Source organism: Acidovorax temperans, from assembly GCF_006716905.1.
In the GTDB taxonomy this organism is placed as follows: Bacteria; Pseudomonadota; Gammaproteobacteria; order Burkholderiales; family Burkholderiaceae_C; genus Acidovorax; species Acidovorax temperans.
Window position 1 is genome coordinate 1 of record NZ_VFPV01000005.1, and the last position, 56258, is coordinate 56258.

The following is a 56258-nucleotide window of genomic DNA, read 5'->3' on the forward strand; positions in this document are numbered from 1 at the left end:
CCCCACTGGCTTTCCCGACAAGGCCAAGTTTTATTGGGCCTTCTTCAATGCGATCACTGCGTGATCAACTGGAATCGATCTTAAAAGCCTGCGCGAAGCAGGCTTTTTTTTGTCTGACGTTTAATGATCGGCTGCTTTTGAAACTTCAAGCAGCTGGAGGCCGCGACTGAAAAGGCGACTTGAATCCTTCAGGCAAATGCATTGGCGTCAGCAGGCCCAGCCCAATTGCTGATGCTTCGAGGTCTTCCAGGCGGCGGTCACTGGCCAGCTCTTCAAGTGCCCATTTCACCGCTTGCTGGAACCTTTTTGGCAGGCTGGTGCATTTGAGTGCTTTTTCGTATTCCGCTACCTGGCGCACAAGAGCGTCGTCAAATATCGCCCTCTTCTCGTTCTGTCTGGCGTTACCCTGATCCAGCCAGCCATGACACCCCATGCAGCCCCAGACCATGTAGTGATCGTCAGCCTTGCGCGACTTGCCCTTGCCGTGCTCTGACCAGTTGCTGTGACAGCCCACAGTAGTGGCCTTGTCGCCTGTGCAGTGTCCAGGCACGAGCAGCAGACAGGGCTGGCCACGAGCGAAATCACGAAGAGCGCTGTTCTCGCGCCGTGGTGAGATCTCGATGCTGGCGCAGGCCGACTCGATCTGGCGGGGCAATCGGAAAAGCGATGGATCGCGGAGGGTAATTGGCTTGCATACCTTTTCTACCGTCGCACTGGGCGGTGCCCCATTTCGCTTAAATGGGGTGCGCTTTAATTGCGAATTACCGCGCTTGAGCGGCGTCCGTTGCTTCAGCATTGATACTCCTATGGATTTAATAAGGTATCCCAAATGCCTCGCTTTTGACATCCTCACCGCCCTGAAGAGACGGTGATTCCTTCTGCAAGACGGCGATGTCCCGCCGCGAGAATGTTCCTGGCGGCGTTGATGTCGCGGTCGTGTACCGCGCCGCATCCGCTGCAAACCCATTCTCTTATTCGCAAACCTGCTCTACCTTTCGGACTGCTGGCAGGAATAATCCCGCAGCACGAACAAGTCTGGGTGGTGTAGCTCTCGTTGACTACCTCAAAGACGATACCGGCCTGATGGCTCTTGTATTCCAACATCGTCTTGAGCATGGCCCAGCCCGCATCTAGCGTACTCTTGGCCATCTTGGTTTTGACCAGCTTTGCGCTGGCCACGTCGCCCACGAAAATGGCGGCGTTTTGTTTCACAAGCTGTGTGCTGAACTGGTGCAGTTCGTCTTTGCGCTGGCTTTTGATCTTGGCGTGAATGGCCTTGACACGCTTTTTCTTTCTCGCACGTTGCGCAATGCCAAGCGCCTGCTCGTGGCTGCGATACCAGCGGCCCTCAATGCGCTCTCCCGTAGACACCACAGCCGCCTCCTTGAGGCCCAAGTCGATGCCCACGGCTGCTGTGCCAGGCGATGCCTTGCACGCGACATCAACCGCCACATTGAAATACCAGCGGCCACGGCTGTCTTCGCTGAAGGAACCGGCACGCAATTCGTAATCGGCCAGGCCGTAGCTGTCCCAGAGGCTGAGTTTCTGGCCAGCAAAGTGAATCTGCCCAGCCTTGTATTTGGCGTGCCCACCTTTGAACGGAATCCAGCCCAGCGAATACTTGGCCGATTTGGGGTTGCTCACCCGCCAGTTCAAGCGGGTCTTCTTGAACTGCTTGCGCCGCGTGGCGTACTCCACGCACACCAGTTGCACGGTGCCGCTGCCCACGCTCACGTCGTCGCATTTGCTGAATCCCGCCGTGAACTTTTGCAGGTCGTAGCCCGAGAGAAATTGGGGTTTGCCGTGGAAAGGTCGTGCTGCCTTAGCTGAAATAGCGTTGATGTGGTTCCACACCTGATTGACCTCGCGTGCCATCGCAGACAGCACGCGGGCGTGCTTGTCCTTGATGCGCAGCTTGAGGGTCTTGGTGGATTCCATCGCAGAAAAATATACTTGGCCTATGGCAAATAATCAAGAACTTAGATCAGGCAGGCACTGCGTTTTTATGATGCACGTTCATTTGGTCTTTGTGACCAAATACCGCAGGCATGTCTTTGACGCTGACGCGATCCAGAGGCTGCGCTTGCATTTCGCCAGCGTGTGCAAAGACTTTGAGGCCGAGTTGGTGGAGATGGACGGCGAGGACGATCATGTTCATCTGCTGGTGAACTACCCACCGAAGGTGGCCGTGTCCAATCTCGTGAACAGCCTCAAGGGCGTCTCTAGCCGCCTGCTACGCAAAGAGCGCCCGGACATTGCCAACAGGTACTGGAAGAATATGCTGTGGTCGCCTTCCTACTTTGCATCCTCGTGTGGTGGTGCGCCCATTGACGTGATCCGCAGGTACATCGAGCAACAGCAAACACCCCATTGAATGCCTATGCCCGCTTGCGCGGGCAGCGCTATCCTTCCCCGCCCAAATCAGGCGGCTTCGCCTCCAAGCTGCTGCGCAGCTAACTGACTTGGACGAGGCTTGCCGCGCATTTGGTCAGTTCTGTCAAACGGATTGACCTATCTTGGCTGGCACCGCATGCTCGACAAGTCCGATGGCGGCAACATGAACGGCAAGGCCTTCATGTCCGCATCGTTCAGGTAGCGGCGACTTTCTTCTGGCACTCGATGCAGTAGAGGTTTCCACCGAACTTAGGCTTATTGAACCAACAGAACTTCGCGACGTTGTAGGGCACAGCCTCTCCGCAGGAATGGCAAATCAGCTTTTGTTTGCCCTTCGGTTCATCGGCCGGTTCGGTCGGCTGAGGAGCGTGGGCGACTTTGGCTGGTTGGACGGGTGGTGCCATTTGGATCGCCACTGGCCGCACAGGGGCAACCGGAGCTGCTTGCAGCGGCTGATCCGCCAGGCCGAACTTGGCGTGCCAGTTGAACTCGATGGGCTTGTGCAGCTTGGCGCTTTCCTTTACATCGAGTGCCCAACAATCGGCTCTACTGCAAACCCCATGAAAACCTTGGGGACATCCTTGAGGGGGTAGCCAGACTTCACAAAGATTCGATCTGCACCAACGAGCACCTTGAACAAAGGGGTCTTCTGCGTGTGATTGGGGCCTGCCGACGCACCCAGAATCGCCTCCAGTTCGCGGGCTGCAATCTGCAGCTCGGGCTTGTTTGTCATTTGACCCTGGCCTTTGGAATCGGCCACCTCGGCGCGAAGTCCTTCGATCTGCACCAGTGCCGCGAAGGCCCTCTCGCTGGTTTCTGGGCACGCATAAGCGATCATGAACGAGTTGACCAAGCTGCGCAGCAATCCCGCCGTGTCATGGTTTTTCATCACCGACATGACTGCAAATTGATCAAGCCTCTCGGCTGGGGTTTGCATAAAACGGTCAATGCCCATGCCCTTTGCAATTTCCGCAAAAGCAAGCGTCAAAAACTCTTCACGCTGTGCAGGGGTCATTCGTTGCTGAGTGTGCGGATGCACAAGCTCCAGACGGAACTGATGCGCCATTGCCAAATCCACATGCGGCTTGATCAGTGTTTGAATTGTGGTGGCCTGTTCCATCTTGATTTTTCCTTTAGTGCGCAGCGACCCATGCGCGGCTCGCTTCGTTCCAAACATACGCATCGGAATCGCCCTCCTTGTAGAAGTCCAGTGCGCGAGGGGTTGATCAAGACCGCCAACATTTTTATGAAATAAAACGATTGGATTGCGTTGAGATTGATCTCGGGAGCCTTGAAAAAAAGTTCAAAAAAACTAAAAAACTGATTATTGAAGATGTTGCCGAAGCAGTTCTTCGTGGGCACGATTTGAAAACCTGGGTTTTCGCGCTGATTGGGTCAATGCGTTGATACAGCAAGAGCCCGAATTATTACTGAGTGAACCAAGTGTCTCTCAGAAGCCGTTGACGCCTGCGAATCAGTCGTTTCTCGAAGTAGAGGTGATCAATATTTCCGGTAAATCTGTGAAGCTCAGGAGGCTCCCAAGTGGCGATTTGTCCATCCAAGTTGACAAGAACGAATCTAAGCTTAGATCAATGATTGAGTCGATGGCGAGAGCGAATGGAAGCGGATGGTATGACTATGGCCATCAAAACTGGTTGGTTCCACGTCGAAATGCGAATAATGCGAGAAACAACCTGATCGCGCTGTCTCAGCGTAAAAGTTAAAGGAAAGCAAGGACGCTGCATGAAGCCGCAAGAAATCCAGGTTGGCCGCATCTATCACGACGGAAAAGTTTGCAAATGCGCTATAGCAAAGCTCATTTAGAAGAGGCGCACTTGACGAATCAGGGCGCCTTACTTTATAGTAAGGCAAAGGATTCAAAATCATGTCTACTGCCACTCTCACATCCAAGGGCCAGATCACCATTCCTGCCGAAGTACGCCATGACCTCAAGGTTGATGCGGGCGACCGCGTGGAATTTGTGCAGATCGCGCCAGGTCGTTACGAATTCGTTGCCGCTACCAGCGAGGTTACTGCGCTGAAGGGGATGTTTGGAGTGGCAAAGCAGGCCGTGGCCATTGAATCCATGAATGCGGCCATTGCGCAGCGCGGAGCTGCTGCCCGATGATCGGCTTAGATACGAACGTCCTTGTGCGCTACATCATGCAGGACGATTCCAAACAGTCAGCAAAGGCGACCAAGCTGATTGAGTCCCTGGATGCCGACAGACCGGGCTACATCACCATGGTCTCAGTTGTTGAGCTGTATTGGGTGCTGACATCTTGCTACGAGCTAACTGGACAGCAGGTAGCGCAAGCGTTGGAGGTGATGTTGCGAACCAAACAGTTGCTGGTTGAGCGTGCCGATCAGGTGATGCGTGCTCTGCGAGTGTTTGGAGAGGGCGGTGCAGATTTTGCCGACTGTCTGATTGAGCGCTCGGCTTCTGGGGCAGGCTGTGCCGAGACGATGACGTTTGATATCAAAGCATCTAAGCACGCAGGCATGACTTTGATTGCTTAAAGAATAGAAGGAAAGAACACTGTCAGGCTGGACGCTCAAAGCGTTTGCGCTCATCTTCATCGGCCTCGTGCTGATGTTTCGCCCGACGATAGCCCTGCAGGCCTACGGTGTGCACGTGGCACTCATCATCGCGATGATTGCACCGGCCGTTCTGCTGGCCATGGCTCAAGTGGACGTATGCAGCGCAAAGCTCCAAGCCATGTTTGCAGATGCCATCTGATATATGGCTTGCTATATGGCAAGCACTGCCATATACTGCAATACATGGCAGTAAATCACACATCCACTCATAGGCCGACTGCTCGCGTCGGTTGGAACAACCGTTCGCAGACGGTCACGATGCCGCTCGAATACCGGTTTCCTGAGTCTGTGCGCGAGGTGTTCATCCGCCGAGATGGTGAGAGCGTCGTTTTGACGCCGCGCCCCAGCGACTGGTCGGGTTTTTTCGCTTCTGGCATGAAGGCTTCCACTGACTTCATGGCGGATATCGAACGTATGCCCATTCAGGAGCGCTCGTTTTGAGTTCACCAATGTTCATGCTGGACACGGATACGTGCATCTTCCTCATGCGAGGTGAGTCCCAGACGCTGGCGGTTAAGGTTCAGTCGGTGCCTCTACAGCAACAGGTGATGTCAGCTGTGACGTTCGCCGAACTGACCTATGGCGTGCAGGCTTCCGCCGTCGCTAAGCGCAAACAGAATCAAGCCGTTCTCGATAGTTTGGCTTTGCACTTGGCTGTTCTGGACTGGCCTCAAGAGGCTGCGAAACACTACGCCGAGATTCGTGCCGATCTAAAAAAACGAGGCGCGCAGCTCGGCGCTGCTGATCTCATGATTGCGGCACATGCGCGCGCCATGGGAGCCGTCATCGTCACGAACAATGTGAAGGACTTCGGGCGCGTGAAGGGCCTGCAAGTCGAGAACTGGACTAAATAGGAAAGCAGTCATGTCGTTCAGCATTGATGCAATTGTGGCGGGCAATCTTCGGGAGCACGCCAAGCGCAAAAGCCAGCTCAAGCCATTCACCTTGTTCTGGCTGAATGGTCAGCGAGAAGTGATTCATGGATTGGATGCTGCTAACGCGATGACCAATGCTGGCTACAGCTCTGGTGCCTGCCGGACGCTCAACTGACTTACACGCTGGCATGCGACGAAGGACAGGTTTTTTACTCTGACGCCGAAACGACGATGGAACGTGGATGGCGGCTTTCAGGCTGATTAAGACTTTAAATCGACTCGGGTAAAACCGGAGAGAAGCATGCGCCTGCCTCGAACTCAGTTTCGAGGCGTAGCGCACTTCGTCTATGCAAAGTGGCCTCGCAGTGGACCTGAAGTTTGGCGGAGTGCAGGTGTCATTGCGACGCTTTGGCAACCACGACTGGTATCGTGCGCTGGTCTGGTCGGTCAGGTAGAGGTGGAACGCGTGGTCACCTTGCCGTGGGCTCAGTGGTCAAGTGCATCTGGTTTCTGCAACTATGAAACGGCTTTGTTGCATAAATCGGCCATAGGCCAAGGCATCCCCAATCCCAAAAAGATTTACGCAGCAGCGACCGTCTGGGGCGTGCCCAGAGCGGTAAATTGATTGAGGATTGAAGCTCGGATGTGCAGCTCGGTCACCTGGCGCTCAAACGTCCTGGCCATGACCTTCTCGCCCAGGCGCTTGAAGCAATTCATCTTGGTCTCCACCAGTGACCTTCGGTGGTAGCCGCTCCAGCGTTTCCAGATAGCCCGCCCCAACTGCCTACACGCCTTGACCGCTTCATTGCGGTGAGCAAATGCCAGCCCTTTGCGCAGCTTCGCTCCTTTGCGCGGCGGGATGATTGGAATGGCTCCCCGCAGGTAGCACGCCTTATGTACATCCTGCGTGTCGTACGCCCCATCACCGGTAAAGCTAGCTATCTCTTCATTGCTTGGAATTTGACCTAGCAGGTCTGCTGCCATGGGCGAGTCGCCCACTTCATTGGTTGTTACTGCGATGGCCCGAATCTGCAGTGTCTGGGCATCAATACCCAGATGCACCTTGCGCCACTGGCGGCGCCGCTGTGCGCCGTGCTTTTTGGTTTTCCACTCACCTTCGCCCAAGAACTTGATGCCCGTGGAGTCGGCCAGCATGTGCAAGCCTTTGTCACTTGCACGGTAGCGCACCTGCACATCCAAGCTCTTTTGCCTGCGACAGACCGTGCTGTAGTCGGGCACTGGCCAATCCAGGCCTGCCATACCCAATAGCGACTCAACCAGGCCCAGTGTCTGGCGCAAGGGCTGGCCAAACAAGCACTTGATGGTCAGGCAAAACTGAATGGCCGCATCTGAGAATTTTTGGCAACGACCACGCTTGCCCGTGGGCTGAGCTAGCCACTGCATATCCCTATCGAGCCAAATGGTCAGCTCACCTCGCGCCTTCAACGCTGCGTTGTAAGCCTTCCAGTTCGTTGTGCGGTACTTAACCCGACCCCAGCTCGTCTCTCTCATCTCCCGAGCTTACATCAGCTGCGACCGGCATTTGTGCAACAACGCCCATTGCATGTCAAACCACTGGCTGAGCATTTGCGCTTCGGGAGGGCTTTCGGACGCCTGAATCAAGCTGAGAGGGTTGCCTGGGGTGACACCCAAGCCTTCGCTGCTGAATGAAAAGGAGCCGAGCGCAGCCTGTTGTGCGGAGCCTTGTGCATCCCTTAGAACCAAGGTGCCCTGGGGAATGGGGCCGCTGGCATGACGAACTTCGGCTTTGCTTTAAAGCCAGGCAGCCAACTTTCTCACAAGCCAGGGAGCTTGCAACTTATTTCGGGAGGCTCGGTCAGCCGCCGTCCCCAACAAGCCCAACTGCTCCTGCTCTTTGCCCTTTGTTGGTGCGGTGGAGGTTGGGGGCACCACCAGGCGCGCATTCGACAGGTGAGGCATCTCTGTCAAAACTTCGGAGAAGGCATACAGAGAGAAGGATGGCGACACCATGTCCATCCGATGGTTGGGCTTCAGCCAAGGGCGGATCAGGTCCAAAACCCGATCAGATCCAGCGTTACTGACAAACTTCATTGCGTCCCCCTCGCTCGACATCCCGTTGTTTCTTTTTTGCTTCGCTCACGCACTGCCTCCCCAATGCCCCTCGAAGTCGAATGACAGTTGTTTGTGGTGCTTGATCGACAGCAGGAAAAGGGTGTCTTCAACCTGCACATACAGCACCAGGTAGCGGCTCATCACATACTCACGCAAGCTGGTCAATGAGGTGCCCACCAAAGCAGCCAACTTGGCTTTCAGTGCGGCAGTGGCGTTGGTAGCCTCAGCAGAGCCGACAGCCCGGTTAAAAAAAGGCCGGCCAAGCTCTGGAAACCGCTCAAGGTTGGGCAGCACTGTGCCGAGTAGCTCGTCGATCAGTCCGTCGAATTCCTGAGGAGCTTCTGCCTCGGTCAGGAACTGTTCGATGTCGGCCAGGTTCCGCTCGAAGTTGGCGGTGAGCTTGATGGTCACGCGGTTGGTCATGGGATGCCAACGGTACTCAAGCGGTTGCGCGTCGTTTCATGATGGCTGTCAGTGCTGCGCGCGCATCTTGAGTGCGTCCTGCCGCCACGTCATCCAGGCCCTTGGATGCTTCGTCGATCAGCAGCAGGTGGATGCGCTGGCGCTCTAGCTGGTGGTAGTAGTCGAGGCGCTTCGCGTCGATGATGGCGATGTAGGCCTCACCGTTTTTGGTGATGAGTTTTTCAGCACCACCCCTTACATCCTCAGCCAGCTCAGAAAAGTTTGCACGAGCGTGGGACAGGGGGATCACGTCGCTGGCTGAGATTGCCATGGGGGCCTCCGGTTGACAAAATGGTGCAAAATTTTGTACATCTTACACGGTGCGTCGCCTAAGCTGGCTGCTACACATATACAGCGGCAAACTGGAGTTGACTTACTTCCGTGGACGGTACTGATTTGATTCTCAAACCGTTTGAGGTGTTATCTCGGCTTGCACAATGGCGTCATCGATAACATCAAATAGGATTTCGTTGCTCTTTTCAAAGTTCATGGGTGAGAGGTCGTCTAGTGACTACCGCAATGAGGTCCTGAGCCTTTGCACGGGAAGCTGCTGCGCTCGATGAGTTCGCCTTTCTGACTGGCGATGAAGCTCTCAGCCATCGCCTTGTCGTAATTGTCGCCCACGGTTCCCATCGAATGGCGCACCTTTATCTGCCGACGGCGCTCCCCGAAGGCCAGGCTGGTGTGCTGGCTGCCCTGGTCGCCGCGGTGGATGACGCCCCCTGGGTTTGCGCTGCTCCCGCGCATGTTCAAGGCCGCGATAACAAGGTCTGCATCCATGCGTCCTCCCATGGTCCATCTCACCGCCTGCTCCAGACATCGATGACCACGGCCAAATAGAAGACCCCATCCAAGTCGGCACCTAGGTCATGTCCGCCGCCCACAACTGGCTCTGGCCAGTGGCGTGGAATCGCCGGTTGACCAAATCGCTGGCCGGGGACTGACGTTTGTCACGACGGGTGGTGACGGTGAGGCCTCGGCTCTTGACGATGCCGCGAATGCGGGCCTCTCGCATGAGACGAGCCACACGCTGGCGGCTGATCCTCACGCCTTACTCGATGAGCCCTTCTCGCACCCGGGGCATGCCATAGGGCTCGCAGGAATCCCGTTGAATATGGCGGATGCGCTCGGCCATCACTGCATTGGCGATACTTCGCTGAGACGGGGCACGCACTCGCCATGCATCACACCCACAGGCAGAGACACCGAGCACACGGCAAATGGTTCGCACAGGGAGGTCGGACTGGTTCGCCATCACCAGTCCGAAGACTTCGCAGATGTCGCATTGTTGCGACAGGAAAACCAGGCCGTAGCCTTTGCACGGATATCTCGCTCCCATCTGAACCTAGCTACCAAAAGGAGGCCCCCCGGCTCTGCCGGGGAGGCAGTAGAAGTTTGACTTTTCAGGAGGTTGTCCACCGTAGAGACTTTCAATCGTGAGCCGCCAAGCAAACGAAAGGAAGAAACACGATGGACAAGTATGAAAGTTTGAGTCACACGGCCTGGGATTGCAAATATCACGTGGTCTTCATCCCCAAGTGTCGAAGGCGAACGCTGTACAAGCAGCTACGCGAACACCTGGGTGAGGTATTCAGAAAGTTGGCCGCGCAAAAGGAATGCAGGGTTGAAGAGGGGCATCTGATGCCCGATCACGTGCACATGATGCTGTCGATCCCACCGAAGTACTCGGTGTCGCAGGTGGTGGGCTTTATCAAAGGCAAGAGCGCAATCCACCTTGCGCGGGTGTACGGAGAGCGAAAGCGCAACTTCGTGGGTCAGCACTTCTGGGCGCGAGGGTACTTCGTCTCGACGGTGGGACGCGACGAAGCGGTGATACGGGAGTACATCCGAAACCAGGAGAAGGAAGACGAGAGGTTGGACCAACTCGGTCTATGGAGGTGAGTAGCCACCGATAGGTGGCCCCAAGAATGAGGGGCCGCGTTAGCGACCCCTTACAGCCGCTTTGAGCGGCTCACATCCCGAATGCCCCCGGCTTTGCCGGGGGATGGTTACCGTAAAAGCCTACTCAAGCGGGCCAATTCTGCCCGTTCGGAGGTGGTCACGCCTTACAAGCAAGAAGGGCTTTGTCGTTCCAGTTGGCGATGGACTGGGCGGTGAAGCGGAGTTCACGCGAAAGCTGCGCAGGCAAGTGGCCGGCTAAAACCAACTCGATCATCTGCTGACGGAATTCCGCCGGGTACGGCGGACCTATTTTGTACATTTGGGACCCCTTGACAACATGATGCATCTACGGAAACGGGGCAACTCAAAGCCCACCCCTCTTCTAGCAAGAAAAGAAATTCTTATATTTTCAAATAAGCACTCCACCAAAAGAGACGCCCGCTCCACCAACTAGGCAACCAAAGTTTCAACCGGTTGAAACTTGCAACCCCTGTCGGCCGGCATCTCGAGATACAACATAGCCGTTCAAACTTTATAACGCTGCCTATTTAATGCAATGTAAACAGGTTTGCACATCTAGACCTAATGCGCATAGGAATTGCTGATAGGCTGTAATGCAGCCAGACTGCGAGCTGATGGCGCAGGCAGTTCATCAACCGGAAAACACCATAGATCAAATCCGCCATCTCTTGCTCTCGAATGACTTTGAACGACAAAAGGCTCATCACTAGGGTCTGTTGAGAATCATTCTGAGATGCGTGAATGGATGTGATGCAATAGGCGCATGAGCATTCGATGGGTACTGACAGACGCACAATGGGCCAAGATGGAGCCGCACTGCCTTGGCAAGCCAAGTGATCCGGGGCGCAGCGGCACAGACAACCGCCGCTTCGTTGAGGCAGTGCTGTGGATTGCCCGCACAGGCAGCCCCTGGCGAGACCTGCCGCCAGAGTTCGGCAAGTGGAACACGGTGTTCAAACGCTTTAGAGACTGGGTTAAGGCCGATGTGTTCCAACGTCTGTTCGATGCAGTGAGCGAGCAGCCGGACATGGAATATGCGATGGTGGATGCCACGATTGTGAAAGTGCATCGGCACGGCCAGGGGGCAAAAGGGGGACTTCGGGCCAGGCCATAGGCCACTCGAGGGGCGGCATGACCACGAAGATACTGGCGCTGACGGATGCATTGGGCAATCTGGTGAAGTTCGTCTTGATGCCAGGGCAGCGCCACGACACCAAAGGGGTCAGAGAGCTGATTGCCGATGTGCGCTTTGATGCCTTGCTTGCCGACAAGGCCTTCGATGTGAATTGGCTGATCCAGGAGTTGGGTAAGCGCGGGGCGCAGGTGGTGATCTCACAGATGCCCCGCAGGAGAGCGCCACTGGAGATTGACCTGGAGGTCTACAAATGGCGCCACTTGATCGAGAACTTCTTTTGCAAGCTCAAGGAGTTCAAACGTATCGCAATGCGCAGCGACAAGACGGATAGCAGCTTCGCAGCGATGATCTATCTCGCAGCTGGGGTTATCAACTCTCGGTAATTCTCAACAGACCCTAGCATGAACCAGAGGAGGAATAAAGCACCATGGAGTTTCAACCGGTTGAAACTCACTCCAAGCAAGAGCATTTCTTAGAAGAAGAGATGAAAGCTTCATTGACTTCCATAAACAAGCAACACATCCCATAGACATTGCACACCTCACAGAAACGGACGGGCTCACGGCAAAGCATCCAACCGTTTTTTAGCCATGGGCAAGCCTAGTTTCAACCGGTTGAAACTAGGCACCAAAGAATGTTTACTTGTTTGCATGCATACACACAAAACAGTTTAAAATTAATGTGAGATAATTGAATGATAGGAGGTCTTATGACGGCTCAAATCATTACTGTCTTTAATCAAAAGGGGGGCGTGGGCAAAACCACAACCACATGCCAGCTTGCGGGTACTTTGGGGTACAGGGGGTTTGATGTGCTGGTCGCCGACATGGATCCCCAAGAGACCTCTTCGTCATGGATTAGCAACGGGCCTGAAGGATTTCAGTTTCCTGCAACTCTTTGGGCAGGACACCGATATGCTCGTGAAAATATTACAACTGAGTTAGGGAAACTTGCGTCAAAATACGACTTAATAATCGTAGACTGTGCGCCCTCAGTCGACAACGCTTCAACGTGGGCTTCGCTTCTGGTTAGCGACCTAGCAATCATCCCAACAAAGCTCAGCCCAGCGGATACATCTGCTTTGCCTGCAGCTTTGCAGCTGGTCAAAAATGCGCGCCAAAAATGTGGCCGAGAATATCCAGTGAGAATTCTTGCCACAGCATTCAGAAAACAGCGAGCAGACGAGCGCGCAATGCTGGAACAGATCTCATCCAACGAGGCATATCCCGATTTCACAGTGATGCCAATCCAACTCGGTGATCGCGTTGCATTCACACGTTCGATGCTGAGCGGAGCAACAGCGCATTCGATGCCAAAGCCAGGAGAGGCAGTGGCGGAGCTAGATCTTCTCGCGGATCATGTGTGCGAGCTGTTAGGCCTTCCTACAGAAAAAGGAGAATGACAATGGCCCTTACACCTCCGAAGTTCAAAGTTGACCCAACTGCAGCGATGAAGCGTCTTCAACAGAGTGCAAATGCAGCAGCGACAGATCGCTTCGCACTTGCAAGCAAAGTCATGCAAACCCAGCCAACGGGTTTGACCGCGGTTGATACACAACAAAAAGAAGAAGTAGAACCTATTAGCTCTGGCAGTAAATTCGACCTCGCGCAGTGCGTACCAGGAGCGATTGTCAGTGTGCCATTGCACATGATTGATCTCAACGATCTGGGACCTCGTCAGATATACCAGTCTGCTGAAATTGACAAAATTGCGGCAACCATCACAGAGTCTCAAGATGACGCAGCACATGGCTATGTAAAGGATGGGCGAGTCAAGCTGATTGACGGGGGGACCCGCGTTAGAGCTGCGAAAGTCTCGGGAGTTGACCATTTAGATGTCAAGTTTGAAGCAGAACCAGAAAATCCACTCGCGCTGTATTTACGAGCCAGGAGTTACAACGATCAGCGATCGCAGCCCACACCCATAGACCATGCAATAAGCCTGCGCAAGCTTATCGAATCTGGGGCAGTACCTAACAACCGTGTAATCGCAGAGAAGATTCCCGACCCCAGTGGTCGGCCCATGTCAGAGTCCCAAGTCAGCATGTACATGCGCGTCAGTCGTATGCCTGAGAGGGTCCTTCAACGAATGTCGGAAAGCCCTTCAACAACAGCGTTCACTATCCTGTATGCGGTGAGTGAAATTTTCGAAAAAATCTTGGACAAGAGCCAAGCTGAGGACACTGCCTTATCCATCATTGACGATATTCGTCAAAAGGACCTTTCTAAACAACAAGTCATCATGCTGGTACGTTCCAAGCTGGAGGGTGCAAAACACCGGGAACGGAGTACGCAGCAGACTTTGTTGATAGGAAACTACGAAGGGGTCGTGAAAGTATTCGCGAAGAGAGGGCAGATAGAACTCTCGATGAAAAATCTTCCACCGGAGCAACTCCCTGAACTGCAAAAGGCACTCGTCGCTAAGCTGGAGGACTTTTTTAAGGAGCAGCTAGCCAAACCTGCAAGCACGTCTTTGCCTGAGTGAGGTTGCCCCTGAAAAGTGGAGTTCTTGACCCTTGTTGAAAATACCGACAAGGAGTTGAGCAATGAGTGACAAGCAAGTGCGTGCGCAGTACACGCGGGAGTTCAAACTGGAGGCGGTTCGGCAGGTGCGAGCTGGCCAGGCGATTGCGGTGGTGGCCAAGGTGCTGGGCATTCCCAAGGCCAGTCTGGGCAACTGGGTGCGACTGTCATCCAAGGGATGAGCTGGACGACGTTGGCAGCGCCGACAAGGCGACCAAAGTCTCGCCCGAGCAGATGGAGATTGCCCGGCTGCGCGCCGAGAATGCTCGCCTTCGCATGGAGCGCGACATCGCAAAAAAAGCCGCGGCGTACTTCGCGCAGGACACGCTGCGAGGTACGCCTGGATTGACCAAATGAAATACCGTTACCCGGTGAGCGTGTCCTGCGGGGTGCTGGAGGTCAGCGCCAGCGGGTACTTCAACTGGCTGCGCCGGCGAGAGGATGGTCATGGCCGCAGCGGCCCTGGCCGACTCTACAGCGATGAAGCCCTGCTGGCGCACATCCGTGCCATCCACGCCGAGGTCAAGGGCGAATACGGCTGGCCACGCATGCACAAGGAGCTTGTGGCCCGAGGCATCCGGGTGGGCAAAGACCGGGTTCGCAAGCTCATGCAGCAGCACGGCATCAAGGCCAAAACGAAACGCAAGTTCGTGGTCACCACCGACAGCCGCCACAGCCTGCCGGTGGCACCTGACCTGGTGCAGCGGCGCTTCAACCCTGAAGCTCCCAACCAGCTATGGAGTGGCGACATCACCTACATCCAAACCGACGAAGGCTGGCTGTACCTGGCCGCCGTCATCGACCTGTTTAGCCGCCAGGTGGTGGGCTGGAGCCTGCAGTCGCACATGCAGGCCAGCCTGGTCAAGGACGCGCTGACCATGGCGTGGTGGCGTCGCCGGCCACCACCCGGTCTGATATTCCACAGCGACCGGGGCAGCCAGTATTGCAGCCACGAGGTCCAGGGCGCACTGAAGGACTGGGGCATGCGTTCATCGATGAGCAGGAAGGGCAACTGCTGGGACAACGCACCGAAGGAAAGCTTCTGGGGACGGCTGAAAACAGCCAGCGTACATGGGTGCAAATTCGCTACCCGTGAGCAGGCCGGGCAGGCGGTGATGGACTGGATGGCCTTCTACAATCACCGCAGGCTGCATTCCTCGCTGGGCTACCTCAGCCCGATGCAGTACGAACAACGCTGGTACGAGGCACAGCGCAAAAAGGCCGCGTGAATCGTGGGATAAGAACTACACGAAACAGGGGCAAGGTCAGGTTCGATTTGGGGTCGTGTTAGCCGCTCTTAATATCCAGTCCGTCACACCACCAGTGCAGATCGCTGCTACAACCGCCAAGGTTCCATCGTATCTTCAGCTGGACGGCCAAGCCGCGGCACCGTGAATAGTAGTAATTCGGCTGTGCCATAACGCGGTAGGCGCTTTTGGAATTGATCTATGAACAGCCTTGGCCATGCCCAGCTGGCAGGTGCGCTGCACCAGCGCAATTTTGTCCTCCGGGATCCTGCTCCTTCGGGGCAGGATATGGATATCAAGAGGCCTTCTTAGGCAGCTCCCATAAACATAGACCTTGATGGAAATCTGTAAAGCAAATGCAGTGAATAGGACACCGGATGAAAAGTAAGTGCTCACACAAACATTAGGGCTACATTTATGGGATCAGAAATTTACGAGAGGCTTTTTGGGAAAGAAGCTGTGTAGGAGCTTCAATAGGTCACCAAAAATGGGATGCACACCTGAAAGAGCCTCCCAAACAGCAGATATCCACAGGGGTTGACGATTTCAACCTGTCTTCTGTCCCATAAACATAGACTTATGACCAAGACCACATCCCATAGCAAGGGGCCTTAACGCACGATCCGTCTAAATTCGCGGAAATGATACGTAAACCCTTCCCATAAACAGTGACCTATTGGGGCATGTGGATAAAGCTCAGATATCCCATGTATGGGGTCTTTTAACCATACAAAGATGGGCCAGCGAAGTGGTTTTGTAGCTATCCCATAAGTAGGGCCCTTTACCTGCGACGAACCAGATCGCACCCCATAGAAGGTGACCTTGACTGATGAGATCAGCGTTCAAGAGTGAGAGTCATCTTATGGTCGATCCCATAACTGGTGCCGTTACCACCTCAAGCGACCTCCCTTCATCCCATGTTAAGTGACCTAACTTGATAACTACCTAGCGTTCTCAGCCGCTCCCACAAATTTAGCCACATGAAGCTGGGATGTAGTCGACACAAGATCCCATATTAGGTGACCCAACACTCAGGCCATACAAAAAACAGCGTAAGAAAAATCCCATAGATGGGGACGTAGAGCGCCGTCCCATAACTTGAGACCGTACCCCCCAAATCCAGTGACCTACTATCCCAAACGCAGTGACCATCCTCCCAAAACCACAGACCTTTGATCCCACAAACAGTGCCCTGATGACCCATAGGTGTAGTCCATAGTGGCTGCTAAGCCTTACGCAGCTTAGGTTCGACGCTCCTAAATGTATAAAAGACTAAAAGTGTCTTACTAAAAACAAAAACAATAAAAAATACACCGCGCACGCGACCATAGGTCTATTGGGAAAGGGGCAATTTAGACCATAGAATGAGGCCATGCCACGCAAAAAGTCGAGCGACGAACATTCACAGATAGCCCTTTTCCAGGCACCAGAAGTGCCTAACGCCTTCCGTAAGCCTGTTCAGGTCATCCATAGCAAACCCAAGAGCTCGCTGTCACTTCTGCATAGAAAGCTTGCCAACGCGTGGCTGAAGAATGCATCAGACACACCATCGGACGATGGGTGGTGGACGATCCATACGGCAACAATGGCCGCGGACATCGGTTTTGACTCGAACAACCGTGCTTACTTAATCGACTCTGCTCGTGCGCTCATGGGGATCATCTTTGAATGGGATGTCATAGCGCCAGAAGGCAAAAGAAAACTGTGGAAAGCATCAGTTCTCTTCCCTGAAGTTGAGATTCGGCCAGACACCATCAGGTACCAAATCAGCCGTCCCTTAAGGGAGCAGGTATTGACACCTGAGATGTACGCAATGATTGATCTCAATGTGCTCAAGCGATTTAGACGAGCGTCAAGCTTGGCACTATATGAACATTGCCTCCGGTTTGAGAAAATCCATCGCACCACAGAAGTCGAATGGCAACTTCTCAGAGATATGCTGATGGGGGAATCAGCTGATGCCAAGTCTTATCAGGAATATAAGGTTTTCAAAGACAAGGTACTAAAAGTAGCGATAGCAGAAATAAATGCACTATCTGATATAGAAATTGAATTAATCGAAAAAAAACTAGGTAGAAGGGTACAAACTTTAGCGTTCAATGTCAGAAAAGAACGTGAGCAGGCACCAGAACAAATTGACCATGATGAAAATGTATTAGATATCGGAGAAATGGTCAAAATAGGAATTTTGCAATCTGAAGCTAGACAACTAGTAAAGAAGTATTCTCATCAACAAATAGTGTCTGCCGTTGCATACACAAAAAAACGGCTGACAGATAAGAAATCTTCGAAGATTGAAAATCCTGCTGCTTACCTCAGAAAGGCTCTTTCAAATGGTTGGGCAATCGTAGAGAGCAGTGCACCTAAACCGGGTAATCCCACTGCTAATCCTGACAAGAAGCCTGATCTTCTTGAAATGTACCAGGTTAAAATGATTCGAGAAGCTGAAGAATATTTCAGTGAACTGAACTCCGCAGATCAGACTGAACTTATATCCGAGTACAACGCGACAGACGTCTCACCCACATTAAAGGTTAAACGAAGTAAACCAGGAAAAGCTGTCCGTACCGAGTTCTTCAAATGGCTTGCAAAACACACGTGGGGGGATCCTAAGCCAGAGGATTTACTTCAATACGCTCAAAAGCTAATTGATACAACCAGCAATGTAATAAAAAACTAAGTAATTTAGATATCGGTAATCCACTCGACGTCACCATTCAGCCGTGATCCCCAGGACAGTAAGATTGCGTCGCGCACTCATAGTGTCGTACCGGCTTTGTTGCACAAACCCGCACTTGCGAGGTGATAGGCTGCGCGCATGAGTGAAGCCAAGGGAGTCAGAGGTCGCTACAAGACCACCAACTGGGCCGCGTACAACGCCGCGCTGAAGGCACGAGGGTCGCTGACGATTTGGTTGGACAAAGACATGCAGTGGTACGCCCCTGCCAATGGTCGCAGGGGTCGACAGCGGGTCTTCTCCGACGCTGCCATCCAGTTCTGCCTGAGCATCAAATGCCTGTTTGGCCTGGCCCTGCGCCAAAGCCTTGGCTTGGTCGAAAGCCTGTTGGTCTGGCGGGGCTGGCCTGGCGGGTGCCGGACTTCAGCACCTTGTGCCGACGCCAGAAGACACTGCGGGTGCAACTGCCCTATCAGTCCAGCGCCACGGCGCTGGACCTGCTGGTCGATAGCACCGGCATCAAGTTCCTCGGCGAGGGCGAATGGAAGCGCAAGAAACACGGGGCTGAATACCGTCGCCAGTGGCGCAAGGTGCACCTGGGCATCGACGCCCACACGCTGGAGATTCGGGCCATTGAGGTGACCGACAACAGCGTGGGCGACGCGCCAATGCTGCCCGAATTGCTGGGGCAGATACCAGCCGATGAAGCGGTGGCCAGTGTCAGCGGGGACGGCGCCTACGACACCAAGGCCTGCCATGCGGCGATTGCACAGAGAGGGGCACAAGCGGTGATTCCGCCGCGCAAGAACGCCAGGCCTTGGAGGACAACCCTGGTAGGGGCCACCTCGCGCAACGCAGCACTCAGCGCCTGTCACAGGTTGGGTCGTGCCATCTGGAAGAAGTGGAGCGGGTATCACCGGCGCAGCCTGGTGGAGACGAAGATGCACTGCTTCAAACGCCTTGGTGAGCGGGTGATGGCGCGCACCTTTGAGCGTCAGGTGGTGGAGTTGCATGTGCGCGTGGCATTGCTCAACCGCTTCACGCAGCTTGGGCGCCCAACTACGGTGCCTGTGGCGGCCATGGCGTAGCTGCGTCTGGGGTTGGGGTCAACTCGCGCCATTTCGGGTTTGTGCAACAAAGCCGATACCAAGTGAGACACCAAAGGTCTGCAAGAGGGTGGAGCTGGATGGACGAAGGCAAATCGTCTTTTGCTTGAAGGGATCGGGCCAGCACCTCAAGGGCATGAAGGTAGTAAGCCCAGCTCATGAAACCGCCCGAGGGCGGTTTTTTTGTAACTTAAATTTTGTTTGATGTGCTCAGCGATAGTTAAATACTGTTTGTGTCGGGCGTACATCTGCGATATAAAACTATTGTTTCTCTCACAAGACAATAGTTGAGTTATCCATGAAGACACTCCAGGAGTTCGCCGACGCCCTCACCGAGGCGCAAAAGGCACGCAAACTGACCGCCAGGGAGTTGGCTGATTCGGTGGGGCTGTCTGATTTGTCTGTGCGCAAGATACTGTCGGGCCAAACAGCACCCCGCCTCACGAACGCAATGGCTCTGGCCTCTGAGCTGGGGTTTGAGCTGGTACTGGTACCCAAGGAGGTTGTGCAGTCCATCTCAGGAGCCCCCAAGAAGCCTCGCTCAGTGCTGAGCAATGTAGAGCGGCGCTTGAGTTTGGCCAGAAAGTTCGGCGAAGACGACCAGGGCGACAAGTAAATCGCTACCACCCTCCACCCACGAAAGACTCTCTCCATGCGGTACCGCGCTCTTGATGTGTTTCTGGGCCCCAAGAAGCGCCTGGTTGGTCGGTTGTTCCAGTACGGCACGGGCAGTGGGGCGATCACTCGCCTCATTCCCGACAAAAGGTTCTGGGCCGATGACAACGCGCCTGTGCTGTCGCAAAACGCATTGGTGGACGACCCCATAGAGCGCGCGACGTTTGTGGCCGAGTACGACCGCCAGCCTTTTTTCAACGGGGTGGGGGAGGGATTGCCGCCCTTTTTCAAGAACCTGCTGCCCGAGGGGCCCCTGCGCCGTCACCTGGAGCTGATTGGCAAGCTGGACAAGGGCGATGACTTCGGGCTGCTGAGCGTGTGCGGTACGGACTTGCCGGGGGCTGTGTATGTGCAGCAGGCGCCGCTTGACCGCAAGAGCGTGGCCGAGGTGGTGACCCAAGGCAATGATGCGCTGGAGATGACGGTGACGCCGGTACCGCTGCCCGAGGCTACTTCCTTGTCCGGGGTGCAGCCCAAACTCTCCCTGGTGCAGGAGCGCGGGCGCTACGTGGCCAGGACGAAGGATGCCAAAGGCGTGCACATCATCGCCAAGCTGCCCACGGTGGAATACCCGCTCCTGCCCCAAACCGAGGAGCTGTCGATGCGCATGGCAGCAGCGTGCGGGGTGGATGTGTGCCATGTGGAGCTGGCCCCGCTGGAGAACATCGAGGCCGATCAGCCTTTTGTGCTGGGCGAGGGCAAGCAGTTCTTGGCGGTTCGCCGCTTTGACCGCACGGCAACCCAGCACATCCACTGCGAGGACTTTGCCCAGATTCTGGGGATTCCACCGGAGGAGAAATACAACCATCCCCTTGCCAGCTACGGATCCATCCTCAACCTTTTGATGCTCACGCCAGGGCTCGGTGTGGAGCCAGCCCTTGAGATGGTGCGACGCATTACGGTGAACGATCTGCTGGGCAACTTTGATGGGCATGTCAAAAACTACGGTCTCCTGTACCGCGATGGCCGCACGCCCGAGCTATCCCCAGCCTATGACGTAGTTGCGTATGCGGCCTACCAGGGCGGGGCAGGGCATGCGTTGCGCCTGAGCCCCCAGAGCGAAAAACACGCCCGCGTGACGCCCATGGAGGTTCGCAAGCTGTGCAATGCCGTGCCGGGGCTGCTGGAGCCCAAGGTAAACGCCGTGATTCGGGACACGGTGAACAAGGCAGCCAAGGCATGGCCCGACATGATTGCCGAGTCCTCCTTGCTGCCAGCGCAGAAAGAGCGCCTGCTGAGCCATTTTGAGGCCGCGCCGCTGATCCAGTCCTTGCGAAAACGGCAGTCCAAGAAGTCATGAGCTCCGAGAGCCCCGAACAAGTCATCAACCGAGAGGAGTAGCTATGCGCATCGAAGTCAGAGCAGTTGTCGAGGTACCGGACAACACGCCCATGGAGGCGATTGAGGAATGGGTGCAGTACGAGCTGGGCGCGGGAGGGATGGCCCAGAGCAACCCCCTGTCTGACCACAGCCTGCATTGCCTCAGTGTGGATGTTCGGGAGGCATAGGTTGCACCACGAGCACACAGCCACGACTACGTGGCTGAAGTGACGGGCGAGAAGCGCCTCAAGATCAACCGAGGGGAAGAATGCAGCGACTGCTTTATCACGCACCAGACAACCCGAATCAGGAATCGCCCTTTGACCGTGCCATCGTGCAGGTTGTGCAGGGCCAGAACGTGAGTATTGTCAGCCCCTACATTGGCCTGGAGTACCTCCACCGATTGATCGGGCTGTCGGCTTCATGGCGGCTGATTTCGGATGTGCTGGAGTGGCTATCAGCAACACCTGTCAGAGAACGTGGCGCGGTATATGAGTTCCTGAAAACTCACTATGGCCTGGTGCACCACTACCCTGCGATCCACGCAAAGGCCGTTGTCAGCCGCGTGGGGGCGTACACCGGCTCTGCGAATCTGACGGATGCGGGTGTGTTGCGGCGCACAGAGTTTGGCGTGCTTCTGACGGATCCCTGCCAGGTAAGCGAAGTCCAGCAATGGTTTGACGACATCTGGGTCCAGACATCACCACCACCTCTTCAGAGCGTTCAGGAGCTGATTGCCGAGCTGAATCAAATCTCGCACGTAGCTGCTGATTTTGCGGATCTGAAGGCTACCCAGCTGGAGTCAGGTGCGCGGCGAGTGCGGGCCAAGCTGGTGAAGATCCTGGGGCATGAGCCCGTGGCTATCAGCGCACGGGGGGCTCAATCACTCAGCAGTGGCTCCCTTGCCCCGGCGCCCGCGACTTCGGCTGCAGACAAAACAGCCGTCACGGTCCTGCAAACACCTTCGACTGAGCCCTCCAAGAAAACTCAGCTGATCAGCCCGCCCCCTTCCTCCTCAATAGCCACCCCAACGCCACTGCAGCCCAGTTCATTTGACCTGGATGCGGAGATTGAGGCGTATGTGGGCCGAAACGCAGTGCAGGGCTTCACCTTCGAGCAACTGCACGAGACCATGCGCAGTAAATCGCCAGCATTGACCCGCCGCGAGACTTACTTCGCAATTCTGGAGTCATGTGCATCGCACCCTAGAGCGCTGTTCTCAGCCGATGCGGTAAACCGACTGGTCTACCAGGACGGTAGGTTCGTGCAGAGCAGCAAGGAGCTGCTGAGTGCGGCGCTGAAACCTCTGGATGACATGGTTGCAGCATTCATTGATGACCTCTCCTTTGATGAGCCGACCGCCACGAGCGTCACCACCGGCAAGCAGGAGATGGTGTTGGCGGGGATGAAGCAAGCTGGTTTTGTGGAGGAGGTGGGCGATGGGCTCCAACTGGCCCATGACGCCCTATGGAGTCCTCGATTGAAGCTGTTGGAGCGCGCTCACATCAGATGGGCCAACCGCCTAGCGCAGCGTAGTTTCAAAAGAGCCCCAGGGCCAATGCTGGAAGGTGCCTCTCTGGGCTTATCGCACCTGGCAGAGACAAGCGTGCAAGCGCCAGTCGTGGAGCCAGCAGTGGAATCGATGGCAGAGGGCACAGATTCCCAAGAGGTAGTGAACGAGAGCCGCGATCACAAGAAGGATATTGTTTTCTCTCATCTGGCCAAGATGCGCCACAGCATGGGGGAGAAGATCAATGTTCTGATGTATTCCCTCATCACAGACCTAGTGATCAAATCAGGTCTCAGCGGGGATGATGTGACGAGGCTTCTTAATGGCACATATCCCATGTACCGTAGCCCGTTCCTAGCGATGGTTACCAGCAATATTCGCACCGTGGATATCGTTGCTGACCTTGACGGTAACCCGCATCTGCAGAGTCTTCCCTTGACGCGGCGAGAGATCGAAAACTCGCCCACACTGCGAGGCCTGCAGTCTCCAGCGCGACCGACCGCTCTCACCACCGCATCAGCGCCAAAGGCGGTGCGAGTCCGATTGAAGACCATCAATGACGCGGACGAGGATTACCTGCAGATAGTTCGCTGGATTTTCACCACAAAGCCAACTGCGAAGCCTTCGACGGATAACCAATTGCTCAGGACTCTCGAAGCAAGTGGTGTGTATCGAGACAACCTTAGACGTTTGCTTTTTGACCGAGCAACCAGGTTTCCAAAGTTGTTTACGCACCTGCGCAATTCAAAGTTACTCAAACTGATTCAATCCAGCCTTGTCCACTACCCCAATACCCATTCGTTTCTTCAGCGTGTGGTGTGGCAATCAGGCACCGTACACCCGTGGTTGGAGAACACGGAGCAAAGGCGTGCAGAGTTGACCGAGGAAGTGAGGGCCTCGGTTCAGGGTGAACTACGACAGTCACATTCAAAACGGGACACGGCTTACCGCAAACTTTTCGCTTTCATCTCAAATCGCATTCCCGCTCGCGAACGATTCAAAACCACTGATGAATTGGTGATGAAGTTAACGCAATCGAAGCTAGACCGGTTCGCTATCGAATATCTCCTGGGCATTGATGGCACGCCTCCCGGCCAGTTGATGCGTGTGAAAGAGGGTAAATCTTGGTTCTATATCGAGACGGACGAGCAGGCTCTAGCCTCGTACAAGAAATGCAGAACGTTTGTTGAAGAGGTGATCAAGCGAGGCGCCCACCTGCTGCACCCGTGGCTGAAAGCCCCTTCCGAGCAACAAGGGCAGGCCCGCGCTCCATCAATGTCAGGTGCTGCTCAGGCTCTATTTGCCCCCCTTCAATGGGAAGACAGGCAGCATCTTGAACTCGACACCATGTATGTAGAGCTTGCCAAGCTGTTCAATGAAAGGCCGCCAGCCGCCCTGGGTCTGCATGACCATCAGATGCAATTTAGAGAGGCTGCAATAGCCCAGTACCTCAAGGTATGTGAGCTCAGGAAATCCTCTGGCAACAAACACGAGCCCGTGCTTTCGTTGGAAATTCATGATGGTGAGCAGCCCACAGTCGAAGTCGTGATCTACCGTGGGTACCGTGCTTATATCCACCAGTACCCCAAGCTGCAGCGTTACCTTGCCAATTCAGCAATGAAGCTCAGGCAAGTTTGAATGGTCACGCGTGTGAAATGAAGAGGATCCCTTGTGAATGAAAACGCCTTCCAAGCACCAGCGGTTGAGGTGCAACGTCGCACCCCTGAGGTGTTGCAGCGGATCGAGGAGCGCTGCGCGGGGCTCCTGCCGCGTGTCGAAGCCAAGATGAAGACCCTCAGCGGGCGTGATCGCAGGCCTGAAGCACGCCTGGTGGACCAAGCGGCGCAGGCAGGGACGGTGGCCAAGCGGGTGATGTGGCTCAGAAAAGCGGCTGACTACCTCCAAGAGGGTGCCGCGCACCTTGCGGCGTGCCGCAAGGGCTGCTCTCACTGCTGCCACATCTCGGTCATGGTTTCGCGCGCCGAGGCGCAAGTGATTGCCAGAGAGACTGGAGCCCACCTCAACACGGATGCTGGCCAGTTCACGATGCAGGGCTTTGAAGAGCAGAGCGAAACGATAAGGGCCGCAACCCTGCAGGCCTACGGCGCTGCGTGCACGTTCCTGCGAGAGGGCTCTTGCAGCATCTATTCCAGCCGACCGCTTCAATGCAGGCTACTGCTGAACATGGATGATGACGATCTCCTGTGCCAGCTTATCGAAAACGGTGATTCCAACGTGCCATACCTGAACACCACCGAGCATCACATCGCGTCAGTGACCGTCTTGGGGGCTCACCAGGACTACGACGACTTGCGCAACTGGTTTCCGAGTGGCCTCGCCTGATCGACTTGGAGGGGACTTTGCTATCTGGAGTCCGTTTAGCAATGGTTTCGTGGCCCAGGCAACAGTGCGTGCCCCTGGAGATTCATCTATTACCCATTGACGTTCTTCGCCCTCGGTATCTCAGGAGCCGCGAAGAACATACCGTGTATTGCTTCTTCCCTTAAGGCAATGCTGATTAAGGTCCACCGTTGTGGGGTTTAAACCGTTATCTGCACATGAAGCAGCAGACCTTGGCAATGGCCGCAGATCAAGACAGCGGATTCGAGCAACCGCGCAAGCCCACCCGACGCGAAGAGTTTTTGCAAGCCATGGATGCCATCGTGCCGTGGGCCGCGCTCTGCCAGGTGATAGAGCCGCACTACCCCAAGGCAGGCAATGGCCGCCCGCCCATTGGCCTGGAGCGGATGCTGCGCATCCATTTCCTGCAACACTGGTTCAACCTGGCTGATCTGGCGTGCGAGGAGGCCCTGTATGACAGCGCCAGTCTGCGCCGCTTTGTGGGCATTGACCTGGGTCGCGAACGCGTGCCCGACGCCACCACGCTGCTGAAGTTGCGCAAACTGCTCCATGAGCACAAACTGGGCGAAGCCCTGTTCGCCAAGGTAGGCCAGCAATTGCAGGAGCGCGGCTTCAAGGTCAATACCGGAACCATCGTGGATGCCACCATCATCGCAGCGCCCAGTTCTACCAAGAACGCCGACAAGGCGCGTGACCCCCACATGCATCAGACTCGCAAAGGCCAGCAGTGGTATTTCGGCATGAAGCTGCACATTGGCGTGGACAGTCAAAGCGGGCTGGCGCACAGCGCTGTGGTGACGGCGGCCAACGTGCACGACAAACACCCGCTGCCCGATCTGCTGCATGGCAACGAACAGCGCGTGTACGGCGACTCGGCCTACGCCGGCCAGAAGGCTCTGATCTGGGGCAAAGCGCCCCAAGCCAAAGACTTCACCAAGGTGCGCTATCGCGGGCTGCAAAAGAACGCCACGCGTGCGTTCACGGCCTTGGCGCTGGCCAACATCTACCTTGCCCGAGGGCGCTTGCTGGGACAGGTGCGTCCGTAAGGGCGGGAATCGGGCCTCAAGGCCCCGCGAACAGCCCAAATGGGTGGCACAAGAAGCCACAACGTCCGAAAAACTGCACCATCCAGTGCCGCGCGGCAAATCACGACGGCTTGTTCAGCGTAGCCTTAAATTCAAAATATGCAGGCAGAAATCAAAGAGTTAGACCGTCAGATTGCGGAACTTCAAGCCCGCCGTGACGCGTTGTTCAAAGAGTACAAGAACCAAGCCATCCAAACCGCCCGTCAATTGGTAGAGCAGTACGGCCTGACACCCATTCAAGTCGGTCTGGGCTCCATCAGCAGAAATCCCCTTCAGCCATCGACCAAGCGTCCCACCACCTTCTACGATCCGAACCGTGGCCTTTCCTGGGATGGATCACTGGCTGGCCGTGGCCGCAAACCCGCGTGGATCGTGAAGGCCATCGAAGACAAGACCATTGAGTTCTTCCGCGTGCAGGTGCAGTCTGCCGAACCAGCGCAGGGATGACGGAGTGTGCGGGGCTCAACTCGCTGCTAAAAGCCTGGCGCTACCTGAGTTCATTTCTGTCATCAGATCGCTTTTCGTGACGGCCTTGGTTGCTGGGTCAATGTAGTAGACCAGCGATGGGGGCTTGTCTTCATGGGGTGATGGATGTGCCCGACTCGCTGGGGCCTGAACTCAGAGAGAGCATATCCCTTGCCGAAGCGGCTGCGAAGGCACGCGCTGACGCCGCAGAAGCCTCCAAGAAGGCCATCGAATGACTTCGCACAACGTGGGCGATGCATGGCTCAAAGGGCTCTCCAGTTTGCTCTATCAGGTTCCATCCGTGGTGGTGAGCGAGGAGTACAACGTGCTCATCAATCCGAAGCACCCGGACGCGGGCAAGATCACGGCACGCAAGATCAGGTCATGGCACTACGATCCACGCCTGCGCTCCTGACCAGAGAGGGCTAATCGCGAGCCCCACAGGGGTGCCAGCGCCATCAAGCCATTCATAGCATGACCAGCTCTCACAACCCCCAACGACATCCAAACCAGGAAGCCTCCGCGTTCGTGGACGCCGGGGTGTTCTACGTCAAGACCTTGGCAGACATGGCCAGCAAGCCTAATGCGGCCGTGGCGGTGCAGGCTGACTGGGTGGTGATTCAATCTTGGCTGGGGGCGCAGGGATCGTCCCTCACCCCTGAGGAGCTGGATAGGTTTCGCGTGGGCTGGAAGGCGTACATCGCACGGGGGGTGGCTCCATCGAGGAGGCTGCAGCGCGCTTTTGACTCGATGTCTCGGACTTTGCTCTCCAGCGACCCGGATTGTCGCCAACACAAACCTCCGATTGTTGTGCTGGAGGCGTTTGACCGGTTGCTGGCATCGGATGCGGAGATCCGGGATAAGCTGCTCAGCGATGCTGAGGCGACGCAGGAGTTGGACCTGAGCCTGAGGGCCGCGATGGCAGAAGGACTCATCGTTGCTGCCAAAGATGCGGGGCTGCCCACTGGACCGAGGCTGGACTCTGACTGGTGGCTGCATGACAACCCGGCTTCGAGCGACCCACGGGCCCAGTGGCGCCGGGACAGATCTGCGGAGTGTCGCAGGTGGGTCTTGATCGCGTTGGTGTGGTTTGTCCTGGCCTGGGTGCTGGGGGCTCTGTTTGATCCGCTGGCGCTGGATGACCAGGGCACGCAGAGAATCACAAACTGGGGCGGGGTGGACTGCCTGCTGTGGTTGATGGTGTCGCTGGTGCCGGTGGCTGTCTGGCGCCTGAAGGTGTTCTGCGACCGCTACGTGTGATGGGGGACGTTGAGCCCCTGGCAGTTCAATTAATGAACGCTGTCCACCACCGCCCTTGCAGCGGCTATTTGGCCTCTTATCTTGGCGATTTTGGCTTCAGCGCCCTCGACTTCCGCTCTGCTTGACTGTGGAAGCTTGATTTTTCGGTAAACAAAGGTCGGGATGACGAAGAGAGAAGTCATCCACACCGCTGTGTGGATGTATGACATGGTTTCAGAGGCGCTTGCTGCAATTCCAGCTGTCATCATGCCCGCCATAAAAATTACCGAGGCGAGGATTGCGGTCAATAGTCGGCGTCCACTGCGGGCGCGTCCAATTTTCTCTTGCAGTCTGGCTGTTGCCTGATTGAGGGATTCCTGTGCTGCTGCCAGCTCTTTTTCGAGGCGGGGCAGGGCCAGTTCGGCGGCCGTCTTTTCGGTTCCCTTTTGAACGGCTTGAATGGCGCTTTCTACCCTGCGAAGCGCGACGACACCGCCTGCATGCTCGACTATTTGCGTCGTTCCGCAATAAGCGCACGCAAAACGCTCAAGGTCATCGCCAATCTCCAGCGGGGCAGAGCAGTTCACGCAGTTCAGTTTCACCAGTGCCAATTGAGCCTCCTTTAGGTTATGAACACGAGCCTACCATTTGTGTGTTTGTGTTTCAGCCTCGGCAGAGGCACTTCTGCTGCGGCCGGGTGGGGCCAAGGGTGTCTGTGGAGGTGAGGAGGGGCTCAAGCACTCCCGGCAGTCATTCCCGGCCCAGGCGCAGCCCCGCGAGGAACCCATTGGCAAAGCTGGTGCGCAGCAGAGCCTTCAGATCTTTGTCGCTGGGGTTGCATGAGGGCATCAAGCTGCGGGAGTGTTCTTGCACGTTGGGGTCTTCGGAGTAGCTGGTGGCCAGGATGTCAATCGCGATCCTGAGGTGCGGGGGGATGTCGTCGTCCTCCTGATTGCGCTCTTCCTCGTCCTCTTCGAGCTCTGGGGCTCCATGTTTGAGGGTCAGGAACCAGGAGAAGTAGTCCTTGAACATGTCGCAGCCTGCATGCCCGTGCTCGTCGTGCTCCAGCATGTCTTCGATGAGCCCGTCAATGAACCTGGCAAATCCCGATGGAACGGGCACGGGGCCCTGAAACCCCGGCAAGTCGTTGCGGTTGAGCGCGGCCTCAGCGGGCCCACCACGCGGAAAGAGGATGGTGGTCGGGGTGTAGCCCATGACGGCGAATATCAGCACCCGGTAGCCGTTGAATTGGGATGAGGTGCTTACGGCCTCGAAGGAGGCGAGCAGCTCGTTTTCATGGGTAATCGCTTCGTAGAGCCTGATGACGTTCTTGGCGGTATTCGCCACCAAGAAGCATCCCCCGAGTGGGCGGGCGTGCGCAATTTCTCCATCGCTTAGGTGGATCGCCTCGCGCAGGATCACCAGCTGCTCGGAGGTAATCGGTCCGGTGAGTTTCAGCCAGGCGTTGAAGGTGCGAAGGGGGATTTCGGCCTGACGGCACAGGCCTTTTTTGCCGGTGGGCCACATGGCCGCGAGTTCGTTGAGTCCGAATACTGGCTGGGACAGCAATACGGGTTCGCTGACGGGATGCCTGCGACCTTTTGATTTTTTTCTTCGGTCATGTTGAACGCATTCGGTTATCGAGGCTGCTCCACACCCCTCCTAGTTAATCCCCATCTTAGAGCGGCTAACACGACCCCTAATCGAACCTGATTTGCCGTTAAGATCCGCGCCCTCATGGCTCGTCGTCGCGTTAGCAAAGAGCTGTGGCAGAAGCTGCAGTCGTTGATCCCAGAGTTCATCCCTTCAAGCAAAGGCGGCCCACGCACGCGCGCGGTCAGCGATGAGGATGCATTCCAAGGAATTCTTTATGTTCTGCAGACAGGTATTCCTTGGGAGGACCTGCCGCAATCGCTTGGCCACGGCAGCGGCATGACGTGTTGGAGACGTCTGCGACAGTGGCAAGCTGCAGGAGTCTGGCAGCGCCTGCACATGGCAATGCTGGAACATCTTCGTCAAGACGTGTTGGCGCCGATTCAAAATTGAGCCACCGTGCCGATTGAATTTTGAGCCAGGGCTATTGGCCAACCGGTGAAGGCTGGCTGTGGATAAGTGTAGTGCCTTGAGTTGGTTTGGGTCTCCTTGGTGAACGGCCTCGGTGGTCGTCGTTGAGGGCAAGCCGCGCAGGGCGAAGCCCGTAGCGGCTTGCCCTTGAACCGCTCACCTGGACTCAGAACGGCTCAGCCTTCTTGGCCTGTTCGCGTGCCTTGATGCGTTTCTTGGCCACGGCTGTGCTGTGCATGAACCTGTGGGACTCGTTGCCCGTCTCGACGATGTGGCAGTGGTGCGTGAGTCGATCCAGCAGTGCCGTGGTCATCTTGGCATCGCCGAACACGCTGGACCATTCCTTGAAGTCCAGGTTGGTGGTGATCATCACGCTGGTCTGCTCGTAGAGCTTGCTCAGCAGGTGGAACAGCAAGGCGCCGCCTGCCTGGCTGAAGGGCAGGTAGCCCAGCTCATCAAGGATGACCAGGTCCATGCGCTGCAAGCTCGCTGCGATGCGGCCTGCCTTGCCTTGGGCCTTCTCCTGCTCCAGTGCGTTGACCAGGTCCACCGTGGAGTAAAACCGCACGCGTGAGCCATGGCGCGTGATGCCCGCCACGCCGATGGCCGTGGCCAGATGCGTCTTGCCCGTGCCGGGGCCACCCACCAGCACCACGTTGTGCGCCTGCTCGGTGAACGCCATGCTGGCCAACTGCTCGATGAGCTTTTTGTCCACGGGCGAGCATTCGAAGTCGAAGCCCGCCAGGTCGCGGTGCACGGGGAACTTCGCCGTGTGCATCTGGTAGCTCACTGAGCGCATGGCCCTGTCCGTGACTTCCGCTTGCAGCAGGTGCTCCAGCAGCCAGCGCGAGCTCTCCAGCGTGGCGTGGCCGCCTTGCTTGACCAGGTCCTCCCAGGCCCCGGCCATGCCGTACAGGCGCAGCTCTTTGAACTCCTTGTCCAGCTCACGCATGATCGGCCTCCTGCATGTCGCTGCCAGCGCGCAGGCTGTCATAGCGCGCCGTGTCGGCCAGGGGTGTCTGGCTCACTTGCAGGTTGGTCGCAACCGTCTCGGGCAGGGGCTGCGCTTGCAGGCGGCCGAGCACGTTGATGACGTGCTCGGTGCTCACCCGCCCCGATGGCGGCGCACTCTCCAGGGCCAACTCCACCGCCACCAGCACGGCGTCCAGCCCTTGCTTGGGCACCTCGGCCAGTACCTGCGCCATCACCCTGTCGCCGCCCTCCTGGTGCAGCAAGCCTTTGCGCATGCGCTGCAATGGCTCGGGCAGGTCTGCAAAGGGCGCGCCGTTGCGCAGCGCGCCCGGCTTGCGCTCGATCAGCGGCACGTAATGCTGCCAGTCGTAGCGGGTCTGGTTGCGATCGCTCAGGCGCTCGTGCGTGGCCACCATAGCATCGCCGGCCACCACCACGATCTGCGCCGGGTACAGGTGTGTGCTGACCATTTGCCCCGCCCATTCGCAGGGCACCGAGTAGCGGTTGCGCGCCACCGTCACCAGGCAGGTGCTGCTCACCTTGGCCGGGTTCTCAACATAGCCATCAAAGGCCACCGGCATCGGCATCAGGTGGCTTTGCTCCAGCTCCAGCATCTCGGCGATGCTGAACGCTTTGTGCTGCGGGTGGCGCAGCTCTCGCCACAGAGCCCGGCAGCGCTCGCCCAGCCACGCATTGAGCTCGGTAAAGCTGCCAAAGCGCCGCTGCCCCGCCTCCACCCAGATCCGACGGCGGCTGTCTTGTACGTCCTTCTCCACTCGACCCTTCTCCCAGCCGCTGGCACGGTTGCAAAAGTCAGGGTCGAACAGGTAGTGCGCGCACATGGCCGCAAAGCGCGCGTTGACGACTCGTCCCTTGCCCTTCTTGACCTTGTCCACTGCCGTCTTCATGTTGTCGTAGATGCCACGGCGCGCCACACCGCCCAGAGCCGCGAAGCTGCGTGTGTGCGCATCGAACAGCATCTCGTGGCCCTGGCTGGGGTAGGCCACCAGCCAGAACGCCCCGCTGGCGCACAGCTTCATGTGCGAGACCTGCATGCGGTAGTACACCCCGCCCACCAGCAAGCCGTCTTCGCTCCAGTCGAACTGGAAGGCCTCGCCCAGCTCGAAGGTCAATGGCACAAAGGCTTTGGTGCTCGCCTGTTGGCCTTCACCTTGGCGCCACTTGCGGATGAAGTCCGTTACCCGTGTGTAGCCGCCCTCGTAGCCCGCTGCCTTGATCTGCGCGAACAAGGCCTTGGCCGTGCGCCGCTCCTTCTTGGGCCGCTTGGCATCGGCCTTCAAGGCTTGCATGAGTTCGGCCTCGTACGCCGACAGCTTGGTGGCCTTCGCCGCCTCACGGCGGTACTTGGGCTCGACCGGCTGCGCCTCATCCAGCCACTTGGCCACCGTGTTCCTCGACAGGCCCGTGGCCCTCGATATCTCCCGCTTCGTCTTCTTGTCTCGGCGATGCATCCGCCGAATCTTGCCAATCATGTCCATGGTGATCACCTTCTTCTTCCCACTGCCGCAAAAAGCAGCAGGGTAGGTAAAACACCTGGCTCAGTTTTGGATCGGCATCACCCAAAAAAGTGGCTCAGTTTTCGGTCGGCGTCAACAGTCAAGACGATCAGATCGATTGGGCTCGGGCCAGCATTGATGGCTCGTCAGTTCCAAGCCCCCGGGGGGCCAGGAGACAGGCGCCAACCCTACAGACCGAGGCAAGCTCGGCTGCAAGCGCCATATTGTTGTAGACGCTCGCGGCATTCCTCTAGTTGTGCTGGTCAGTGCAGCAAACAGGCATGACTCTATGTGGTTTGAGAAGTGCCTGGATGCGCTGCCAGCGGTCAAAGGACTCAAAGGCAGGCCACGGCGCAGACCAGCCAAGCTGCATGCAGACAAAGGATATGACTACAAGCGTTGCCGTGACTATTTGAAGCGAAGAGGGATCACCAGTCGCATTGCACGAAAAGGAATAGAGAGCAGCAAGCGTTTGGGCAAACATCGATGGGTTGTAGAGCGCACGCATGGCTGGTTCGCAGGCTTTGGCAAGTTGCGCATCAGATTCGAGCGGCAGCTGCAAACGCATCAAGCGCTACTGTTACTGGCGGCTGCGATCATCTGTTCACGGTTCTTCGTGCAACGGTCGTGTTAGCCGCTCTTAGTCGCTGAGGTTGTGCTCACAACTGCATCCAGCAATAAAAGATTCACTTTGTCACCTTCTTAAAACACTTTGGAAAGTGAGTCCAAACCAGCATTTGGCCCTCAGAAACCCCTGTTTTGAGACGTTTTCATAGGTGGTTGGATTACATATCGCGCCCCTTTCCGGTGGCCGCTGTTCAGCGCCGTGGCGCTGGACTGATAGGGCAGTTGCACCCGCAGTGTCTTCTGGCGTCGGCACAAGGTGCTGAAGTCCGGCACCCGCCAGGCCAGCCCCGCCAGACCAACAGGCTTTCGACCAAGCCAAGGCTTTGGCGCAGGGCCAGGCCAAACAGGCATTTGATGCTCAGGCAGAACTGGATGGCAGCGTCGGAGAAGACCCGCTGTCGACCCCTGCGACCATTGGCAGGGGCGTACCACTGCATGTCTTTGTCCAACCAAATCGTCAGCGACCCTCGTGCCTTCAGCGCGGCGTTGTACGCGGCCCAGTTGGTGGTCTTGTAGCGACCTCTGACTCCCTTGGCTTCACTCATGCGCGCAGCCTATCACCTCGCAAGTGCGGGTTTGTGCAACAAAGCCTACTTCAATACCTTTCAGCTGGGCATCCATTTCATCTCGGTGATCTCACGAACCCGGCTCAATCATGAAGACGTCGCGAAGGTCGAGACGCTCATCCGAGAACAGGTGGACAAGGTTGCCGAGCAACTGAACCAAGCTATTGACGGGGCCGAGGCTCTGTTTAAAGCCAACGGCATCACGAGCGTCGCTACCTATGACACGGTTGCCCTGGAACTGGAGGTTGGCGTGCTGTCCTCCAGCAGTCGCAGGTATCTTGAGATCCTGGGCAAGTTGGATCAATTGATGCCTTTGCTGCAGACCCTGGAAATCCATGAGGTCATCACAGCGCAGGCAGTCGACATCGAGCGGGCTGCGCTCAAACGCAGGGTGCGCGACGTCGCGAACGGTGCCCGAAATCTGGCGTCGCGGTTGCGGCGCGAGATGAATGCACTAGATAGTCGTCGCCCAGCCAGCGACATGGAAACGATGGCAGATGCACAAGAGCCTAGCGGTGGAGCAGGACAGGGTGACGTCGGCAGCCTGACTGAGTTTCCAAGGGAACACGAGGGTCTTGCCGGGGCTGGCGCTGCTACTGGGAGGTTGGAAGACCCAAAGCGCGATGAGCTCACAGCGGATCCCCAGTAGAGAGAAGGCATCGCCATGCACAAACGGAAGCGCTTGCGAGGGTTTTTCTCCGCACTGCTCATACTAGGGCGCCAGCAAGCACGTGAAGCTTGTAGAGTAGACGGCAGCAATGGAGATGCTCATCGGGCCTTCCATTGCCCGCCCAGCAAGATGGGCACGTCGCAGTCGTCACCTGCCTGCTGACAGCCTTGGGAGGCTTCCTGAAGTGTGCTGGCGATTCGTGCATGCGCGCGCGTCGTCCCACGTCTCCCCCTCTTTGCCCGACCGGACCGTCGGCAAAGATGCGTAAGTCCTGCGTTCCTTGGCAGCGGAACCCTTTCGACCAACACCGCTGCGACAGAGCTGGTTATCCCTCAGATCTCGGACATAGATCCGGGAAAGGAATGATCATGCAAGACACTTCTTCGCTTAAGCCCGTGCGCTCCGGCCAGTACACCGATCTCATGACGCTACCCCACACTGGCTTTGTGCGCCAGAGCCTGCTGCTCAGATTCGTACCATTTTCCAAATCAACGCTCTGGAGGCGGGTGAAGGCGGGTCTGTTCCCTGCGCCTGTCCGGATTTCCGTCGGCATAACGGCATGGCGGGCAGAAGATGTCCGTCACTGGATTGCGGAGCAGAAATAGCCGCTTATTGATAGCTGGTAGGCAAGGGGTACATCCCCATTCTCCTGCAAGGTAAGTAGGGGAGGCGGGGCGATACAGCCTCGAATCTATTGCATGAAGGGGCGGAGTAAGACTTGGATCGCTGGCGGTGCAGGGCGAGCGCGAGATGGAGCCAATCCTGAGAGTCTGCGCAAGATTTTGTTTGCAGCGCGAAGTAGAGGGAGAGATCGCTGAGCACACAGTCGGTTGCGTGTCAGCGTGCAAGCGGTCTGTCCGCCTCCGAGAGGAAGTCGGATGATTTCCTTGAAGAATTCCGAGAAAATTCCATATTTGCCAAATTCACGTGCAGGCCCTGCACCCGATCGAAGCCCCTATCGGCGACGAAACGCATGATGTCCCAGCTGCCGCGCAGGGCCGTCCAGCCCCCCGCCGTCCTCGTCGAACGCTAGTCCGTTGACGCGGCCTGAGCCCTTGGCCACCTTCCCCGACAATTAGCTCCGCGCCTGATGAATCCACCCATGCAAATCGTCCACACCATCTCTGACCTGCGCGACGCCCTGGCGGGTCGCGGCCGTCCCGCCTTCGTGCCCACCATGGGCAACTTGCACGACGGCCACTTGGCCCTGGTGCGCCAAGCCAAGCCGTTGGGCAGCGTCATGGTGGTCAGCATTTTTGTCAACAGGCTGCAGTTCCTGCCGCACGAGGACTTCGACAGCTACCCGCGAACGCTGGAAATAGACGCTGGCAAGCTGCACGCCGAGGGCTGCGACGTGCTGTTCGCGCCTGCCGAAAAAGACTTATACCCGCAGCCGCAAACCTTCAAAGTGCAGCCCGATCCGCGACTGGCTGACATCCTGGAGGGACACTTCCGTCCAGGCTTCTTCACCGGCGTGTGCACGGTAGTGATGAAACTGCTGGCCTGCGTGTTCAGCGGCGGCCCGGGCACGGCCGTGTTTGGGCGCAAGGACTACCAGCAGGTCCTGGTGATCCGCCGCATGGTGGAGCAGTTCGCGCTGCCCATCGACATCGTGACCGGCGACACCTGCCGCGCCGGCGACGGTCTGGCGCTGAGTTCGCGCAACGGCTATCTGGAGGAAGCAGAACGTGCCCAGGCCGTGCAACTGAGCCAGGCGCTACGCGCGCTGGCCGATGCGGCGCTGCAGCTAGGCGCCAGCCTGCCCGCGCTGGAGGCCCAGGCGGTGGAGCGCCTGCGCAAGCAGGGCTGGCAGCCCGACTACCTAACCGTGCGCCAGCGCGCTGACTTGCTGCCGCCTGCAGAGGCTCCGCAGCCGGGCCAACTCGTGGTTCTGGGCGCGGCGCGCCTGGGCGGCACGCGGCTGATCGACAACTTGGAATTCTGAGCACCGCACCCCGGCCCGTCCTACTCGCGGTTCATACCTTTCCAGTTTGGAAAAGGACAGTTTTATGGAGCCGCACAGGGGGCGGCTGTGCACACGAACATGAGCAATCAACATACGATGGATACGCCGTGACCCTCAAGATCCGCAACGAAACAGCATCCGATGTAGCGGCCATCGAGGCCGTCACGATAGCGGCGTTCCATGATGCCGAGCACACCAGCCACACTGAGCACTTCATTGTGAACGCGCTGCGTCATGCGGGGCAACTCACGCTGTCGCTGGTGGCTGACGACGATGGAGCGGTGGTCGGCCATGTGGCGATCTCGCCGATACGGCTCTCCATTGGCCCTGCGGATTGGTTCGGCCTGGGGCCGTTGTCGGTCTTGCCGCAGCGGCAGAGGCAGGGGATCGGCGTGCAACTCATGAACCATGCCATAGCGCAACTGCGTTCGATGGGCGCGTCGGGCTGCGTGCTCCTGGGAGATCCGCACTACTACCAACGCTTTGGTTTCAAGGCCGAGAGCGCACTGGTGCTGCCCGATGTGCCGCCTGAGTACTTTTTGGCCATTGCCTTCGAAGGGGCAATTCCGGCGGCTGTGGTGGCCTACCACGATGCATTCAACTTAAAAGCCGCAGAAATGTGCCGCTGAGTCAGCACGGGCGCGGCCTTGAGCTGATTCGGCACACTCACCCTACGGATGAAGCAAAACGTAAGGTGCTGACAACGCGCGGGTCAATTGCCGAGACCCCACAGATGTAGGCGGTGGATACGCTGGGTGGGCGCGTGCGCGTCCAACGGAAGGGAAGCGGGGAGGCCACGCCGCAGGAGCTGCCGCGCGCCATCCATTCAGGGGAGGGAATCGCGCGCGGGCGGCGCAGGCAGCTCACAACTTGTTAGCGTTTCATTGCATGGAGGCTTCGTTTCCCGCACTCTTGAGGCTTACGGCAACGCTGATTAAGGTCCACCGTTGAGGGGGGTCAAACGTTATCCGCAGATGAAGCAGCAGACCCTGGCAATGGCCGCAGATCAAGACAACGGATTCGAGCATTCGCGCAAACCCACCCGACGCGAAGAGTTCTTGCGGACCATGCAGACAATAGTGCCATGGGCCGCTCTGTGTCAGGTGATAGAGCCGCACTACCCCAAGGCAGGCAACGGCCGCCCGCCCATTGGCCTAGAGCGCATGCTGCGCATCCATTTCCTGCAGCACTGGTTCAACCTGGCCGATCTGGCGTGCGAGGAGGCTCTGTATGACAGTGCCAGTCTGCGCCGCTTTGTGGGGATTGACCTGGGTCGTGAACGCGTGCCCGACGCCACCACGCTGCTGAAGTTTCGCAAACTGCTCCATGAGCACAAACTGGGCGAAGCCCTGTTTGCCAAGGTAGGCCAGCAATTGCAGGAGCGCGGCTTCAAGGTCAATACCGGCACCATCGTGGATGCCACGATCATCGCAGCGCCCAGCTCCACCAAGAACGCCGACAAGGCGCGCGACCCCGATATGCACCAGACACGCAAAGGCCAGCAATGGTATTTCGGCATGAAGCTGCACATTGGCGTGGACAGCCAAAGCGGGCTGGCGCACAGCGCCGTGGTGACGGCGGCCAACGTGCATGACAAACACCCTCTGCCCAATCTGCTGCATGGCAATGAGCGGCGCGTGTACGGCGACTCGGCCTATGCCAGCCAGAAAACACTGATAGCGAGCAAAGCCCCCAGGGCCAAGGACTTCACCAACCAGCGCACCCGCCGTGCGGGCGAGGTGGACGAAGTTCAGCGGGCCAAGAACCGCAACAAGTCACGGGTGCGCGCTCGGGTCGAGCATGTCTTTGCGGTGGTAAAGCGCCTGTGGGGATTCACCAAGGTGCGCTATCGCGGGCTGCAAAAGAACGCCACGCGTGCGTTCACGGCCTTGGCGCTGGCCAACATCTACCTTGCCCGAGGGCGCCTGCAGGGACAGGTGCGCCCGTAAGGGTCCGAAAGGGGCTCAAAGGCTCCCGAAACAGGCCCTGTGGGGCAAAGCACAGTATCTTTGCGGGCCATTTGGCATTCAAATGGCTGTGCGATGGATATGACGTTACTTGTTCAGCATTGCCTTACCCAGAGTCAACAACGCCAACAAATGCTCGACGTTTGCGACTGTTCAACGGCATTCAAAATGAATCTCCCGTGAGTGCCAGATGAGCCTTCCCGGCGATAGCAGAGTGAATTCATGGGACGGGTCGCCGTGCCTCTAGCGATTGCGCTGCAGGGGCTGAAAATCGGCAGCCGTCGTGACCTCCCGGATGATGGAGGCGAGCGTGGCCTGGGCGGGATCCAAGGGTGCCCCCTTCAGCCGTACGAGACCAGGCGTGCGCATCGGCGTGGGGCTTTCAAGAGCAATGATCTTGAACCCACTGTCTCCCTGGACTGCATGGCGCGACACAATAGTTGCCAGATGACTCTGGCGTACCGTGCCGAGCATGGCTGTGATGGAGTCAGACTCAGCGCGCACAATGGGCGTCGCCCCCGCAGCAGCAAATGCCTCTTCAATCATGCGCCGCGTGGTGTAGCGCGATGATGGGAGGATCATCTCGCGCCGGTGCAACTCCACCATCCTCATGTGCTTGCGGCTGGCCAGGGGATGTTTCGCGCCCACCAGCAGCACCAGTTCTTCGTTGCACAACGGCTCGAAGCTGAACTGGTGCAATACGCCAAGGACAACCCCGACAAGGTGACCTACGCATCCGCAGGCAACGGCACCACCGGTCACTTGGCGGGAGAACTCGTCAAGGCCATGAGCAATACGAAGATGGTCCATGTGCCATATAAGGAGGGAGCACAGGCCGTCACGTCAGTTATCGGGGGGCAGACCGATTTCATGTTCTACCACCCGGCCGTGGCGATGCCGCAGCTTCAAGCTGGCAAGCTGCGCGCGCTGGGTTTGAGTAGCGTTGCCAAATCACCGGCGGCGCCAGGCGTGAAGCCGCTGGACGAGCAAGGCTTTCCAGGATTCGACTTGACCGGATGGTGGGCCGTTGCCGGTCCGGCCAGCCTGCCACCTGCGGTCATGCAAAAGCAGGTGCAAGCTGGCGACAAAGTCGTCAAGTCGGGAGATTTCCAGACCAGGCTTGCAGCGGTGGGCATTGACCCTCTGGTCATGACACAGCCGGAGTTCGCGCGCTTCGCGGCAAGCGAACTCGAGAAGTGGGGCGGTGTCGTCAGGCTTTCGGGTGCCCAGGTCGATTGACCGCGAGAGCGGCGCGGCCTGATGCGTGCGCGCTCTGATGCGGAGCAGTGCAAGGGCATCGCCCCCCCGGGGCAACGTTGCTGCCCTATGTTGCTGACCGCATTGCGCTGCTCATCGGCCCCGTGCCACCCAGTGGGCAGTTTGTGGGCTCGGGGTCACTGCGGCTTTTGGGTTCAGTACGACGCAGCAGTCATCTCTGAAAGAGATGACTGCTGAATGAACGAAGCGGCCCGATTGTCAGTTTTCAGGCAACCCTACGATCCTGAAAAAGAGCTGCTGCAGGCGCTCGACAACTTGCATGCGGCTGGCGCTTGTTTCGCCAGTCAAGGCGTCACCGACAACACCACGGAGCCCTCCAAGCAGAAAGTCGGCGGTGACTCCTGGATCGACGACGAACCAGGCACCCGCTTCTGTGCCAGCCCCGAGCAATTCCTCGAGATGCTTGCCGATCGCGTTTGGCCTTTTGTCCGGAATGTGCGGGAGAGCATCGAAAAACATGCTAACCAACGGCCCATCGTCAAGAAATCCCGTTGCGGCAGCCTTGACCCAAGCTCCGAGCTTGCCGCCCCAATCTGTTCCAGGCCATTGCCCAGTCGCCCGATCCAGGTTGCCCACATGCAGGGCATGGAACCGCTCGGCCAATGCGATATGGATGTCTTCCTTGGATGAGAAGTACAGGTAGAACGAGCCCTTCGCCACTTTCGCGCTATCAGTGATCTCCCTGATCACGGTAGCGCCCACCCCCTTCTTCAGGAACAACGCCTGGGCGGCATTCATGAGTTCTTCTCGCCGTGCTTCCGGCGGTTTCGTTCGTGGACGTGGCTGAGCTTCTATCTGCATCAAAGGGTGCGTTTCGTGGACCGGCGACCGCAGCGGACTCCATCCCTGATGCTCGACGCTGGATAGCGGCTTCGCCGCCACGCTGGATGCCGACTGCACCGCCTCCATCGGTCTTATTTTAGACGATATGGATAAATTTGTTCAAATTAGGTGAAAACCCGGAATCGGGAAGAAAATTCTAAATGCAGAATCTAAGGCAGCATACAGAATGAAGGCGAGCTGCGCTGGCCAGCCCTGACACCTCAGGGGGACGCATGGGAGGACTGACTGAAGCTTGTGCCAAGTAGCAGGTAAATCCCCAACTGATGGAGACAAACTCATGAAAAATCGACAAACGAGGACGGCTCCCTCCCGGGCCGCAGTGCACATGATTGCCGCTGCAGCGGCATTGGTCGCAACCAGTGGTGCACACGCACTGGAGCTTGACACTGGCAATCCCGACTTCAAGGTGCGTGCCGATGCGACGGTTCGATACAACTTGGGGGTTCGTACCGAGGCACAAGACCAGCGACTGTTGAATTTTGCCACTACCGACGAAGGCAACGCTAAGTTCGGCCGTGGAGATATCGTGTCCAATAGGCTCGATCTTTTGGGGGAGCTTGACCTTAACTACAAAGGGATCTTTGGTGCGCGGATCAGTGCGGCGAGTTGGTATGACCATGCGTACCGCGACAGATCGGTGTCATCGCCAGCGGGGCAGGCGACGTCATACAACAACAACCGATTCAACGACGGGGTCAACCGCTTTATCCACGGCCCTTCCGGTGAAATCCTGGATGCTTTCGTCTGGTCCAATTTCGATCTGGGTTCTGTTCCTGTCAACGTGAAGTTGGGTCGGCACACAGTGCTTTGGGGTGAGGGCATGTTCATCGGTGCGCATGCCATTTCTTACGGGCAGTCGCCTGTGGATGGTGTAAAGGCTGTGTCGAGCCCGGGCATCGAAACCAAGGAAACTTTCCTGCCCATCAATCAGTTGACGTTCAAGGCTCAGGTCACCGATAAGCTGTCGCTTGCGGGTCAATATGCGCTGGACTGGAAATCAACGCGCGTGCCGTATGCCGGCACCTACCTGATGGGGGCTGACAACGCGCCGCGCGTGGATCGATTTGCCCTGACACCCTGCAATCCCGCTCTGGGTCCTTATTCCTGCCTGGCCATGGCCAACACTGCGGCGAAGACATCCGGCGACAAGAATTGGGGACTTTCCGCGCGTCTGGATGTGGATGCCATCGATTCCACGCTGGGCGCCTATTACCGGCAGTTCAACGATACCAATCCGGAAACGGGCATTCAACTCACCAGCTTCGCTCCGGTGTCGGCACCATACAACGCTATCCTGGGGGCGGCGCTGCCGAGTACCTTCAGGTTTGTCTACCCGGCCGCTACCAAGCTCTGGGGGCTGAGTCTTTCCAAGTCTGTGGGGCCGGTGAGCGTTGGCTCCGAAGTGTCCTGGCGCAAGAATGCGCACCTCAACTCCGTTGCCAGCTACACCTCCACCAGCACGGGGGCGACGGGAGACACTTTCCATGCCGTGGTGAACGGCACCTACGGGCTGCCCAAGACACCCCTCTGGGATACCGGTACGCTGATCGGCGAACTCGCGTACAGCCGCCTGCTGAAGGTTACGGGTAACGAGCAGTTGTATCGTGGTGTCGGGTATGCCGGTTGCGTGAGGCTCGGAACGAGCGGTGCCACTGCCCAGCCGGGGGACGTGACCGATACCTGCTCGACCAAGAACTATTGGGAGCTTGCCATGCGCTTCACGCCCCAGTACTTGGGCGTGCTGCCGTCCCTGGATGTGTCCGTCCCGATGACAGTGAGCTACGGCATTAAGGGCTCGGCAGCCACCGGCGGTGGCGGGTTTGAAGGCCTCCTCAAGTGGTCAATCGGCATTGCTGCAACCTACGCAAGCAAGCATGAATTCAGCCTGACCTATGCGGACATGTCCGTGCCGACCAAATACAACGCTGCCGGTACGGCCGCCATTGGTGGCAACGCACTCAACAGCAGCGTGGGCGCAACCGATCGTGGTCGCCTGTTTCTCACCTATAAGACCTCTTTCTGATTCTCTGGAGCTGCAATCATGAAATTCCACAACATCCTGTCGCTGGTTGCCATCGGCCTTGCCGCGCCAGCTTTCGCGGCCGTGACAGCGGAAGAGGCCAAGCAACTGGGCACCACCCTAACCCCGTTCGGAGCGGTCAAGGCAGCTAATGCCGATGGCAGCATCCCCGCCTACACCGGGGGGTTGACCAAGGCTCCTGAGGGCTTCAAGCCGGATAGCGGCTTCTGGACCGATCCGTTCAAAGACGAAAAGCCCGTGCTGCGCATCGACAGCAAGAACATGGCACAGCACGCAGCCTTGCTGAGCGAAGGGCAGAAGCACCTGCTGTCCAAGTACCCAGGGTACTACCTTAATGTGTATCCCACGCACAGAACGGCGGCCTATCCCAAGAAGATTCTGGATGCGACCGTCCGCAATGCGACCACGTGCAAGGCAACCAAAGAGGGCCTTGCCATTGAAAACGCCTGCCGCGGTGGCATCCCGTTCCCCATTCCGAAGACCGGATACGAGGTGATGTGGAACCAAATCCTGCGTTACCAGGGAGAGACCGCGATCACCACTGCGGCCTCCCGCTCCTGGGTGATTGATACTTCGGGCAAGGCCGTGGTGACGGCGGAGCAAGCGACGTTCCAGGACTTTGTGTACTACCAGACCGACGTGGCAGATCGCGATCCGGACATGGCGTGGCGGGTGTATTCGATCAGCAAGGTGCCGGCACGGCGTGCAGGCGAAATGACAGGCTTGGCAGACTATCTCGATCCGGTGGCTCGTCCGCGCAAGGCTTGGAGCTATACCCCGGGCCTGCGCCGTGTGAAGCTCTCACCTGAGTTCGCCTATGACACGCCCGTGGCCAGCATGGGCGGCGTGACTTTGTTCGACGAACTGTTCGTATTCTCCGGCATCATGGATCGCTTCGACTTCAAGCTCATCGGCAAGAAGGAGATGTACATCCAGTACAACGCCTACAAGAATCTGTACGATTGCCCGACGGCCGAAAAGGCTTTGCTGCCGAACCACGTCAATCCGGAGTGCGAGCGCTGGGAAAAGCACCGTGTCTGGGCCGTGGAAGCCACGCTCAAGCCGGGCCAGCGTCATGCGTATTCCAAGCGCATCTACTACTTTGATGAAGATTTGACCGGCGCCGCCAACTACGATGCCTTTGACCAGAATGGTCAGTTGTACCGTAGCCTGTTTCAGGCCGCTTCGCCGATGTACGACAAGCAGATCCCCTTTGCTGCGAAGAATGTGGTGTACGACTTCAACAAGGGCATGTACGTCTATGTCAACGATGTGATGGTGGGAGGCTACAAGGTGCTTCCATCCGCGCGCAGCGAGCGCGAGATGAATCCTGAAGCCATCGTATCGCGGGAATCGGCTCGCTGAGCCTCGTGCATGACCAACCTCGATTGGATCCCCCGGCCATGACTTTCCTGCGTTCTTTCTTTCGTTCGCGTTGGGCTTGCGCCGCGCTCGCTGGCGGGTGTGTGCTGCTGACGGTGCCATGGGTGATCGCAGCGCAAAGCGCAGCCCGCCCGGATCTGATCGATGCACCATCGCGAACTCTGGTGTCGGCGCAGCGGGCGACGGCCAGCGGAGTGGCGAGCCAAGGTGGGCGCACCATTGCGGTGGGTCCGCGCGGCTTGATTCTGCTCTCTAAAGATGGTGGCGTATCCTGGCGTCAAGTCGCCAGCCCGGTTTCTACCGACCTCACCACGGTGCGATTCACTGGTTCCGGCGTGGCGTGGGCCGTGGGGCACGATGCCGTGGCCCTGAGGTCGCCCGATGGCGGCGCCTCGTGGACGCGGGTGCTGGACGGGCGTGCGGTATTGACGCTGCTGCGCGATTCCGCCAAAGGCTCCGAAGAGAGGGAGGCGGAGATCCAGCGGACAGTTGGGCAATCGGCCACGGCGGACGTCTGGCCCGCGCCGTTGCTCGACATTTGGTTCGCTCCCGATGGCCTCACCGGCTTTGCCGTGGGCGGTTTCGGCTTGATCCTGAAAACCAGCGATGCCGGCAACACGTGGCAACCCTGGCTCTGGAAAACCGACAACGACCAGCGGTACCACCTCTATGCACTGGCAGGTGGGGAAGGGGGCGTCTTCGTCGCGGGTGAGCAGGGCCTTGTGATGCATCTCGATGCAACGGCTCAACGCTTCAAGCGTGTGCAGACGCCTTACAACGGCAGTTTCTTCGGGATCGCGCAGTTCGGTGCCCGCTTGCTGGCCTACGGCCTGCGTGGCAATGCCTTTGTCAGCGAGGACGCTGGGCATGCGTGGAAAAAGATCGAGACTGGTCTCGATGCCAATCTTGTGAGTGCGATCGCCCATGGGGATTCCGCTTTTCTGGTGTCGCAGCATGGGAATGTGCTTGCCGTGGATTTTGCTGCTGCCCGCGCCACCCTATATGACCAAGCGCCAGGTGCCGAGGTCTATGACGCCGCGATGACCAACACCCATCGTTTGGCTCTGGCGCGCATGAACGGTGTCGGAGTCATCGCGTTCCCCGCGCAAGGTAAATGAAGGCCGCAGATCCTTTAGATCTGCTTCGTGAAAGTTCTGATGTCTGCTCATTCCCAGCAACCCGCCATGCCGGTCGTTCGCGATCCGGCACAGTTCGACCGCAAGTCAGGAAGCCGCCTGGAGCAACTGGTTTTTAACAACCGGTTGCTAGTGTTGCTGCTGTGCCTTGTCGCTACCGCAGTGCTGGGATACTTCGCTCTGAAGCTGGAAGTCAATGCCAGCTTTGAGCGGATGATCCCATCCTCCAGCCCGTACATTCAGACCTACTTTGCCTATCGGGAGGAACTCCCCGGGTTGGGAAACACGGTGCGGGTCGTCGTGGAGAACAAGAGCGGTGATGTCTACGACGCAGCCTACCTGGAAAAACTGCGCAAGGTCAATGACGCTCTCTACCTGATTCCAGGGGTCGACCGCTCGTGGATGAAATCGCTCTGGATGCCCATCGTGCGCTGGCGGCAGGTGACGGAGGAGGGCGTGGTGGGGGGGCCTGTCATGCCGCCGGACTACAGCGGCAGCCAGGAATCGATCAGCAAGCTCAAGGAAAACGTTGGGCGGTCAGGCATTGTTGGAAGCCTGGTGGCCAATGACGCGCGCTCTACGATGATCATCGTGCCGTTGCTGGACCGGCATCCCAAGACGGGCGAGCCGTTGAACTATGGCGAGTTCTCCCGCATCCTGGAGAAGGAGATCCGGTCGTTCGAGGACGAGAGCACCGGCATTTACATGGTCGGGTTTGCAAAGATCGTCGGCGATCTGATCGCAGGGCTCCATGAGGTGATGCTCTTTTTCGGACTCTCGGTGGCGGTCGCCGCGCTGTTTGTCTACCTCTATACCCGGTGCATCCGCAGCACCATGCTGCTGGTGAGCGTTGCCGTTGCCGGGGTGGTGTGGCTGCTGGGGTTGATGAACCTGCTGGGCTACGAGCTGGACCCCTACTCGATCCTGGTCCCATTCCTGATTTTCGCGATTGGGCTCTCGCACGGTGCCCAGAAGATGAACGGCATCCTGCAGGACGTGGGCCGTGGGACGCACAAATACGTTGCCGCGCGCTACACCTTCCGGCGCCTCTTCATGGCGGGCCTGACGGCGCTTTTGACCAACATTGTCGGCTTCGCCGTGCTGGTGATCATCGATATCCCGGTTATTCGCGATCTGGCCCTGACCACCAGCATCGGGATCACGGTGCTGGTCTTCACCAAGCTCGTGCTGATCCCGGTGACCTTGTCCTACATCGGCGTGAGCGAGGCTGCGGCGCGCCGCGCCCTCGCCGAGGACACGACGCGCAAGCAAGGATGGCTCGGACGCACCTGGAGTGCGCTGGATCGCCTGACGGAGCGTCGCGCGGCCACGGTGACGGTGGCGCTTGCCGCCGTGATGACCGCGGTCTGCACGGTCGTGATGTTCGACCTGCGCATCGGCGACCTGGATCCGGGGGCGCCCGAATTGAGGCAGGACTCGCGCTACAACCGCGACAGTGCCTATATCACGGCCCACTACGGGCTGTCGAATGATCAGTTCGTGGTCATCATGACCAATCCTGACGATGGCTGCCGGCTGTACGGCACCTTGCAGTTGATGGACCAACTGGCCCAGGCACTGCGCCAGACCGAGGGCGTGCAGGCCACCAGTTCGCTGGCGGAGTCCACGCGCTTCATCACTGCAGCCTTGAATGAGGGCAGTGGCAAGTGGCTCACCATCAGCCGGGACCAGGGCATCACGAATGCGGCGGTGGGGGCCGCCATGATTGCGAGTCCGGACATCACCAATACCTCGTGTTCCGTCTCGCCACTGATTGCCTACCTGGCCGATCACAAGGCGGACACGCTCAAGCGCGTGCTTCAGGTGAGTGAGGCCTTTGCCGCGGAGCACAACAGTGCTTCTGCCGACGGCGGGCCGCGCTTTTTGCTCGCGGCGGGTTCCGCGGGTATCGAGGCGGCGACCAACATTGAGGTCGAGCGCGGCATCTTGCTGATGTACCTGGCCGTGTATGGCGCCACGGCGCTGCTGTGCCTGCTGACCTTCCGCAGCCTGCGCGCCACCATCGTGGCGATGGTTCCCTTGGTGATCACCACCATCATCTGCAAGGCCTTGATGGTGTGGATGGGCATCGGGCTCAAGGTGGCCACGTTGCCAGTGATCGCGGTGGGTGTCGGCGTCGGGGTGGACTACGCCCTGTACCTGCTGAGTGTGCAGATTGCGATGCAGCGCCGTGGCTCGACGCTCGCCGAGGCATACCGGAGGTCGCTCGACTTCACGGGACGCGTGGTGGCGCTGGTGGGGCTGACCATGGCCGCGGGCGTGATCACCTGGGCATTTTCGCCGATCAAGTTCCAGGCGGACATGGGCATTTTGCTGACCTTCATGTTCCTGTGGAACATGGTGGGTGCCCTGGTGCTGATTCCCGCCTTGTCCCATTTCCTGCTCAATCCACGGCAGACCAAGTCTGCACTGCCCGCGGATGGCGCACTTCCTCTTTGACTTTTTCCTTCTCTTGGAGCAACGCCTGTGTTTGATCTGTTGATGAGTGCCGACATGATGCTGTCCGACCCGGACGGCATGGCGCAACTGTTGGTGACGAAGCTGGGCCTCCACGGCCATCCCAACTGGCGCCAAGCGTTCGATGGCCATCCCTACATTGCCCATTTCCTGCGGGTTCACAAATCGTTGGCGGTCGCCCCCACCCGCATCGAGCCGCAGTGCCACTTGGACCAACCCAACCCGGGCGATCCGATGTTCCACGACTTCCTGGAGAGCCTCAAGGCTTACCAGGGCGCGCACCGGCCCATGGTGACCCACTCGATCGTGCTGGCCGCGCGCGGCGACAGGTTCGACCTGCTGGTCGAGAAACTCATGCGTCGGCGCTTGCGGTTCCGCATGGCGCAGCGTACCCCCGACATGCCGTTTGATCGGCTCTGGCTGGGCGCGACGCCGGAGGATCCCCGTTACCACCCATCGGTGGACGGCGGTCTTTGCATCGAGGTCATGCCCCTGGAGCCGCTGCAGATGCCAGCCGATACCTTCAGCGTGCCCCCGCCCGAGCCGCGCGATCCCAAACCGGGCGACATGGTGCGAGTCACCTCGCGCGGTTACATCGTTCGCAATCTGGACGAAACCCTGCGCACGGTATCGGCCAATCTCGATTGGGAGCCTGGCGGCCCTGTGGAGTCTCTGGACAAGGAGGGGTACCGTCGCGCCCGCATGGAATTCACGGTACCGCACAGCGCTTCGCTGGACGTGATCGAGGCGACCCGCTGGAACGGTGATGCCGGCGTCTACCTGAATTCCTGGGGGCCAGGCCCCTACTACATCCGCATCGCGGTGAACGGTCTCCAGGCCAAGGCCGAGGACCTCAAGGCACGCGGTACCCGTTTCACCTGGATCGACGAATGCGAGGCGGTGGGTGGGAAGCCGCTGATCCGGGTCGATCCGGCCGACCTGCGGGGGCAACTGTTTGAGTTCGAGGAGTATTGAACCGATGATGGAAACCTCCTTTCACAAACCGGCCACCCCGACGCGTGACGAAGCTGCGGCCCCCGGGAATGCCGTCGAGGTGGAGCGCCGGGGAGGCGTTGGCTGGATCGTGCTCAATCGCCCGGACCAGATCAATGCGATCAACGACGACATTCGCCGTGGTGTTCCCGCGGCGCTGGCCGAACTGGATGGAGATCCGTCCGTGCGGGCGATTGTGATACGCGGCGCAGGTACGCGTGGGTTCTGCGCCGGAGCCGACATCAAGGAACGGCGGGCTGCGGAAACATCGGTGCAGGTGCGCCGGCGCATGCAGAAGTCGCGTTGGATCGAGGCGCTGGATCGCACCGAGAAACCTGTGATCGCCGCCATTCATGGCTATTGCATGGGCGGGGGCATGGAACTGGCCTTGGCTTGCGATCTGCGTTTCGCGGCGCCGGACGCCGTGTTTGCCCTTCCCGAAACAGGGCTGGGCTTGATCCCTGGTGGGGGAGGAACCCAGCGCCTTGGCTCCGTGGTCGGCCCGGGGCGTGCGCTGGATCTGCTCTTGACCGGTGATCGGGTTGACGCACGCCGGGCGTTCGACATCGGCCTGATCACCCGCATGGCTGACAGCACGCAATCCCTGCTCGCAGAGGTCGCTAGCTTGGCTGAACGCATTGCCCAGAGGCCGCCCACGGCGACGCTGTTCGCCAAGCAGGCAGCACGCGCAGCCAGCCACCTGGATCTCAAGAGCGGCCTGGACCTGGAATTGGATCTGTTCGCCATGCTGGTTCCGATGAACGACGTCAAGGAAGCCGCGCTGGCGTTTCGCGAGAAACGGGCGCCCTGTTTTTCTGGTGAATGAATTTCAAAACATCGCTTTTCTGGAGATGCAATGAGCGAACGCAAACTGGATGGAAAGGTCGCCATCGTGACCGGTGCGGGGGCGGGTCTTGGGGCTGAATGTGCGCGTTCGCTGGCCCGGCATGGAGCCCGTGTCGCGGTGGTGGACATCAACTTGGAGGGCGCTCAGTCGGTGGCCGCCGAAATCAAGGCGGGGGGTGGCAAGGCTCTGGCCATCCAAACCGACCTGACTTCCGAGGAGGGGGTCGCGGCGATGGTTTCCGCCGTGCTCGACCACTTTGGGCGGATCGATGTCCTGCACAACAATGCGGCCGCGTTGGATCCGGCGCAGCGTGCCGGTGACCGCGATGTCTGCAACGTGGACCTTTCCGCATGGGACAGGGCCATGAACGTCAATGCGCGCGGCGCCATGCTGTGCTGCAAGCACGCCATCCCGCACATGCTCAAGGTCGGCGGTGGATCGATCATCTTTGCGACGTCGGGCTTCGGGCTGCTGGGTGATGCAACGCTGACCGCCTATGCCGCCTCCAAGGCGGCCCTGATGGCGCTGGCACGTTCCGTGGCCGCTCAGTACGGCAAGGAGGGTATCCGATCCAATGCCATCATGATTGGCTTTGTGCTCAACGAGCACGCGCAGAAGGGCGTTCCGCAGGAGATCAAGCAGATCCTCCTGGATCAGCACCTGACGCCTCAGCTCGGTTCGCCAAAGCAGATTGCCGACGTGGTGAGCTTCCTGGCCAGCGACGAGTCCTCATTCATCACGGGGGCGGTGATTCCAGTGGATGGCGGCTTCACCAGCCACGCCCCGTCCATGGTGCCCATGCGCGAGTTCTTCGCACGCATGGGATCCAACAAACTCTGAACCCAACCAACCATATCCGACCATGTCTTTATCCATGCATGCCGCCAGCGCGGAAATCTATGCCCGCATGCTGCGCAACCTGCTGACCTGGCTTGACAAAGCCGAAGGCCATGCCCAGGCCAGAAGTTTTGACAGCGCGGCCTTCCTGAATACGAAGCTGTCGCCCGACATGCTGACCTTTGGCAAGCAAGTTGCCATTGCCAGCGAGGTGGCGCGGCTCGCCGTCGCGCGCCTGGGTGCCGTGGAACTGCCTGCTGCTCAAGGCTCCGACGAGAGCTTCGAAGGGTTGCGTGTCCGCGTCCGGGACGCCATCGGCTTCGTGGAAGGCGTTTCGCCGCAGCAATTGGCCGGGAGCGCCGAGCGGCCCCTGGTCGTGCCGCAGCGGCAAGGCGATCCGCTGCACTTCACGGGGCAGACCTTCTTACAGCAGTGGTCGCTGCCGAATTTCTTCTTTCATGTGACCACGGCCTATGCGTTGCTCCGCCAGGCAGGCGTGGAGCTGGGCAAGGCTGACTTTCTGGGAGCCATGGCCTGACCGGGCCGAACCTGGACACGTTCTCCAAGGTGCAAGTACCGGAGGCAAGGCCGGTGATTGACACAGTACCCCGTGGAATCCGGGGTTTTGAACCCCCTGGCAGACCTCCACGGTTTGTACCAGGGGGTGTTTTTTTGCGGGTGGATGTCCACGCGCTCCGAGTGCGCGTGGCGCGTTCGTCACCAGCGGTCCAGGTTGGCGCTGTGGCGGGGCTGGTCTCATCTTCAGTGCAGGGCAATACCCTTGCAGGGGCCCGGATGCGTGCACGGAAGATACAGGCCAAATTGGCCTCAAGCGCCCATCCAGAAAGCGCAAGCAGCTATCAAAACTTCAAAGAGGACGCGTGTTCACCGCTCAGGCAGATCCCGCGCCAATGAACGGGGCATTCACTCGCGTGCTGATTTCCCGCCGAACAGTCCAGACCGCCGGAAACTCAGATGCGCTTCCAATCGCCCTCACTGCCCATGGCGGGCGGCGCGCTTTCGTGTGAGACGGGCGCGGCAATGGCGGCTGGGCCTTGCCGCTTTGATGCTTGCGGCCCTAGTGCTCCCTGGCTAGCATGATAGTTTTTATCGGCGCGCTTGCGTGGAGCGTGCGAGGCAGGGGCACGGCACTGATGGTGCGCACGACCTCTTCGTCCGACAGCTTGAACACCGCCACGGCTTCCACCAGCGCCTGGGACTGGCTGCTTAGGCTGCTGGCAGCCGCGGCCATTTCTTCGACCAGCGCGGCATTTCGCTGCGTGGTCTGGTCCATCTGCGCGACCGCTTCTCCGATTTGTCCCATGTCCTGGCTCTGTTCGCTGCTCGCGGCGCTGATTTCGCCCATGATGTCCGTTACACGGCGGATGGCGGTGACGACCTCCGTCATCGTGGCACCGGCCTTGCCCACGAGCTGCGACCCCTGCTCCACGCGCTCCACGCTGTCGGTGATAAGCCGCTTGATTTCCTTGGCTGCTTCGGCGCTGCGGCCTGCGAGGCTGCGCACCTCGCTGGCTACCACAGCAAAGCCGCGGCCTTGCTCGCCCGCGCGGGCGGCTTCCACTGCGGCGTTCAGGGCCAGGATGTTGGTCTGGAAAGCGATGCCGTCGATCACACTGATGATGTCGGCAATCTTGTGGCTGCTGTCGTCGATGCCCTTCATTGTTTTGACCACTTCGGCGACCACTTCGCCGCCTTGGGTGGCCACGGTGGAGGCACTCAGGGCGAGCTGGTTGGCCTGGCGCGCGTTGTCGGCGTTCTGCTTCACCGTGGAGCCCAGTTGTTCCATCGACGCGGCGGTTTGCTGCAGTGCGCTGGCCTGCTCTTCGGTGCGGCCCGACAGGTCATGGTTGCCCGCCGCGATCTCGGTGCTGGCCGAGGCGACGCCCTGTGCATTGCTGCGCACCGCCGTGACCGTCTGCGCCAGGCTGTGCTGCATGCGCTGCAGCGTCTCCAGCAGGTGGCCCATTTCGTCCTGGGACTGCACGGTGATGTGCCCGCTCAGATCGCCGCTGGCGACGCGGTCGGCCACTGAAACGGCCTGCATCAGCGGGCGAGTGATCGAGCGGATGATGGTGATAGCGAGGAACAGGGCCAGAGCAATGGTCACGGCGCTCGCGACCAGGAGCCCCCGCGTCAAATTGCGGGTGGCCGACTCGGCCCGATGGCCGGCTTCGGCCATGACCTGCGCCTGGAGTTCCGCTTGCTTGCGGATCGCGTTCTGGTATTCGATCTGCGCGGGGCGCTGTTTGCTCTCCAGCAAGGCCAGCGCCTCCACCCATTGTTCCTTGGCAAACAGTTCAAGAAACTGATTGCCCAATGCAAGGTCCTTGGCACGCAGAGGCTTGATGCTCTGGTGCAAGGCCTTACCTTCGTCGGATTCGATGAGCTGATCCAGAATTTGCGTCTGTGCGGCGATGTTGCCGCGTTCGACCTTGATCTGGGCCAGCGCCGCCTGCTGAATGTCCGGGGACGAGAACAAGGCCAGATTGCGGAACTGGATGGTTTCCATGTTCGACCCGTCGATCACCGCACTCAATGCCTTGGTGATGGGGTTGCTCCTTTGAACGATGTCTTCCATCGCCTCACGCTGCGCGGCGGACAGGAACAGCACCATTGCGCCCTGCGCGACCAGCAGCAGCACCATGGTGGAGAACGAAATGGCAAGCCGGGTGGAGATTTTTAAGCGATTCATGGCGCGGGGTAGTTGGCAGTGGCGGGCGTGGGCGTGGGTGGGGTCGCCGCGCAGGGCCGCTGAAAGCCCGGCGGAAGCCGCTGGATCGGCGCGTTTTCAGGCGGTCTCGCGTGTCGAGACTTCGAACGCCTTGAGATCGAAGCCTGGAGCGGCCGCCTCGGCAGGACTGAGCGGCGTGTTGCGTGCAATGAGCTTGCGCGCCGCCATGTGGTCGGCTGGCCGATTGCATGATTCCACTGCCACCAAACGGCCGGCGCGGAAGCAAAGGACGCTGATCTGGTGCTGCTCGACGGAGCCGAGCACGACGGTTTCATCGTGCCCGTCGGCGAGGCCGGCGATTTGCAGCTTGAGTTCTCCCTGGTCGGTCCAGAACCAGGGCAGGGCGGCATAGCCGGCGGGCTTGCCCATGAGCCGGGCCGCCACGGCCTTGGCCTGGTCCACGGCATTCTGAACCGACTCGAGCCGGATGGCCTGTGGTGACCAGGGGCTGGGAAAGCTGACCACGTCGCCGATGGCGGAAATGGCCGGGTCGCTGGTGAGCAGATGGGCGTCGACAACGATGCCGTTGTTGACGGTCAACTGTGCCTGAGCAGCGAGTTCCGCGTTGGGCAGCACGCCGATGCCATAGACCACCAGATCCGCCGGCAGGACTTCGCCGCTGGCCAGCTCCACGCTGCGCACCTGGCCGCCATCGCCGTGGATTGCGGCGAGGCTCTGGCCATAGTGGATTCGCACACCCCACCGGGCGTGGGCGTGATCGAATACCTGGGACGTGACCGCAGAGAGGGCTCGGGCCATTGGCCGCGTGCCCAGCTCCAGCACGTCCACCGCGATGCCGCGTGCGGCTGCGACGGCCGCGAACTCCAGGCCGATGAAGCCCGCGCCAATGACCACTGCGCGCTTCGCGCTGCCCAGGCGCTGTGACAGCCCGTCGGCATCTGCTAGGTTGCGCAAGCCGAATACGCCGCCGAGCTCGATGCCCGCGACCGCCGGCACACGGTTGCGCGCGCCGGTTGCCAGCACCAGGTGCTCGTAGGCGAGTCTTTCGCCGCTGGCGAGGACAAGCTCGCGGCGTTCCCGGTCGATGGCAGTGGCACTGCCCTGTATGCGCGTGATGCGGTGCTCGTCAAAGTACTCGGGGGGTCGAAAGCGCAGCGCCGCCACGCCGACCTTTCCTAGCAGATAGGCCTTGGACAGTGGTGGACGCTGGTAGGGAACGCCAGGTTCGTCGCCGATGAGGGTGACCGCGCCTTCAAATCCCTCCTGCCGCAGCGATGCTGCAACCTGATAGCCGGCTTGGCCGGCACCGACGATGACGATGGAATTGTGGGACATAGAGTTCTGCTTCAAAGAGTTTGGTCAGGGGCGGTCTTGCGCTCGAAGATCGGATAACGGCCCAACGAGAGCAACGCGAGGCCACCAAAGAGAAACATGGGCCCGCAGACCCACAGCGTCGCCTGGTACGAGCCGGTGCCCCGGTAGAGTTGCCCGAAGAGCCACGGGGCCAGCGTGGAAGCCAGCGTGATCAGCCCGAGGTGGATGCCGAACAGGCGGCCGTAGTCACGCATGCCGAAATACCGCGAGACGAGAAAGGCCGCCAGGTCGAACTCGGCACCCGCGCCGATGCCCACCAGCATGACACCCAGCACGAGCCAGCCGGTATCGTTCGCGCCGCTGATACCCAGGAGCAGGCACCCCAGAGCCGGCAGCCCCAGGGCGACGGCGGCCACGCCAGGCGCCCAGAGGCGGTCCACCAGGTAGCCCACGACGACCCGCCCCAATATCAGCGACAAGCCAAAGCTGCCGAAGATGCGCGCTGCATCCCCTGCCTCCAGGCCTTTGTCGCGCAACAGGGGGACACCATTCGTGACCAGCGTCACCACGCAGGCCACGACCATGGACAAGGCGATGTTCAGAAGCCAGAAGCGAGGATTGCGCACGCCTTCGCGCAGCGAGGCACCCGTGACCATGGCATCTGCTGACGATGCTGACTCGCTGTGCTTGCGGACCGGGGCGCGGGCAGGCTCTTTCATCCAGGCCAGCACCAGGGGCAGCACCAGCACTATTGGCAGGGCCGCCAGAAGCCAGAAGGCCGCCTGCCAGTTCCATTGCGAGATCACGGCGCTCACCGCCGAGGGAATGAGCATGGCGGCCAGACCGGTGCCGGAAAGAACCAGCGCGAGAGCCAGGCCGCGGTTGCGCTCGAACCACAGGTTCACCAGATGGGTCCAGGTGACGTGCATAGTGCCCATGCTGGCCATGGACATCAGGAAAAAGCCCAGGTAGAGCGTCACGATCGAAGGCCCCAAGCGCGTCATGGCGATGAAGGCCAGGGAAAGCATGCACAGCGAGATCACCGTGACGCGCTTCATGCCAAAGCGCAGATTGAGCCAGCCCACGATCTGGGATGCGACCACCGATCCCAGAAACATGAAGCTCACTGCGGACTGAAGATCCGCGCGGGCCCAGTCAAATGTCTGCTGCAGCGGAACCATCATCGCGCCGTAGGCATACAGCATGGATGAGTTGGAGTTGATCGCCAGTCCCAGCGTGGCCAGAATCACGATGCGCCACGCGCTCTTGAACTCAGTCAGATCGATGCCCAGGCCATGCGCGGTATGTGAAGAGGTGGGGAGAGGTTGTGTCATAGGGTGCCGGCAATGGGGAAGGGAAGGGCAGGTAGGGCCAGGGCCGGTTCACTCGCGCACGAGCAGAAGCGAGCCGGCCAGCGGGCCTCCGCCGGCCGCCGCGACCGCTACCTGGTGCGGCGCGATCTGGCGCTGTCCGGCGCGCTCCCAGAGTTGGGTGCAAGCCTCGTGCACATACCCAAGGCCGTGGGTTCTTCCCCCCGAGAGCTGGCCGCCGTTGGTGTTCACCGGCAGGGCGCCGTCGCGGGCGATCCGCGTGCCGCCTTCGACGAAGCGGCCGCTTTCGCCAACCGGGCACAGGCCCAAGGCCTCCAGCCAGAGCAGGGTCAGGATGGAAAAGCCGTCGTACAACTGGGCACTGCGGACATCAGCCGGCTTGAGATCGGTTCGCTGCCACATCATGCGTGCCGCGTCGATGCTGGCCCCGCCGGTCAGGGAAACCTGATCCCAGGACCAGGGCTGGTGCAGGGCCGAACCGATGGCCTCCAGGCGGATGGGGGGATTCGGTCCATGGCGCGCCGCATCCATGCGCGAGAGCACGATGGCCGTCGCCCCGTCGCAGTGCACGTCGCAATCGAACATGCGCAGGGGCGTCGAGATCATGCGGGAGGCCAAGTAGTCGTCCATGGTCATGGGCGTGCGGTACACAGCCTTGGGATTGAGCTCGGCGTTGGCACGGCAGGTCAGGGCGATTTGCGCCAACTGCTCGGGGGTGGTCCCGTATTCGTGGAAGTGCCGCTGCGCGTACATGGCCATCAGGTTGATGGCCGAGTGCACTTCATAGGGGGTGTACCACTGCCAGAAGAAGCTGCTGTCGCGCCCGGCGGTCTTGTTGCTCAAGGCGTTGGCATTCTTGTCGAGCCGCCGCGCGCTCGCTTCGGTGATCGTGCGGAACACCAGCACATGGCGGCACAGGCCCGCGGCGATGGCCATCGCGCCGTTGATCACGCCGGCCAGTGGCCCCGGCCCTTCGTAGCCGCCGCCATACCAGTTGACGTGGAGCCCCATCGTGCCGATCAGC

At 58.8% G+C, this 56258-nt stretch carries 54 protein-coding genes and 6 pseudogenes (1 of these 60 running past the window's edge); 39 read left to right on the top strand and 21 right to left on the bottom strand.

Features of this window, described 5'->3' with window-relative positions; translation table 11 throughout:
- Positions 1-145 precede the first annotated feature (145 nt).
- Both BDD18_RS20910 and BDD18_RS20915 read right to left on the bottom strand, forming a co-directional pair.
- The gene (locus BDD18_RS20910; RefSeq protein WP_170207437.1) at positions 146-796 is read right to left on the bottom strand and encodes a nuclease domain-containing protein; all 651 of its coding nucleotides are present in this window, start codon (positions 794-796) and stop codon (positions 146-148) included.
- A gap of 53 nt (positions 797-849) precedes the next feature.
- A complete protein-coding gene (locus tag BDD18_RS20915; RefSeq protein ID WP_142085731.1) occupies positions 850-1938 on the bottom strand; it encodes an RNA-guided endonuclease InsQ/TnpB family protein in 1089 nt (362 codons plus the stop codon).
- 22 nt (positions 1939-1960) lie between these two features.
- Here BDD18_RS20915 and tnpA (BDD18_RS20920) point away from each other — a divergent pair, with 22 nt between their 5' ends.
- Positions 1961-2374 carry an IS200/IS605 family transposase gene (gene tnpA / locus BDD18_RS20920; RefSeq protein ID WP_142085862.1) on the top strand — a complete coding sequence of 138 codons (414 nt, stop codon included), beginning with the start codon at positions 1961-1963 and terminating at the stop codon, positions 2372-2374.
- A gap of 214 nt (positions 2375-2588) precedes the next feature.
- Here the strand turns inward: tnpA (BDD18_RS20920) and BDD18_RS20925 are convergent, their stop codons facing one another.
- Positions 2589-2798, bottom strand: coding sequence for a hypothetical protein (locus BDD18_RS20925; protein ID WP_142085733.1), 210 nt, complete (start codon positions 2796-2798; stop codon positions 2589-2591).
- Between the two features lie 116 nt (positions 2799-2914).
- Positions 2915-3514, bottom strand: coding sequence for a hypothetical protein (locus tag BDD18_RS20930; RefSeq protein ID WP_066695294.1), 600 nt, complete (start codon positions 3512-3514; stop codon positions 2915-2917).
- Between the two features lie 765 nt (positions 3515-4279).
- Between BDD18_RS20930 and BDD18_RS20935 the strand changes: the two genes are divergently transcribed.
- The 6 genes from BDD18_RS20935 to BDD18_RS20955 all read left to right on the top strand — a co-directional run bounded on the left by BDD18_RS20935 (position 4280) and on the right by BDD18_RS20955 (position 6045).
- Complete coding sequence (locus tag BDD18_RS20935; RefSeq protein WP_066695292.1) at positions 4280-4522, top strand: AbrB/MazE/SpoVT family DNA-binding domain-containing protein; 243 nt, start codon at positions 4280-4282, stop codon at positions 4520-4522.
- Entirely contained in the window at positions 4519-4914 is a 396-nt protein-coding gene (locus tag BDD18_RS20940; protein WP_066695290.1) for a PIN domain-containing protein, read from the top strand. The genes BDD18_RS20935 and BDD18_RS20940 overlap by 4 nt, the downstream gene beginning before the upstream one ends.
- Positions 4915-4981: 67 nt before the next feature.
- Entirely contained in the window at positions 4982-5134 is a 153-nt protein-coding gene (locus BDD18_RS22200) for a hypothetical protein (RefSeq protein ID WP_170207438.1), read from the top strand.
- 44 nt (positions 5135-5178) lie between these two features.
- On the top strand, positions 5179-5436 hold the full coding sequence (locus tag BDD18_RS20945) for an antitoxin (protein WP_067512126.1): 258 nt from the start codon (positions 5179-5181) through the stop codon (positions 5434-5436).
- Between the two features lie 8 nt (positions 5437-5444).
- A complete protein-coding gene (locus BDD18_RS20950; protein WP_066695287.1) occupies positions 5445-5849 on the top strand; it encodes a type II toxin-antitoxin system VapC family toxin in 405 nt (134 codons plus the stop codon).
- 10 nt (positions 5850-5859) lie between these two features.
- Positions 5860-6045 carry a hypothetical protein gene (locus tag BDD18_RS20955; RefSeq protein ID WP_066695285.1) on the top strand — a complete coding sequence of 62 codons (186 nt, stop codon included), beginning with the start codon at positions 5860-5862 and terminating at the stop codon, positions 6043-6045.
- Positions 6046-6449: 404 nt separating this feature from the next.
- Here the strand turns inward: BDD18_RS20955 and BDD18_RS20960 are convergent, their stop codons facing one another.
- The 5 genes from BDD18_RS20960 to BDD18_RS23015 form a co-directional block, all read right to left on the bottom strand.
- The gene (locus tag BDD18_RS20960; protein ID WP_142083902.1) at positions 6450-7382 is read right to left on the bottom strand and encodes an IS5-like element ISAav2 family transposase; all 933 of its coding nucleotides are present in this window, start codon (positions 7380-7382) and stop codon (positions 6450-6452) included.
- 606 nt (positions 7383-7988) lie between these two features.
- Positions 7989-8387, bottom strand: a complete 399-nt coding sequence (locus BDD18_RS20965) for a type II toxin-antitoxin system RelE/ParE family toxin (RefSeq protein WP_142085735.1) — start codon at positions 8385-8387, stop codon at positions 7989-7991.
- 16 nt (positions 8388-8403) lie between these two features.
- Positions 8404-8697 carry a type II toxin-antitoxin system Phd/YefM family antitoxin gene (locus BDD18_RS20970; RefSeq protein WP_142085737.1) on the bottom strand — a complete coding sequence of 98 codons (294 nt, stop codon included), beginning with the start codon at positions 8695-8697 and terminating at the stop codon, positions 8404-8406.
- Positions 8698-8930: 233 nt separating this feature from the next.
- On the bottom strand, positions 8931-9206 hold the full coding sequence (locus BDD18_RS23010) for a hypothetical protein (RefSeq protein WP_170207439.1): 276 nt from the start codon (positions 9204-9206) through the stop codon (positions 8931-8933).
- Positions 9207-9288: 82 nt separating this feature from the next.
- Positions 9289-9441: a hypothetical protein gene (locus BDD18_RS23015; protein WP_170207440.1), complete on the bottom strand. Its 153-nt coding sequence runs from the start codon at positions 9439-9441 to the stop codon at positions 9289-9291.
- A 455-nt stretch (positions 9442-9896) separates the two neighbouring features.
- Here BDD18_RS23015 and tnpA (BDD18_RS20980) point away from each other — a divergent pair, with 455 nt between their 5' ends.
- A complete protein-coding gene (tnpA, locus tag BDD18_RS20980; RefSeq protein ID WP_026437438.1) occupies positions 9897-10328 on the top strand; it encodes an IS200/IS605 family transposase in 432 nt (143 codons plus the stop codon).
- 157 nt (positions 10329-10485) lie between these two features.
- Here the strand turns inward: tnpA (BDD18_RS20980) and BDD18_RS22210 are convergent, their stop codons facing one another.
- Complete coding sequence (locus BDD18_RS22210) at positions 10486-10647, bottom strand: hypothetical protein (protein WP_170207441.1); 162 nt, start codon at positions 10645-10647, stop codon at positions 10486-10488.
- A 507-nt stretch (positions 10648-11154) separates the two neighbouring features.
- Here BDD18_RS22210 and BDD18_RS20985 point away from each other — a divergent pair.
- The 15 genes and pseudogenes from BDD18_RS20985 to BDD18_RS21050 all read left to right on the top strand — a co-directional run bounded on the left by BDD18_RS20985 (position 11155) and on the right by BDD18_RS21050 (position 27712).
- Positions 11155-11867 (top strand): annotated as a pseudogene (locus tag BDD18_RS20985) (IS5 family transposase).
- Between the two features lie 326 nt (positions 11868-12193).
- Positions 12194-12886: a ParA family protein gene (locus BDD18_RS20990; RefSeq protein WP_142085741.1), complete on the top strand. Its 693-nt coding sequence runs from the start codon at positions 12194-12196 to the stop codon at positions 12884-12886.
- Between the two features lie 2 nt (positions 12887-12888).
- Positions 12889-13968 (top strand): ParB/RepB/Spo0J family partition protein, encoded by a 1080-nt coding sequence (locus tag BDD18_RS20995; RefSeq protein WP_142085743.1) that lies wholly within the window; start codon positions 12889-12891, stop codon positions 13966-13968.
- A gap of 61 nt (positions 13969-14029) precedes the next feature.
- Positions 14030-15235: pseudogene (locus BDD18_RS21000) on the top strand (IS3 family transposase).
- Positions 15236-16625: 1390 nt separating this feature from the next.
- Complete coding sequence (locus BDD18_RS21005) at positions 16626-17933, top strand: replication initiation protein (protein WP_142085745.1); 1308 nt, start codon at positions 16626-16628, stop codon at positions 17931-17933.
- Positions 17934-18071: 138 nt separating this feature from the next.
- Positions 18072-19018 (top strand): annotated as a pseudogene (locus BDD18_RS21010) (IS5 family transposase).
- A gap of 316 nt (positions 19019-19334) precedes the next feature.
- Positions 19335-19652 (top strand): helix-turn-helix domain-containing protein, encoded by a 318-nt coding sequence (locus BDD18_RS21015; protein WP_142085747.1) that lies wholly within the window; start codon positions 19335-19337, stop codon positions 19650-19652.
- A gap of 36 nt (positions 19653-19688) precedes the next feature.
- A complete protein-coding gene (locus BDD18_RS21020; protein WP_142085749.1) occupies positions 19689-21011 on the top strand; it encodes a type II toxin-antitoxin system HipA family toxin in 1323 nt (440 codons plus the stop codon).
- A gap of 43 nt (positions 21012-21054) precedes the next feature.
- The gene (locus tag BDD18_RS22215) at positions 21055-21219 is read left to right on the top strand and encodes a hypothetical protein (RefSeq protein WP_156451518.1); all 165 of its coding nucleotides are present in this window, start codon (positions 21055-21057) and stop codon (positions 21217-21219) included.
- Between the two features lie 80 nt (positions 21220-21299).
- On the top strand, positions 21300-24179 hold the full coding sequence (locus BDD18_RS21025; protein ID WP_142085751.1) for a phospholipase D-like domain-containing protein: 2880 nt from the start codon (positions 21300-21302) through the stop codon (positions 24177-24179).
- Between the two features lie 33 nt (positions 24180-24212).
- On the top strand, positions 24213-24884 hold the full coding sequence (locus BDD18_RS21030; protein ID WP_142085753.1) for a YkgJ family cysteine cluster protein: 672 nt from the start codon (positions 24213-24215) through the stop codon (positions 24882-24884).
- Positions 24885-25099: 215 nt separating this feature from the next.
- Positions 25100-25948 (top strand): IS5 family transposase, encoded by an 849-nt coding sequence (locus BDD18_RS21035; protein ID WP_142085756.1) that lies wholly within the window; start codon positions 25100-25102, stop codon positions 25946-25948.
- Positions 25949-26086: 138 nt separating this feature from the next.
- Entirely contained in the window at positions 26087-26434 is a 348-nt protein-coding gene (locus tag BDD18_RS21040; protein ID WP_142085758.1) for an H-NS histone family protein, read from the top strand.
- A gap of 250 nt (positions 26435-26684) precedes the next feature.
- On the top strand, positions 26685-26867 hold the full coding sequence (locus tag BDD18_RS21045) for an RES family NAD+ phosphorylase (RefSeq protein ID WP_211360861.1): 183 nt from the start codon (positions 26685-26687) through the stop codon (positions 26865-26867).
- Between the two features lie 59 nt (positions 26868-26926).
- Positions 26927-27712 carry a hypothetical protein gene (locus BDD18_RS21050; RefSeq protein ID WP_142085760.1) on the top strand — a complete coding sequence of 262 codons (786 nt, stop codon included), beginning with the start codon at positions 26927-26929 and terminating at the stop codon, positions 27710-27712.
- Positions 27713-27741: 29 nt separating this feature from the next.
- Here the strand turns inward: BDD18_RS21050 and BDD18_RS21055 are convergent, their stop codons facing one another.
- Both BDD18_RS21055 and BDD18_RS21060 read right to left on the bottom strand, forming a co-directional pair.
- A complete protein-coding gene (locus BDD18_RS21055; protein WP_142085762.1) occupies positions 27742-28302 on the bottom strand; it encodes a hypothetical protein in 561 nt (186 codons plus the stop codon).
- 139 nt (positions 28303-28441) lie between these two features.
- Positions 28442-29218 (bottom strand): hypothetical protein, encoded by a 777-nt coding sequence (locus tag BDD18_RS21060; protein ID WP_142085763.1) that lies wholly within the window; start codon positions 29216-29218, stop codon positions 28442-28444.
- A 210-nt stretch (positions 29219-29428) separates the two neighbouring features.
- Between BDD18_RS21060 and BDD18_RS21065 the strand changes: the two are divergent.
- Positions 29429-29710: pseudogene (locus BDD18_RS21065) on the top strand (transposase); the annotation flags it as partial.
- A 211-nt stretch (positions 29711-29921) separates the two neighbouring features.
- Here BDD18_RS21065 and istB read toward each other — a convergent pair.
- Together istB and istA are read right to left on the bottom strand one after the other, a co-directional pair.
- Complete coding sequence (gene istB, locus BDD18_RS21070; RefSeq protein WP_024815605.1) at positions 29922-30707, bottom strand: IS21-like element helper ATPase IstB; 786 nt, start codon at positions 30705-30707, stop codon at positions 29922-29924.
- Positions 30700-32226: an IS21 family transposase gene (gene istA / locus BDD18_RS21075; RefSeq protein WP_142085765.1), complete on the bottom strand. Its 1527-nt coding sequence runs from the start codon at positions 32224-32226 to the stop codon at positions 30700-30702. Before istA ends, istB begins: the two co-directional genes overlap by 8 nt.
- Before the next feature lie 119 nt (positions 32227-32345).
- Between istA and BDD18_RS21080 the strand changes: the two are divergent.
- Positions 32346-32878: pseudogene (locus BDD18_RS21080) on the top strand (IS5 family transposase); the annotation flags it as partial.
- A 182-nt stretch (positions 32879-33060) separates the two neighbouring features.
- On the opposite strand, the pseudogene BDD18_RS21085 reads toward BDD18_RS21080, so the two are convergent.
- Positions 33061-33416 (bottom strand): annotated as a pseudogene (locus tag BDD18_RS21085) (transposase); the annotation flags it as partial.
- On the opposite strand from BDD18_RS21085, the gene BDD18_RS21090 reads away from it, so the two are divergent.
- The 5 genes from BDD18_RS21090 (at position 33415) to BDD18_RS21110 (ending at position 38022) form a co-directional block, all read left to right on the top strand.
- Positions 33415-34086 (top strand): DUF1845 domain-containing protein, encoded by a 672-nt coding sequence (locus BDD18_RS21090; RefSeq protein WP_244939186.1) that lies wholly within the window; start codon positions 33415-33417, stop codon positions 34084-34086. The pseudogene BDD18_RS21085 and the gene BDD18_RS21090 sit on opposite strands and share 2 nt — an antisense overlap.
- A 389-nt stretch (positions 34087-34475) precedes the next feature.
- A complete protein-coding gene (locus BDD18_RS21095) occupies positions 34476-34712 on the top strand; it encodes a helix-turn-helix transcriptional regulator (protein ID WP_142085767.1) in 237 nt (78 codons plus the stop codon).
- Between the two features lie 497 nt (positions 34713-35209).
- On the top strand, positions 35210-36052 hold the full coding sequence (gene panC, locus BDD18_RS21100) for a pantoate--beta-alanine ligase (RefSeq protein WP_142085768.1): 843 nt from the start codon (positions 35210-35212) through the stop codon (positions 36050-36052).
- Between the two features lie 128 nt (positions 36053-36180).
- Positions 36181-36702 carry a GNAT family N-acetyltransferase gene (locus tag BDD18_RS21105; protein WP_016448277.1) on the top strand — a complete coding sequence of 174 codons (522 nt, stop codon included), beginning with the start codon at positions 36181-36183 and terminating at the stop codon, positions 36700-36702.
- A 345-nt stretch (positions 36703-37047) separates the two neighbouring features.
- Complete coding sequence (locus BDD18_RS21110; RefSeq protein ID WP_142081884.1) at positions 37048-38022, top strand: IS5 family transposase; 975 nt, start codon at positions 37048-37050, stop codon at positions 38020-38022.
- A 261-nt stretch (positions 38023-38283) separates the two neighbouring features.
- On the opposite strand, the gene BDD18_RS21115 is transcribed toward BDD18_RS21110, so the two are convergent.
- Positions 38284-38697, bottom strand: coding sequence for a LysR family transcriptional regulator substrate-binding protein (locus BDD18_RS21115; protein ID WP_170207442.1), 414 nt, complete (start codon positions 38695-38697; stop codon positions 38284-38286).
- Between BDD18_RS21115 and BDD18_RS21120 the strand changes: the two genes are divergently transcribed.
- A complete protein-coding gene (locus BDD18_RS21120) occupies positions 38674-39279 on the top strand; it encodes a Bug family tripartite tricarboxylate transporter substrate binding protein (protein WP_170207443.1) in 606 nt (201 codons plus the stop codon). The genes BDD18_RS21115 and BDD18_RS21120 overlap by 24 nt on opposite strands.
- A 237-nt stretch (positions 39280-39516) precedes the next feature.
- Here BDD18_RS21120 and BDD18_RS21125 read toward each other — a convergent pair whose 3' ends face one another.
- On the bottom strand, positions 39517-40056 hold the full coding sequence (locus BDD18_RS21125) for a TetR/AcrR family transcriptional regulator (protein WP_199865951.1): 540 nt from the start codon (positions 40054-40056) through the stop codon (positions 39517-39519).
- 382 nt (positions 40057-40438) lie between these two features.
- Here BDD18_RS21125 and BDD18_RS21130 point away from each other — a divergent pair, with 382 nt between their 5' ends.
- The 8 genes from BDD18_RS21130 to BDD18_RS21165 all read left to right on the top strand — a co-directional run bounded on the left by BDD18_RS21130 (position 40439) and on the right by BDD18_RS21165 (position 50414).
- Entirely contained in the window at positions 40439-42184 is a 1746-nt protein-coding gene (locus BDD18_RS21130) for a DUF1302 domain-containing protein (protein ID WP_142085773.1), read from the top strand.
- An 18-nt stretch (positions 42185-42202) separates the two neighbouring features.
- Entirely contained in the window at positions 42203-43567 is a 1365-nt protein-coding gene (locus BDD18_RS21135) for a DUF1329 domain-containing protein (protein WP_142085775.1), read from the top strand.
- Between the two features lie 38 nt (positions 43568-43605).
- Positions 43606-44703 (top strand): WD40/YVTN/BNR-like repeat-containing protein, encoded by a 1098-nt coding sequence (locus tag BDD18_RS21140; RefSeq protein WP_142085777.1) that lies wholly within the window; start codon positions 43606-43608, stop codon positions 44701-44703.
- Between the two features lie 66 nt (positions 44704-44769).
- Positions 44770-47181 carry an efflux RND transporter permease subunit gene (locus BDD18_RS21145; protein WP_244939187.1) on the top strand — a complete coding sequence of 804 codons (2412 nt, stop codon included), beginning with the start codon at positions 44770-44772 and terminating at the stop codon, positions 47179-47181.
- A gap of 27 nt (positions 47182-47208) precedes the next feature.
- Complete coding sequence (locus BDD18_RS21150; protein WP_142085779.1) at positions 47209-48174, top strand: VOC family protein; 966 nt, start codon at positions 47209-47211, stop codon at positions 48172-48174.
- Positions 48175-48178: 4 nt separating this feature from the next.
- On the top strand, positions 48179-49018 hold the full coding sequence (locus BDD18_RS21155) for an enoyl-CoA hydratase/isomerase family protein (RefSeq protein ID WP_244939188.1): 840 nt from the start codon (positions 48179-48181) through the stop codon (positions 49016-49018).
- A gap of 30 nt (positions 49019-49048) precedes the next feature.
- The gene (locus BDD18_RS21160; protein ID WP_063460677.1) at positions 49049-49879 is read left to right on the top strand and encodes an SDR family NAD(P)-dependent oxidoreductase; all 831 of its coding nucleotides are present in this window, start codon (positions 49049-49051) and stop codon (positions 49877-49879) included.
- Between the two features lie 34 nt (positions 49880-49913).
- Entirely contained in the window at positions 49914-50414 is a 501-nt protein-coding gene (locus BDD18_RS21165) for a DUF1993 domain-containing protein (protein ID WP_060986285.1), read from the top strand.
- A 540-nt stretch (positions 50415-50954) separates the two neighbouring features.
- Here BDD18_RS21165 and BDD18_RS21170 read toward each other — a convergent pair.
- The 4 genes from BDD18_RS21170 to BDD18_RS21185 form a co-directional block, all read right to left on the bottom strand.
- Positions 50955-52589 (bottom strand): methyl-accepting chemotaxis protein, encoded by a 1635-nt coding sequence (locus BDD18_RS21170; RefSeq protein WP_142085781.1) that lies wholly within the window; start codon positions 52587-52589, stop codon positions 50955-50957.
- Between the two features lie 96 nt (positions 52590-52685).
- A complete protein-coding gene (locus BDD18_RS21175; protein ID WP_063460675.1) occupies positions 52686-53924 on the bottom strand; it encodes an NAD(P)/FAD-dependent oxidoreductase in 1239 nt (412 codons plus the stop codon).
- An 11-nt stretch (positions 53925-53935) separates the two neighbouring features.
- A complete protein-coding gene (locus tag BDD18_RS21180; RefSeq protein ID WP_063460674.1) occupies positions 53936-55237 on the bottom strand; it encodes an MFS transporter in 1302 nt (433 codons plus the stop codon).
- Positions 55238-55285: 48 nt separating this feature from the next.
- Positions 55286-56258: the 3' portion of a thiolase family protein gene (locus BDD18_RS21185; RefSeq protein ID WP_199865950.1), read on the bottom strand. 221 nt of this gene lie beyond the right edge of the window; 973 of the gene's 1194 nt are visible here — the last part of the coding sequence; its start codon lies off the right edge, out of view; its stop codon occupies positions 55286-55288.

Coding starts and splice junctions, on each gene's coding strand:
- BDD18_RS20910 (WP_170207437.1), bottom strand. CDS start 796: ATGCTGAAGCAACGGACGCCGCTCAAGCGCGGTAATTCGCAATTAAAG.
- BDD18_RS20915 (WP_142085731.1), bottom strand. CDS start 1,938: ATGGAATCCACCAAGACCCTCAAGCTGCGCATCAAGGACAAGCACGCC.
- tnpA (WP_142085862.1), top strand. CDS start 1,961: ATGGCAAATAATCAAGAACTTAGATCAGGCAGGCACTGCGTTTTTATG.
- BDD18_RS20925 (WP_142085733.1), bottom strand. CDS start 2,798: ATGGCACCACCCGTCCAACCAGCCAAAGTCGCCCACGCTCCTCAGCCG.
- BDD18_RS20930 (WP_066695294.1), bottom strand. CDS start 3,514: ATGGAACAGGCCACCACAATTCAAACACTGATCAAGCCGCATGTGGAT.
- BDD18_RS20935 (WP_066695292.1), top strand. CDS start 4,280: ATGTCTACTGCCACTCTCACATCCAAGGGCCAGATCACCATTCCTGCC.
- BDD18_RS20940 (WP_066695290.1), top strand. CDS start 4,519: ATGATCGGCTTAGATACGAACGTCCTTGTGCGCTACATCATGCAGGAC.
- BDD18_RS20945 (WP_067512126.1), top strand. CDS start 5,179: ATGGCAGTAAATCACACATCCACTCATAGGCCGACTGCTCGCGTCGGT.
- BDD18_RS20950 (WP_066695287.1), top strand. CDS start 5,445: ATGTTCATGCTGGACACGGATACGTGCATCTTCCTCATGCGAGGTGAG.
- BDD18_RS20955 (WP_066695285.1), top strand. CDS start 5,860: ATGTCGTTCAGCATTGATGCAATTGTGGCGGGCAATCTTCGGGAGCAC.
- BDD18_RS20960 (WP_142083902.1), bottom strand. CDS start 7,382: ATGAGAGAGACGAGCTGGGGTCGGGTTAAGTACCGCACAACGAACTGG.
- BDD18_RS20965 (WP_142085735.1), bottom strand. CDS start 8,387: ATGACCAACCGCGTGACCATCAAGCTCACCGCCAACTTCGAGCGGAAC.
- BDD18_RS20970 (WP_142085737.1), bottom strand. CDS start 8,697: ATGGCAATCTCAGCCAGCGACGTGATCCCCCTGTCCCACGCTCGTGCA.
- BDD18_RS23010 (WP_170207439.1), bottom strand. CDS start 9,206: ATGGATGCAGACCTTGTTATCGCGGCCTTGAACATGCGCGGGAGCAGC.
- BDD18_RS23015 (WP_170207440.1), bottom strand. CDS start 9,441: ATGCGAGAGGCCCGCATTCGCGGCATCGTCAAGAGCCGAGGCCTCACC.
- tnpA (WP_026437438.1), top strand. CDS start 9,897: ATGGACAAGTATGAAAGTTTGAGTCACACGGCCTGGGATTGCAAATAT.
- BDD18_RS22210 (WP_170207441.1), bottom strand. CDS start 10,647: ATGTACAAAATAGGTCCGCCGTACCCGGCGGAATTCCGTCAGCAGATG.
- BDD18_RS20990 (WP_142085741.1), top strand. CDS start 12,194: ATGACGGCTCAAATCATTACTGTCTTTAATCAAAAGGGGGGCGTGGGC.
- BDD18_RS20995 (WP_142085743.1), top strand. CDS start 12,889: ATGGCCCTTACACCTCCGAAGTTCAAAGTTGACCCAACTGCAGCGATG.
- BDD18_RS21005 (WP_142085745.1), top strand. CDS start 16,626: ATGCCACGCAAAAAGTCGAGCGACGAACATTCACAGATAGCCCTTTTC.
- BDD18_RS21015 (WP_142085747.1), top strand. CDS start 19,335: ATGAAGACACTCCAGGAGTTCGCCGACGCCCTCACCGAGGCGCAAAAG.
- BDD18_RS21020 (WP_142085749.1), top strand. CDS start 19,689: ATGCGGTACCGCGCTCTTGATGTGTTTCTGGGCCCCAAGAAGCGCCTG.
- BDD18_RS22215 (WP_156451518.1), top strand. CDS start 21,055: ATGCGCATCGAAGTCAGAGCAGTTGTCGAGGTACCGGACAACACGCCC.
- BDD18_RS21025 (WP_142085751.1), top strand. CDS start 21,300: ATGCAGCGACTGCTTTATCACGCACCAGACAACCCGAATCAGGAATCG.
- BDD18_RS21035 (WP_142085756.1), top strand. CDS start 25,100: ATGAAGCAGCAGACCTTGGCAATGGCCGCAGATCAAGACAGCGGATTC.
- BDD18_RS21040 (WP_142085758.1), top strand. CDS start 26,087: ATGCAGGCAGAAATCAAAGAGTTAGACCGTCAGATTGCGGAACTTCAA.
- BDD18_RS21045 (WP_211360861.1), top strand. CDS start 26,685: ATGACTTCGCACAACGTGGGCGATGCATGGCTCAAAGGGCTCTCCAGT.
- BDD18_RS21050 (WP_142085760.1), top strand. CDS start 26,927: ATGACCAGCTCTCACAACCCCCAACGACATCCAAACCAGGAAGCCTCC.
- BDD18_RS21060 (WP_142085763.1), bottom strand. CDS start 29,218: ATGTGGCCCACCGGCAAAAAAGGCCTGTGCCGTCAGGCCGAAATCCCC.
- istB (WP_024815605.1), bottom strand. CDS start 30,707: ATGCGTGAGCTGGACAAGGAGTTCAAAGAGCTGCGCCTGTACGGCATG.
- istA (WP_142085765.1), bottom strand. CDS start 32,226: ATGGACATGATTGGCAAGATTCGGCGGATGCATCGCCGAGACAAGAAG.
- BDD18_RS21090 (WP_244939186.1), top strand. CDS start 33,415: ATGCGCGCAGCCTATCACCTCGCAAGTGCGGGTTTGTGCAACAAAGCC.
- BDD18_RS21095 (WP_142085767.1), top strand. CDS start 34,476: ATGCAAGACACTTCTTCGCTTAAGCCCGTGCGCTCCGGCCAGTACACC.
- panC (WP_142085768.1), top strand. CDS start 35,210: ATGCAAATCGTCCACACCATCTCTGACCTGCGCGACGCCCTGGCGGGT.
- BDD18_RS21110 (WP_142081884.1), top strand. CDS start 37,048: ATGAAGCAGCAGACCCTGGCAATGGCCGCAGATCAAGACAACGGATTC.
- BDD18_RS21120 (WP_170207443.1), top strand. CDS start 38,674: ATGTTTCGCGCCCACCAGCAGCACCAGTTCTTCGTTGCACAACGGCTC.
- BDD18_RS21125 (WP_199865951.1), bottom strand. CDS start 40,056: ATGAATGCCGCCCAGGCGTTGTTCCTGAAGAAGGGGGTGGGCGCTACC.
- BDD18_RS21130 (WP_142085773.1), top strand. CDS start 40,439: ATGAAAAATCGACAAACGAGGACGGCTCCCTCCCGGGCCGCAGTGCAC.
- BDD18_RS21135 (WP_142085775.1), top strand. CDS start 42,203: ATGAAATTCCACAACATCCTGTCGCTGGTTGCCATCGGCCTTGCCGCG.
- BDD18_RS21140 (WP_142085777.1), top strand. CDS start 43,606: ATGACTTTCCTGCGTTCTTTCTTTCGTTCGCGTTGGGCTTGCGCCGCG.
- BDD18_RS21145 (WP_244939187.1), top strand. CDS start 44,770: ATGCCGGTCGTTCGCGATCCGGCACAGTTCGACCGCAAGTCAGGAAGC.
- BDD18_RS21155 (WP_244939188.1), top strand. CDS start 48,179: ATGATGGAAACCTCCTTTCACAAACCGGCCACCCCGACGCGTGACGAA.
- BDD18_RS21160 (WP_063460677.1), top strand. CDS start 49,049: ATGAGCGAACGCAAACTGGATGGAAAGGTCGCCATCGTGACCGGTGCG.
- BDD18_RS21165 (WP_060986285.1), top strand. CDS start 49,914: ATGCATGCCGCCAGCGCGGAAATCTATGCCCGCATGCTGCGCAACCTG.
- BDD18_RS21170 (WP_142085781.1), bottom strand. CDS start 52,589: ATGAATCGCTTAAAAATCTCCACCCGGCTTGCCATTTCGTTCTCCACC.
- BDD18_RS21175 (WP_063460675.1), bottom strand. CDS start 53,924: ATGTCCCACAATTCCATCGTCATCGTCGGTGCCGGCCAAGCCGGCTAT.
- BDD18_RS21180 (WP_063460674.1), bottom strand. CDS start 55,237: ATGACACAACCTCTCCCCACCTCTTCACATACCGCGCATGGCCTGGGC.